Here is a 56,475-nt window from a genome sequence, read left to right as displayed (position 1 = left end):
ACGATGTAGAGCTGGATCAGCCGGGTCGAGTCGGCCCCGTAGATCCAGACGAGCAGCGCGGCGGCGCCGGCGAGGAGCACGATGCCGTTGGAGAAGGCGAGGCGGTCGCCCCGGGTGTGCAGCTGGCGGGGCAGGTACCGGTCCTGGGCGAGGATCGAGCCGAGGAGCGGGAAGCCGTTGTACGCGGTGTTCGCGGCCAGGAAGAGGACGAGCGCGGTGGCGGCGGCCAGCAGGATGAAGAAGAACGTCCCGTCGCCGAAGACGGCGGCGGCGACCTGGGAGATCACCGGGTCCTGGACGTAGCCCTCGCCGACCGGCTTGCCGTTCTGGAGCAGGTCGTGGGCGGGGTTCTCGGCCATCCGGACGTCGGTGGCCATGGCCAGGAAGATGATGCCGCAGAACATGGTGACGGCGAGGCCGCCCATGAGCGCCAGCGTGGTGGCCGCGTTCTTCGACTTGGGCTTGCGGAAGGCGGGCACGCCGTTGGAGATGGCCTCGACGCCGGTGAGCGCCGCACAGCCGGAGGAGAAGGCGCGCAGCAGCAGGAAGAGCAGGGCGAAACCGGCCAGGCCCTCGTGTTCGGCCTTGATCTCGAAGCCCGCGGTCGGGGCCGTCATGGTCTCGTCGAGGACGAGGCCGCGCCAGGCGCCCCAGACGATCATGGCGAAGACGCCGAAGACGAAGACGTACGTCGGGATGGCGAAGAGGCCGCCGGACTCCTTCACGCCACGCAGGTTCATCAGCGTCAGCAGCACGATCACGGCGACGGCCGATGCCACCTTGTGCTCGACGACGAACGGTACGGCGGAGCCGAGGTTCTCGATGCCGGAGGAGATGGAGACCGCGACGGTCAGGACGTAGTCGACGAGCAGGGCGCTCGCGACGGTCAGTCCGGCCTTGGGCCCCAGGTTGGTCGTGGCGACCTCGTAGTCGCCGCCGCCGCTCGGGTAGGCGTGCACGTTCTGCCGGTACGAGGCGACGACCGTGAACATCAGCACGACGACGGCGAGCGCGATCCACGGGCTGAAGTGGTAGGCCGACAGACCCGCGACGGAGAGGACGAGCAGGACCTCGCCCGGTGCGTACGCCACCGAGGACAGCGGGTCGGAGGCGAAGACGGGAAGGGCGATCCGCTTGGGGAGGAGGGTCTCGCCGAGCTTGTCGCTGCGCAGGGCCCGTCCGATGAGGATCCGTTTGGGCACGTCGGTCAGTTTGGACACAACAGAGGATCGTAAGCGTTCGAAACTGGCCACGCGGACCATCACCCCGATCCGCACCGAATCTCCCAGCTCGCTACCCGAATGCGCTGATCGCCACCTCGGCTGGGTCGGCGTCAGGGTTGCCGCATAAGCTCGGACCGGACAGCACGTCTGTGCGTGTCCGCCACGGCCCGGGCGATTCGGGCCAGGAAAGTTGTGAGCAGGGTGTATTCGCAGGTCAGCAAGACGATCAGGAGTGCGGGGTAAGGGGACGTGCACATCGTCATCATGGGCTGCGGGCGAGTGGGAGCCGCTCTCGCGCAGACCCTCGAACAGCAGGGGCACACCGTCGCGGTCGTCGACCAGGACCCGACGGCCTTCCGCCGCCTGGGTTCGGGCTTCGGCGGGCGCCGGGTCACGGGTGTGGGATTCGACCAGGACACGCTCCGCGAGGCGGGCATCGAAGAGGCCGGTGCCTTCGCCGCGGTGAGCAGCGGCGACAACTCGAACATCATCGCCGCGCGGGTCGCGCGCGAGATGTTCGGCATCGAGAACGTCGCCGCCCGCATCTACGACCCGCGGCGCGCCGAGGTCTACCAGCGCCTGGGCATCCCCACGGTCGCCACGGTCCGCTGGACCGCCGACCAGATGCTGCGGCGGCTGCTGCCCTCGGGCGCGGAGCCGCTGTGGCGTGACCCGAGCGGCGGAGTGCAGCTCGCCGAGGTGCACACCTCTCCCGCGTGGATCGGCCACAAGGTCAGCCGGCTCCAGGAGGAGACGGGTGTGCGCGTGGCGTTTCTCACCCGACTGGGCGAAGCGATTCTGCCGACCTCTCAGACGGTGCTGCAGGAGGGCGACCTCGTGCACGTGATGATGCGCACGGACGAGATCGACAAGGTCGAGGCGGCCTTCGCCGAGGGTCCCGAGGAGGGCGGTCACTGATGCGTGTCGCTATTGCCGGCGCCGGCGCGGTGGGCCGTTCCATCGCGGGCGAACTCCTGGAGAACGGCCACGACGTCCTCCTCATCGACAAGGCGCCGACCGCCATCTCGGTGGAGCGGGTGCCGCAGGCGGAGTGGCTGCTCGCCGACGCGTGCGAGATCACCTCGCTGGACGAGGCCGCCCTGCAGCGCTGCAACGTGGTCATCGCGGCGACCGGCGACGACAAGGTGAACCTGGTCGTCTCGCTGCTCGCCAAGACCGAGTACGGCGTGCCGCGCGTGGTCGCCCGGGTCAACAACCCGAAGAACGAGTGGCTGTTCAACGAGGCCTGGGGCGTGGACGTCGCCGTCTCGACGCCGCGCCTGATGTCGGCCCTGGTCGAGGAGGCGGTGAGCGTCGGCGACCTGGTCCGGCTGCTGCGCTTCAGCCACGGCGACGCGAACCTGGTGGAGCTGACGCTGCCGCCGGAGTCGGCGATCGCGGGCACGCAGGTCGGTGATGTCGCCTGGCCGCAGGACACGTCCCTGGTCACCATCATCCGCGGCTCCCGGGTGCTCACGCCGAGCCCGGAGGAGACCCTGGAGGCGGGCGACGAGCTGCTGTTCGTGGCCACCCAGGCCCGTGAGGAGCAGCTGGAGGAGCTGCTCTCGGTCCGCCGGGAGAGCGCCGAGTCCTGAGCTCGTACGGTACGCGGAAGGGGCCCGGGACCTGTGACAGGTCCCGGGCCCCTTCTCGTACGGCGGTACGGGCGGTACGGCGGTGCGGACGGCGCGGGCGGGTACTGCGAGGACGGGCGGTACTCCGAGTACGGGCACTCCTGGGGGTCGGAGCCCCACGGGCCGGAGCTTCACGGGTCGGAGCCCCACGGGCCGCGGCCGCCCGGGCCGCACAGCCGCTCGGGACGGGGCCCGCCCGGTTCGACCGGGCGGCCCCCTCCCGCGTTCCGTAACGGCCCGCTGGACCCGGAGCGTCGCCCGCGACTACTCCGTGCGGCCGCCGCCCCGGGCCTCGGCCTTGCGGGCCTCCTCGGCCTTCTCCTCGGCCTCCATCTCCGCGAACACGTCGATCGGCGGCGGCGCCTTGGCGAGGAACACCCAGGTCAGATACACCGCGAGCAGGAACGGCGGGATCTTGAGGGCGACGAGGACCCAGCCGAGCTGGGTGGTGTCGGCCCACCAGTACAGCGGGAAGAGGATCGCGCACTTGGCGAGGAGGATCAGGCCCCAGGCCCAGCTGGCCTTCGCGTAGGCCTTCTTGCGGCCCGGGTTGCGGGTGCGCCAGGAGAGGTTCTCCTTGAAGACCGGGCCGAGGATGAGACCGATCAGCGGCACTCCGGCCAGGGTCGTGATGATGTACGCGAGACCGAGGCCGAGCGTGTACAGCATGCCCGGCAGGTAGAAGTCCTTGGCGTTGCCGGTCATCATCGCGAAGACGACACCGAACGCGACGCCGAAGACGCCGCTGAAGGCGTGCTTGACGGTGTCGCGGCGGATCAGCCGGACGGCGACGAGGACGAGCGAGACCCCGAGCGCGGCGATCGCCGAGAAGTGCAGGTTCTTGTTGATCGTGTAGATCGTGACGAAGAGCAGTCCGGGCAGGACCGTCTCCACCATGCCGCGCACTCCGCCGAAGGCCTCGAACAGGGCGGCCTCGGTCACCGCCTTGTCGGTCTGGGCACCCTGGTCCGGGGTGCTCGGGCCGGCCTCGGCGCCATGGTCGGTGGTCGGCTTGTCGACTGACGTCACCGGCTACTCCTGTCCGAGCGGTCGGAGCTCGTATTTGGGGTTGAAGAGGACCCGCCGGCCGTGGCTCATGGAGATGCGGCCGGAGGCGATCAGCTTGCGGCCGGGTTCGATGCCCACGATGGAGCGGCGGCCCAGCCAGACCACGTCCAACGGCGCCGTGCCGTCGAAGAGCTCGGCCTCCAGCGCGGGCACGCCGGCCCGGGGGCGCAGGGTGACCGTGCGCAACGTACCAGTCACCTTGACTATCTCGCGGTCGGAGCAGTCGGAGATCCGTGTGCACCCCGAGGCCGCGGAGTCTTCCTGGAGCTCCACCGACTCCAGCTCCTCCTGGGAGGTGGAAAGGCGGTCGAGCATGCGGCGGAAGCGTCCGGCGGGCTTCTCTGTACGCGGTGCGGCACTCATACCTCAAAGCGTACCGGCCGCCGCCGACGCGGAACCCGGCCCGGGATCCCGTACGGGAGTCAGTGTTCGAAGCGGTAGCCCATGCCCGGTTCGGTGACGAAGTGGCGCGGGTGCGAGGGGTCCTGCTCCAGCTTCCGGCGCAGCTGCGCCATGTACACGCGGAGGTAGTTGGTCTCGGTGCCGTACGAGGGACCCCAGACCTCCTGAAGGAGCTGCTTCTGGCTCACCAGGCGGCCGCTGTTGCGGACCAGCACCTCCAGGAGGTGCCACTCGGTCGGGGTGAGCCGGACGTCCTTGCCGTCGCGGTGGACCTTCTTGGCGGCGAGGTCGACCGTGAAGCCGGCGGTCTCGACGACCACGACGCCGTCCTCGCGGCCGACCGGCTCGGCCCGGCGGACCGCGGCGCGCAGCCGGGCCAGGAGCTCGTCCATGCCGAAGGGCTTGGTGACGTAGTCGTCGGCGCCCGCGTCGAGCGCCTCGACCTTCTCGTCGGAGGTCTGACGGGCGGACAGCACGAGGATCGGCACCCGGGTCCAGCCGCGCAGGCCCTTGATCACCTCGACACCGTCCAGGTCGGGCAGTCCGAGGTCGAGGACGACGACGTCGGGATGGCGCTCGGCGGCGAGCCGGAGGGCGGTGGCGCCGTCGGGCGCCGCGTCGACCTCGTACTTCCGCGCCTTGAGGTTGATCACCAGGGCGCGGACGATCTGTGGCTCGTCGTCGACCACGAGGACCCGGGTCATGGAGGGAGACCTTCCTGTTCGTCGTTACGGTTACGGCTCGTCGTCACGGCTGCGGCTACGGCTGCGGCGCTGCCGTGCGTGTCACGGGCCCGGTCGGGCGGGGTACGGGGCCGGGTGCGGGCGCGGTCGGGCGGGAGGCCCGGGTCACGTGAGGCTGCGGGCGGGCGTCGGGGCGGCGCCGGGTTCCGGCGGCGGGGCGCCGCCCCGGGCGGTCCTCAGGGTGAGGACCATGGTGAGGCCGCCGCCCGGGGTGTCCTCGGCGGCGAGGGTGCCGCCCAGGGCCTCGACGAAGCCGCGGGCGACCGCGAGGCCGAGACCGACGCCCGCGCCGCGCGGGGCGTCGCCGAAGCGCTGGAACGGTGCGAAGATGCCGTCCTTGCCCTCGTCGGGGACGCCGGGGCCGCGGTCGGTGACGCGCAGTTCGAGCCGCTCGCCGAGGACGCTGGCGGAGACGACGACCGGGACGCCGTCGGGGCTGTACTTGACCGCGTTCTCGACGATGTTGGCAACGGCCCGCTCGAGGAGGCCGCGGTCGACGTCGACCATGGGCAGGGTCTCGGGGATGTCGAGGTCGACACTGCCCTCGGGGACTCCGCCGAGCGCCATCGGCACGACCTCGTCGAGGTCGGTCGGGCGGATCAGCGGGGTGACGGTGCCGGTCTGGAGCCGGGACATGTCGAGGAGGTTCCCCACGAGGTGGTCGAGCCGGTCGGCGCCCTCCTCGATGCCCTCCAGGAGCAGGGCCCGGTCCTCCTCGGACCACTCGACGTCGTCGGAGCGGAGCGAGGACACGGAGGCCTTGATGCCGGCGAGCGGGGTGCGCAGGTCGTGGCTGACGGCGGCGAGCAGCGAGGTGCGGATCTTGTTGCCCTCGGCGAGCTTGCGGGCCTCCTCGGCCTCGTCGACGAGCCGCTGGCGGTCCAGGACGACGGCGGCCTGGGCGGCGAAGGCGCCGAGCACCCTGCGGTCCTCGGCGGGCAGGACCCGGCCGTTGAGGGCGAGCGCCAGGTGGTCGCCGACGGGCATGTCGACGTCGGCGTCCTCGGGCCGGGACACGGGACCGGTGCCGACGCTGGCGGCGCAGGTCCACGGTTCGAGGTCGCCCGCGCGCTCCAGGAGGGCGACGGACTCCATCGAGAACGTCTCCCTGACCCGTTCGAGCAGGGCCTCCAGGCTGCTCTCGCCCCGCAGGACGCTGCCGGCGAGGTACGACAGCACCTCGGACTCGGCGCGCAGCCGGGCGGCCTGCTGGGTGCGGCGGGCGGCCAGGTCGACCACGGACGCCACGGACATGCCCACGCCGAAGAAGACGGCGATGGCCACGATGTTCAGCGGGTCGGCGATGGTCAGCCGGTGCAGCGGCGGGGTGAAGAACCAGTTGAGGAGCAGCGAGCCGATGGCCGCCGACGCGAGGGCCGGCAGGAAGCCGCCGAGGAGCGCGGAGGCCACCGTCAGGGTGAGGAAGAGCAGCATGTCGTTGGCGAGCCCGAGGTCCGCGTCGACATGGGTGAGCAGCAGGCTGAGCAGCACGGGCCCGGCGACGCCGACCAGCCAGCCCCAGACGATCCGGGCCCGGCCGAGGCGGGCGCCGCGGGCGACGGGCAGGCCCCGGCCCTTGGCGGCCTCCTCGTGGGTGACGATGTGGACGTCGAGGTCGGGTCCGGACTCGCGGGCCACGGTCTGGCCCACGCCGGGCCCGAAAACGTACTGCCAGGTGCGGCGGCGGCTGGAGCCGAGCACGATCTGTGTGGCGTTGACGCCGCGCGCGAACTCCAGGAGCGCGTGGGGCACGTCGTCGCCGACGACGTGGTGGAACGTTCCGCCGAGGTCCTCGACGAGGGTGCGCTGGACCGCGAGCTCCTTCGGGGAGGCGGAGGTCAGGCCGTCGCTGCGGGAGATGTACACCGCGAGGACCTCGCCGCCGGCGCCCTTCTCCGCGAGCCGCGCGGCCCGCCGGATCAGCGTGCGGCCCTCGGGGCCGCCGGTGATGCCGACGACGATCCGCTCGCGCGCCTGCCAGGTGGAGCGGATGTTGTGCTCGCCCCGGTACCAGCGCAGGTACTCGTCGACCCGGTCGGCGGTCCACAGCAGCGCCAGTTCCCGCAGCGCGGTGAGGTTCCCGGGCCGGAAGTAGTTCGACAACGCCGCGTCGACCTTGTCCGGCTTGTAGATGTTGCCGTGCGCCATCCGCCGCCGCAGCGCCTGCGGCGACATGTCGACCAGCTCGATCTGGTCCGCGCGCCGCACCACCTCGTCCGGCACCGTCTCCCGCTGCCGGACACCCGTGATCGACTCCACCACATCGCCCAGCGACTCCAAGTGCTGGATGTTCACCGTCGACACCACGTCGATCCCCGCCGCGAGCAACTCCTCGACGTCCTGCCAGCGCTTGGCGTTCCGCGAGCCGGGGACGTTGGTGTGCGCGAGCTCGTCGACGAGCGCGACGGCGGGCCGGCGGGCGAGGACCGCTTCCACGTCCATCTCGGTGAAGTCGGTGCCGCGGTACTCGATCCGCCGCCGGGGTATCCGCTCCAGACCGTGGAGCATCACCTCGGTGCGCGGCCGGTCGTGGTGCTCCACGAACGCGACCACGACGTCCGTGCCTCGTTCGACGCGGCGGTGCGCCTCGGAGAGCATCGCGTACGTCTTGCCGACGCCCGGTGCCGCTCCCAGGTAGATCCGTAGTGTGCCGCGTCCCATGCCATGACCTTACGTCCAGCCAATCGGACATTCCGCACGGGTACGGGCCGAGCGGGGGCGTATTGACGTGATCCTGACGCGCGCTGTCCGGACCACGCGGTGACGTCCGCTCAGTGCTCGATGATCTCGCCGTCGCGCAGCTCGAGGACCCGGTCGGCGAGGCCGAGGAGCTGGGAGTCGTGGGTGGCGACCAGGGCGGTGCAGCCCTCGCTGCGCACCACGGCCCGCAGCAGCTCCATGACCGCGAGGCCGGTCTCGGCGTCCAGCTGTCCGGTGGGCTCGTCGGCGATCAGCAGCGCGGGCCGGTTGGCGAGGGCGCGGGCGATGGCGACCCGCTGCTGCTGCCCGCCGGAGAGCTCTCCGGGGCGCTGGGCGGCGTGATCGGCGAGCCCGACGAGGGAGAGCAGCAGGGCGACCCGCTCCTCGCGCTCCTGGGGATCTGCCTCGCGCAGCCGCATCGGCACGCCGACGTTCTCGGCGGCGGTGAGGATCGGTATGAGGCCGAAGGACTGGAAGATGAATCCGATCCGGTCCCGGCGCAGCTCCAGCAGGCCCTCCTCGCCGAGCCGGGCGAGGTCGGTGCCGTCGATGACGATGCGTCCCTGGTCGGCGGTGTCGAGGCCGCCCACGAGGTTGAGCAGGGTGGTCTTGCCGGAGCCCGATCGGCCCTTGAGGGCGACCAGCTCTCCGCGCGGGATGTCGAAGGACACGCCGCGCAGGGCGTGTACGGCGGCCGCCCCCGTCCCGTACGAGCGGTGGAGGTTCTCCACCCGGACCATCGGTGCGCCCGTCGGGTCGTCGACGACGGCCGTGCCGGTCCGCACGTTGCTCTCACTCACCGTGATGCCCCCCTGGTTCGAACGTGTGCGCCGTCAGTATGGGCACAGGGCGGCGACCGGTGCCAGGCCTGTGGAAAACCCGGCCGGGGGGTCGCGCGGGTCGCGTGGCCCAGGCTGTGGAAAGCCCGGTGGCCGCTCCCGAACGGGAGCGGCCACCGGGCTCTGTTCACGTGCCGATCGCTCGGCGGTCACACGGCGTCAGCGGATCTCGGAGATCTCCGGGCCACGCTGCAGCTGGCCCATGCCGCCGGAGAAGCGGGAGCCGCTCTGGTCCTCCTGCTGCACGCCGTCCGGCACCATCTGGGCGTCGTTCGGCAGCTTGAGGACGATCGGGTCGCGCGGGGCCATCGGGCCCTCGCCGCGGACGACCACGGTGTCCCGGACGATCTGCTCCAGCAGGCCCGCGGCCTCGGGCTGCACCGCGCCCTGGCCGGAGATCACGCCGCGCAGGAACCAGCGGGGGCCGTCGACGCCGACGAAGCGCACCAGCTGGACGCCCCGGTTGCCGTCCGGCAGCTGTACGGGCACCTGGGCGCGGAGCTCCCAGCCCAGCGGGCCCTCGATCTCGTCGATCACGCCGCCCTGCTGGGTGATGCCGGTCGCGATCTCCTCGCGGACCTCGCCCCAGATGCCCTCCTTCTTGGGCGCGGCGAAGGCCTGCAGCTGGACGGCGCTGTCGCGCAGCACGACGGTGGCCGCGACGATCGCGTCGCCCGCCACCTCCACGCGCAGCTCCATGCCCTCGACGCCGGGCACGAACATGCCGCCGAGGTCCACGCGGCCCTCCTCGGGCTTGCCGACCTCGGAGATGTCCCAGGGACCGTCGGGCCGGGGCGCCGGCGGAAGGTTCACCCGGCGCTGCCCCTCGGCAGCGTCAGTCGCGTCCCCGTCCTCGGGGTTCGCCGCGTCGACGACCTGCTCGGCCTGGCCCGCGGCGTCATCGGCACCGCTCTTCTTGCGACGTCCGAACACGTCACTGTCCTTCCCGGTCGGATACGACCGAAGCGTATCGATTCCCACCCGTAGTGCCGTCCACGGCGGCATGACCGCCGGTGGACCCGAAGCCCCCCTCGGCCCGCGCGGAGCCGGGAAGCTCCGCGACCTCGTGGAAGCGCACCTTCTCGACCTGCTGGACGACGAGCTGGGCGATCCGGTCGAACCGTTCGAACCGCACGCTCTCGCGCGGGTCGAGGTTGACCACGATCACCTTGATCTCTCCACGGTACCCGGCATCGACCGTCCCCGGGGCATTCACGAGCGCGACTCCGCAGCGGGCCGCGAGACCGGAGCGCGGGTGCACGAAGGCGGCGTAGCCGTCGGGCAGCGCGATGGAGACCCCGGTGGGCAGCACGGCCCGCTCCCCCGGGGCGAGCTCGGCGGCCTCGGTGGTCACCAGGTCGGCGCCGGCGTCGCCGGGGTGGCCGTACGCGGGGATCGGCACCTCCGGGTCCACACGGCGGATGAGTACGTCGACGGGATTGCGCATCAGGGGTTCACCTCGAAGGCGCGGGCGCGCCTGACCTGGTCGGGGTCGGACATGGCCGCCTGGATCTCCTCCTGGCGGCCGTTGTCGATGAAGTGGTCGACCTTGACCTCGATGAAGAGGGCGTCGGCGCGGACGGCGACGGGGCCTTCCGGCCCGCCGATCCGGCCGACGGCGGTCGAGTAGATCTTGCGGCCGTGCACGGCGGTGACCTCGGCCCGGAGGTGGAGCACGGTGCCGACCGGTACGGGCCGGGCGAAGTCGGTCTCCAGTCGGCCGGTCACGGCGATGACCCGCAGCAGCCAGTTCAGGGAGCCGAGGGTCTCGTCGAGCGCGGTGGCGAGCACGCCGCCGTGCGCGAGGCCGGGGGCGCCCTGGTGGTCGGTGGTCACGGTGAACTCCGCGGTGACCGTCACGCCCTCGCCCGCCCGCGCCTCCAGGTGCAGCCCGTGGGGCTGCCCGCCGCCGCACCCGAAGCAGTACTCGTAGTGCGCACCGAGCAGCTCGCCGGGGGCGGGCGCGTCGGGGTGGCGTACCGGCGCTATGGCGTCGGCCGGCGGGGTGAGAGCGGCAGATGTTCCAGTCACAGGCGCAGACCTTACCCGCGCGCCCGGGCGCGGGTCGCGCCGTGCCAAGCTTGGGGCATGCAGCAGCCTTCCGTGCCCCCGACCGCCCCGGGCTTCGACGAACGTCTGACCGCGCCCCGCTCCTGGTGGCTGATCGTGGGTCTCATCGGTCTCTCCGGTGCCCTGGTGATGTTCCCGCTGGGCACGGTGCCGACGCTCGGCGGTCTGATCGCGGCGGCGGCGCTCGCCGCGGTGGGCGTCTCCTCGTACGGTTCGGCCCGGGTCCGTGTCGTGGCCGGCTCGCTGGTCGCCGGTGACGCCAGGATTCCGGCGTCGGCACTGGGGGCGCCCGAGGTGCTGGACGCCGAGGAGGCGCGCGCCTGGCGCACGTACAAGGCCGACCCGCGGGCTTTCATGCTGATGCGCAGCTACGTGCCGACGGCCGTGCGGGTCGAGGTGACGGACCCGGCGGATCCGACGCCGTACGTCTACGTGTCCACCAGGGACCCGGAGGGCCTGGCAGCGGCCCTGGAGACGGCCCGGAGCGAGGCCACGGCGGCCTGAGCCGTCGGGAGTCCGACGAGGGCCCCGCGGGGCCCTCAGGGCGTGTCCGGCCGGATCCGAGCCGCGCCTGGTCGGGCGTGGCCGTGCCTGATCCGGTCCCTTCCGACGGGCAGGCCCTCGGAGACCCTAGAAGTCGATCTCCTTGGGGTTCTCCGGCTGCTCCAGGGGCGGCAGGGCCGGGAGGGCGTCCCAGGGGATCTGGCGTGCGCGCAGGTCCTTGCGGACGTGCCCGGCGAGCTTCTTGGTGTCGCGCCGGTTCATGACGGCGCCGACGGCCGCGCCCACCATGAACGGGGTCAGGTTCGGCAGGTTGCGCACCATGCGCTTCATGATCTGCTGGCGCAGTTCGCGCTTGAGCTGACCGCCCAGTGCCGCGTTGACGGTCGTGGGCTTGGTGGGGTCGATGCCGCGCTCCTCGGCCCAGGCGGTGAGGTAGGCGGTCGAGCGCTGGGTGAGCGTGCCCGGGGGCCGCAGGCCGTAGATCTCGTGCAGCTCGGCGATGAGCTTCAGCTCGATGGCGGCGACGCCGGTGATCTCCGCGGCCAGCTCGGCGGGCATCGCGGGCGGCACGGGCAGCATGGCCGCGGCGCCGATGCCCGCGCCGACGGTGGCGCTGGCGTTGGCCGCGCCGGTGACCAGTTTGTCGGCGATCTGCTCGGGCCCGAGGCCGGGGAACTGCCGGCGGAGGGTCGGCAGGTCGCGTACGGGCACACGCGGGGCGATCTCGATGACGCGGTCCGCGAGGTAGCCGAGGCCGGCCTTGGCTCCCTGACCGCCGCGCTTGACTCCGCGCCGTACGGCTTCGATGCGGGCGCTGTCGAGCTTGATGCGGTCCAGCTGGAGGCGCGCGGGGTTGGCGACGCGCCGCAGGACGCCGCTCTTGGCGGTCCTGCCGGGGGCCTCGCTGCCGGCGCCTTCGCCGGCGGTGGCTTCGAGGGTGCCCTCGGTGGTGCCGTCCCGGTGGTCGGGGACGGGCCGGTGGTCCGGGGCGGGCCTGCCGTCGGCCCGGTGCGGCGCCTCCGTTGCTTCGAGCGAGGCCGCGGGGCCTCGCTCGTCGTCACGTGCGCCAGGTGTGGGCAGGGGGGCGGAGTGCACGGCGGAGGAGGCGTCCTTGACGCCCTCTGCCGAGCCCGAGCCGCCCTGGTACGCCTCCGACCTCCCGGGGAGCCGGAGCCGCCGCTTCCGAGACGGTGTGTCGCCTGCCACGGTCACTCGATCTCAGTCGCAGTCGCGGCAGATCGGCTGACCGTTCTTCTCCCGAGCCAGCTGGCTGCGGTGGTGCACGAGGAAGCAGCTCATGCAGGTGAACTCGTCAGCCTGCTTGGGCAGGACCCGGACGGCCAGCTCCTCGTTCGAGAGGTCTGCGCCCGGAAGCTCCAGGCCCTCGGCGGCCTCGAACTCGTCGACGTCGACGGTCGAGGTCGACTTGTCGTTCCGGCGGGCCTTCAGTTCCTCAAGGCTGTCCGAGTCGACGTCGTCGTCGGTCTTGCGTGGGGTGTCGTAATCCGTTGCCATGTCGCTCTCCCCCTCTGGGTGGTTTGCGGTGTCTCCAGCGCACGTAACGCGTGAGAGGCCGGACTTGTGCCCGACCCGAGGCGGAGATTTTGCCTCACATCAAGGTCTGTTACTCAATCGACACCCAATCCGCCCTCTCACGAGTGACCGGCTTTGGGTGGCGAAGCGGACCGTACACGGTCCGGCGGTCCTCCCTCACGGGTGCCACCCCGTGTACTTCCCGTCATTCGGACCCCCGGAAACCCGGACTTTTCCGGGTTTTCCGAGGGAATTCGCGATCACGGAGAGTGGAGGACCGGACACCCATTCCTGTGATCGATCACACAGGACCGTCTCAGAAATGGGAACCGGAAATTCCGCGCAAAGCGAACAAAACCGGTCGGCTCGTGCAGTGTGTCAGATCGGGAGAGTGACACGCATCACGAGGCCGCCGCCCTCGCGCGGCTCGGCGATGATACGGCCGCCGTGGGCCCGCGCGACGGAGCGGGCGATCGACAGGCCGAGGCCGACTCCCTTGTCGCTCCCCGTGCGCTCCTGCCGGAGACGCCGGAATGGCTCGAAAAGGTTGTCGATCTCGTACGCAGGGACGACGGGACCCGTGTTGGAGACCTCCAGGACCGCCTGACCGTTCTGCGTCGAGGTGGTGACCTCCACCCAGCCGTCCTCCGGAACGTTGTACCGGACGGCGTTCTGCACCAGGTTCAGGGCGATCCGCTCCAGCAGCACGCCGTTGCCCTGGACCACGGCGAGGCCGCGCTCGCCCCGGAACTCCACGCCCTTGGCGTCCGCCTCGGCACGCGCCTGGTCCATGGCCCGCGAGGCGACCTCGGCCAGGTCGACCGGCTTGCGCTCGACGATCTCGTTGTCGCTGCGGGCGAGCAGCAGCAGGCCCTCGACCAGCTGCTCGCTGCGCTCGTTGGTCGCGAGCAGGGTCTTGCCGAGCTGCTGGAGCTCCACCGGTGCCGCCGGGTCCGAGAGCTGGACCTCCAGGAGCGTGCGGTTGATCGCGAGCGGGGTGCGCAGCTCGTGCGAGGCGTTGGCGACGAACCGCTGCTGGGCGGTGAAGGCCCGCTCCAGGCGCTCCAGCATCTCGTCGAAGGTGTCGGCGAGCTCCTTGAGCTCGTCGTCCGGTCCGTCCAGCTCGATCCGCCGGGACAGGTCCGTTCCGGCCACCTGCCGGGCGGTACGGGTGATCCGGCCGAGCGGGGAGAGCACGCGGCCGGCCATCGCGTAGCCGAAGGCGAAGGCGATGATGCTCAGGCCGAGCAGGGCGAACAGGGAGCGCCGCAGCAGGTCGTCCAGGGCGAGGTCGCTCTGGTGCCGCAGACACATCGAGACGGCGTTGTTGAGCTGCTCGCCGGTGGACTTGTCGGGCAGCTCGCACCAGTCGGTGGTCGCCGTCACCGTGCCGCTGACGACCTTGAAGGGCAGCTCGGCGGTGGTGTCCCGGACGGCCTGCGCGGTGAACAGGTAGATGATCGCCAGCAGGATGATCCCGGCGATCAGGAACATCCCGCCGTAGAGCAGCGTGAGCCGTATCCGGATGGTCGGACGCAGCAGCGGCCTCACCGGGTCCCGGGGGTCCCAGGTCGGCTTCTGTGGCGTGTGCAGGAGGGTCGGCGACGAGGGCATCGGGTCAGATCCGGTATCCCGAGCCGGGGACGGTGACGATCACCGGGGGCTCGCCGAGCTTGCGGCGCAGGGTCATGACCGTGACGCGCACGACGTTGGTGAACGGGTCGGTGTTCTCGTCCCAGGCCTTCTCCAGGAGCTGCTCGGCCGAGACGACCGCGCCCTCGCTGCGCATCAGGACCTCCAGGACCGCGAACTCCTTCGGCGCCAGCTGGACCTCCTTGCCGTCGCGGAAGACCTCGCGGCGGTTCGGGTCCAGCTTGATGCCGGCACGCTCCAGGACGGGCGGGAGCGGGACGGTGGTGCGGCGGCCGAGGGCCCGGACGCGGGCGGTGAGCTCGCTGAAGGCGAAGGGCTTGGGCAGGTAGTCGTCCGCGCCGAGCTCCAGGCCCTCGACGCGGTCGCTGACGTCACCGGAGGCGGTGAGCATCAGGATCCGGGTGGGCATCCCGAGCTCGACGATCTTCCGGCAGACGTCGTCACCGTGCACCAGGGGGAGGTCGCGGTCGAGCACCACGACGTCGTAGTCGTTGACCCCGACGCGCTCCAGTGCCGCGGCACCGTCGTACACGACGTCGACCGCCATGGCCTCGCGGCGCAGGCCGGTGGCCACCGCGTCCGCGAGAAGCTGCTCGTCCTCGACGACGAGTACGCGCACGTCCGTAAGTCCTTTCCTGGGCCCTGGTCCTGCACGCGGACGGGGCGGTTTTGCGCACTGACTGTGCGTATCCATCCTGCCCCGAACGCGCGTAAACCGGCTGTAAGGCGGCTGTGCGGGGGCGGCGCGGGAGGGCGACGGGCCGGCGCCCGGCCGGACGGCAGCGCGGCGGCGGGAAGAATTCACCTGATTCACGGGCCAGTTGAGGTTTCTGTGAGGAAAGGGCTGGGGAGGACGACTGCACACCCCGCGATCACGCCCTGTAGGTGACACGCCACCTACCGCTCTCTGTCCCCCAGAGGTAGCAGTGTGTGATCCACCCACCCCCGGCACTCCCCGTGCCACCGACCCACACGAGGGGGCGCACGATGGACGCTTTCACCGCAGGACTGCTGCACCGCATCAGGACCACGCAGTCGGACCTCACGCGCGCTCGCGAGGCGGGCGACGACTTCCTCGCGGAGGTCGAGCAGGCCGAGCTCGACGACCTGCACCGCCTGGCGGCCGAACACGGCGTGGAGGTCGGCGCTGCCTGCGCCTGATCCCACGGACGAGGACGGGCCCCGGAGTCACCGACTCCGGGGCCCGTCCTCGTGTGTCCTCGTGCCCGAGGAGGCCTCTCACGGCCCGCTCAGTCGCGCCAGGCCTCCGAGTCCTCCAGGAACTCCTGGAGGGGGCCGAAGAGGCCCGGTGAGGCCGCCAGGGCCAGTTCGCCCGAGGCCGGCTCCCCGGGGCGGCCGCCGGTCAGGGCGCCCGCCTCGCGCGCGACGAGCACACCGGCGGCGAGGTCCCAGGGGTTCAGGCCGCGCTCGTAGTACGCGTCGACGCGGCCGGCGGCGACGTCGCAGAGGTCGATGGCGGCCGAGCCGCCGCGGCGGATGTCACGGACGCGCGGGAGGAGCTCCCGGACGATCTCCGCCTGGCGGGCCCGGCGGGTCTGCAGGTAGCCGAAGCCGGTGGCGACCAGGGCCTGGTCGGGCGTCGGCGAGGGCCGGACGGCGAGCCGGCGGTCGCCGAGCCAGGCGCCGCCGCCGAGGACGGCGTGGAAGGTCTCGCCGCGCAGCGGCACCTCGACGACGCCGACGACGGTCTCCCCGTCCCGCTCGGCGGCGATGGAGACGGCCCAGGTCGGCAGGCCGTAGAGGTAGTTCACGGTGCCGTCCAGCGGGTCGACGACCCAGCGGATCCCGCTGGTGCCGGGGCTGGCGGCGCCCTCCTCGCCCAGGAAGCCGTCGTGCGGCCGGTGCTCGGCGAGGAAGCCCGTGATCAGCTTCTCGGCGGCGATGTCCATCTCGGTGACCACGTCGACGGCGCTGGTCTTGGTCCTGGCCACGGCCAGGTCGTCCGGGCGCCCGTCGCGCAGCAGCGCGCCGGCCCGGCGCCCGGCCTCCAGGGCCAGGTCGAGCAGTTCGGACAGCAGGGTGTCGGTCACGCCGGGGTCTCCTTACGCGTACGGGCTGTCGGCGCCGGCCGCCGCCGGGCGCTCCGCGCGGGCGGGGCAGCAACCGATCGGGCACAGGTCGTGGGAGGGCCCGAGCGTGCCGAGGGCGCAGCGCTCGACGCGCTGCCCGCGCTCGGTCGCGGCACGCTCCAGGACGAGATCGCGCACGGCCGCGGCGAACCGCGGGTCGGCGCCGACGGTCGCGGAGCGCCGCACCGGGAGGCCCAGCTCGGCGGCCTTGGCGGTGGCCTCGGTGTCGAGGTCGTACAGGACCTCCATGTGGTCCGAGACGAAGCCGATGGGGACCATGACGGCGGCCGGGGCCCCGGCGGCGTGCAGCTCCTCCAGGTGGTCGCAGATGTCGGGCTCCAGCCACGGGATGTGCGGGGCGCCGCTGCGGGACTGGTAGACGAGCTGCCAGGGGTGCTCGACGCCGGTCTCCTCGCGGACGGCGTCGACGATCAGCCGGGCCACGTCGAGGTGCTGCTTCACATAGGCGCCGCCCTCTCCGTGGTCGGCCACGGGTCCGGAGCTGTCGGCGGCGGAGTCGGGGATGGAGTGGGTGGTGAAGGCGAGGTGGGCCTTGGCCCGCACGGACTCGTCGAGCTCGGCGAGCGAGGCGAGGACGCCCTCGACCATGGGGCGGACGAATCCGGGGTGGTTGAAGTAGTGCCTGAGCTTGTCGACGCGGGGCAGCGGCAGCCCTTCCGCCTCCAGCTCGGCGAGGGAGTCCGCCAGGTTCTCCCGGTACTGGCGGCAGCCGGAGTAGGAGGCGTACGCGCTGGTGGCGAGGACGGCGATGTGGCGGCGGCCGTCGGTGATCATCTCGCGCAGGGTGTCGGTCAGGTACGGCGCCCAGTTCCGGTTTCCCCAGTAGACCGGCAGGTCGAGGCCGGTCTCGGCGAAGTCCGCGCGCAGGGCGTCGAGCAGGGCGCGGTTCTGGCCGTTGATGGGGCTGACGCCGCCGAAGAGGAAGTAGTGCCGGCCCACTTCCTTCAGCCGTTCCTTGGGGATGCCGCGGCCGCGGGTCACGTTCTCCAGGAACGGGACCACGTCGTCCGGGCCCTCCGGGCCACCGAAGGAGAGCAGCAGCAGGGCGTCGTACGGGGCGGGATCGAGCTCGTCGGACATGGCACCGATCCTCCCATTCGGCGCCGGCGCCCGTGGGCGCGGCCCGACGGAAAAAAGTGAGTGACCGAACCAGTTCAACGCCGTAGGCTTTAGCTATTAATTACACGTGCTTGCGCGGACAGCGCGGATGCGTGCGGTTGGCGTGCCCCGCCCGAGCCCGGAGATCCTCTTGCCCAGTCCCTATCGCGCGATCTTCGCGGCCCCCGGAACCAGGTCCTTCTCGCTCGCCGGGTTCATCGGCCGGATGCCGCTGTCCATGATGGGCATCGGCATCGTGACCATGATCTCGCAGGTCACCGGGCGTTACGGGCTCGCGGGCGCGCTGTCCGCCGCGCTCGCCATGTCCGCCGCCGTGCTCGGCCCTCAGATCTCCCGCCTCGTCGACCGCTACGGCCAGCGGCGGGTGCTGCGCCCGGCGACGCTGTTCTCGCTCGCCGCGGCGGCCGGACTGCTGCTGTGCGTGAAGCTCGACGCCCCGGACTGGACCCTCTTCGTGTTCACGGCCGGCGTCGGCACCGTACCCAGCCTCGGCGCGATGGCCCGGGCCCGCTGGGCGGACATCTACCAGGGCGAGGCGCAGCGGCTGCACACCGCCTACTCGTGGGAGTCGATCGTCGACGAGGTGTGCTTCATCTTCGGGCCGATCCTCTCGATCGGCCTGTCGACCACCTGGTTCCCCGAGGCCGGTCCGCTGCTCGCCGGCGTCTTCCTCGCCATCGGCGTCTTCTGGCTGACCGCACAGCGCGGCACCGAGCCGGCCCCGCACCCGCGCGAGGCGCACTCGGGCGGCTCGGCGCTGCGCTCCCCCGGCCTCCAGGTCCTGGCGCTCGCCTTCGTCGCCACCGGCGCCATCTTCGGCTCGGTGGACGTCGTCACGGTCGCCTTCGCCGAGGAGCAGGGGCACAAGTCGGCGGCGAGTCTGGTCCTGGCGGTCTACGCGCTGGGCTCCGGCCTGGCCGGCGCGGTCTTCGGCCTGCTCCGCGTTCAGGGGCAGCCGTCGGTCCGCTGGCTCGTGGGCGTCTGCGCGATGGCCGTGAGTATGATCCCCCTCCTACTGGCCGGGAACCTGCCGTTGCTGGCCGTGGCGCTCTTTGTCGCGGGTCTGTCCATCGCGCCGACGATGGTGACCACGATGGCCCTCGTCGAAGCGCACGTACCGCGCACCAAGCTGACCGAGGGCATGACCTGGACAGGGACCGGGCTCGCGATCGGTGTGGCGCTCGGCTCCTCGGCCGCCGGCTGGGTGGTCGACGCGTCCGGAGCGGAAGCGGCGTACGTGGTGCCCGTCGTCTCGGGCGCGCTCGCGGTCGCCGTGGCACTCCTGGGCCACCGCCGGCTGCGCACGCCGGCGCCGACGCGGGAGGGGCAGCTTGAGCAGGTCGACGACGCAGCCGCAGCGGTGGGGGAACACCGGGACGGCGAGCAGCACGTGGCGTAACTGGGCCGGGAACGTCACCTCCCGTCCCGTACGGGAGGTGAGCCCCGCCTCGGCCGAGGAGCTCGCCGACGCCGTGCGCCGGGCCGCCGAGGACGGCCTGCGGGTGAAGACCGTCGGCACCGGTCACTCCTTCACCTCGATCGCCGCCACCGACGGCGTGCTCATCCGGCCCGGGCTGCTCACCGGCATCCGCCGGATCGACCGCGAGGCGATGACCGTGACCGTCGAGTCCGGCACCCCGCTGAAGCGGCTCAACGTGGCGCTGGCCCGGGAGGGCCTGTCGCTCACGAACATGGGCGACATCATGGAGCAGACGGTCGCCGGCGCCACCTCCACGGGCACGCACGGTACCGGCCGCGACTCGGCCTCCATCGCCGCGCAGATCCGCGCGCTCGAACTGGTCACCGCAGACGGCCGGCTGATGAGCTGCTCGAAGACCGAGAACCCGGAGGTCTTCGCCGCCGCCCGGATCGGCCTCGGTGCGCTCGGCGTCGTCACCGCCATCACCTTCGCCGTGGAGCCGCTGTTCCTGCTCACCGCGCGCGAGGAGCCGATGTCCTTCGACCGGGTGACCTCGGAGTTCGACGCGCTGCACGCGGAGAACGAGCACTTCGAGTTCTACTGGTTCCCGCACACCGACAACTGCAACACCAAGCGCAACAACCGCAGCGCGGGCCCCGCGGCCCCGGTGGGCAGGGTGAGCGGCTGGGTCGAGGACGAGCTGCTGTCCAACGGGGTCTTCCAGCTGGCCTGTTCGCTGGGCCGGGCCGTACCGCCGGTCATCCCGGCGCTCGCGAAGGTCTCCAGCCGGGCGCTGTCCGCCCGTACGTACACGGACGTCCCGTACAAGGTCTACACGTCGCCGCGCCGGGTCCGCTTCCTGGAGATGGAGTACGCGCTGCCCCGTGAGGCGGCGGTGCCGGCGCTGCGCGAGCTGAAGGCGATGATCGAGCGCTCGCCGCTGAAGGTGAGCTTCCCGGTGGAGGTGCGCACCGCGCCGGCGGACGACATCGCGCTGTCCACGGCCTCGGACCGGGAGTCCGCGTACGTCGCCGTGCACCTCTACAAGGGCACGCCCCACCGGGGGTACTTCACCGCGGTGGAGCGCATCATGACCGGTCACGGCGGGCGTCCACACTGGGGCAAGGTCCACACCCGGGACGCCGCCTATCTCGAGAAGGTCTACCCGCGCTTCGCCGAGTTCACGGCGCTGCGGGACCGGCTCGACCCGGACCGGCGCTTCGCCAACGACTACCTGCGCCGGGTCCTGGGCGACTGACGGTCACTCGGCTCCGTCGCCCGTGGGCGCCTGAGCGGTCGACGGAGCCGTCGGCGGGGTGGCCGGCGGCGTCGTGGGCGGGCCCGTGGGCGGGGTGGAGCCGCCGTCGGTGGGCTCGGTGGACGTCGAGGGCGTCGGATCCGGGGCCGGCGTCTCCGAGCCGGGCGTGCGGTCCGGCGTCGGCGTCGGTGTCCCGCCACCGCCCCGCCCTTCCTCCCGGCCGCTTCCGGAGCTGGGCGCCGGGGACGGCGTCCCGCCCGTGGAGGGCCGCTGCCCGCCCTCGTCACCGCCCTGACCGCGGACGGCGGAGCCGAAGGTCGTGGAGCCCTTGGTGCCGCTGAGGTCCTGACCGGAGGTCAGCTCGTACGCGGTGATGCCGCCCATGGCGACCAGGAAGACCACGGCTGCCGCGACGACGGAGCGCTTCCCGCCACGGACCCGGGTGCCGTGCGTGGTCGGCTCGCCGAACTCCTCGCCGTACGACGGGGAGGCCTGACGCGCCTTCGGCCTGGTGGCCGTGGTGGCCTCGCGCATCTGCTCGCCGGTGCGCTTGAAGAGGTGCTGGAGGAGCGGGCCGCCGCAGGTGGCGATGACACTGATCACACCGGCGCCGAGGATGGTGCCGTAGACACCGAGCGTGGAGGCGAGCTTGGCGGCGAGGACGGCCGCGAGCGCGCTGCCCGCGACCTGAGGAAGGCTCAGGTCGAACCGTTTCTTCTTCTCTTCCGGCATGTCCGTCCCAGCTTGTTCATCTGTTCCACCGTGCACCCAGAAGGGACAAATGGGCGAAGGGATTAGTTCCGTTTCCGGTGGTTCTGTGAAGAGGGACACGCAGGCGGAGGCATCGCGGAGACTCAACTCCCGAACCGCCCGAGAAGTTGGGCGGCGCGCCGGTCCACCCAGGTGGCCCGAATGGAGTACTGTGGCGAGCCCTGGGTCCGGATTCCCTCACGGGTGTCCGGAATCGACGGAAGGGGGCCGAAGGTGGCACTCGAACCGGCGGCGCCGCGGCACCGCACGGAGCCCGCGACACAGCGTGACGGCCAGTCACTCTGCGTCGCAATCAGGTAACCGTGCCATAACGGCGTTCCAGGGTCCATGCCCGACACGCCGGGCAACTCGGCAGGGTTGTGGCAGGCTGCACCCGGGCAGGCCACACTCGACTAGCGGAAGCAGCGACGCACGTGACGTCGGCAGGCACCACCCGGGAGGTTCCCATGCCCGAACTGCGTGTCGTGGCCGTCTCGAACGACGGCACACGACTGGTGCTGAAGGCTGCTGACAACACGGAGTACACACTTCCGATCGACGAGCGGCTGAGGGCCGCCGTCCGCAACGACCGTGCCCGGCTCGGCCAGATCGAGATCGAGGTGGAGAGCCACCTCCGCCCCCGCGACATCCAGGCACGGATACGTGCCGGTGCCTCCGCTGAGGAGGTCGCGCAGCTCGCCGGCATCCCCGTCGACCGGGTACGGCGCTTCGAGGGCCCCGTCCTCGCGGAGCGCGCGTTCATGGCGGAGCGCGCCCGCAAGACCCCCGTGCGCCGGCCGGGCGAGAACACCGGCCCCCAGCTCGGCGAGGCGGTGCAGGAGCGGCTGCTGCTGCGCGGCGCCGAGAAGGACACCGTGCAGTGGGACTCGTGGCGCCGCGACGACGGCACCTGGGAGGTGCTGCTCGTCTACCGGGTCGCCGGTGAGGTGCACACCGCGAGCTGGACGTACGACCCGCCCCGGCGGCTCGTCCAGGCCGTCGACGACGAGGCGCGGGCACTGATCGGCGAGACCGACGACACGCTCGCCGCGGTGCCGGAGCCGAGCTTCCCCTTCGTCCCGCGGATCGCCCGGCTGCCCCGGGACCGGCCGCTGGACCGCGCGCTCGACCGCCAGATCGAGCGGACGCCCGCGCCGGCCCCCGAGCCGGAGGAGGAGCGCGACTCGCTGACCAGCCTCCTTGAGGCCGTGCCGAGCTTCCGCGGCGACATGGTGGTGCCCGAGCCGTCCGACACGGAGCCCTCCGACGAGGTCGAGGCGGAGGAGCCGCCCGCACCGGCCGCCTCTGCAGGCGCCGGTTCCGCCTACGCGGACGTCCTGATGCCCCGCGCGGTCTCGGGCCACCGCGACCGCCTCATCGGCACGACGGACCGCCAGGCCGAGGCGGACGGCGTCCGGCCGGGCCGCCGGGCGGCGGTCCCGAGCTGGGACGAGATCGTCTTCGGCACCCGCCGCAAGAAGCAGGACTGACGGCCTCGGGGGGGCGAGGGGCCCGAACCCCTTCGGCCCCGCGCCCCGGCGATGCGCCTGCGCCTCCCCGGCCCGCGCGCGTCCAGGCATCCGACGGCTGCGCCCGCCCACGCCCGGGCATGCGCCCGGGGTGGCCGACTCCCGTCCGGGCATGCGGCCGGCAGGACGCCCAAGTGCCGGTCCCAGGCCCGGCGCGACCCCGGCGACGGCGCCCACCTGAAGGAAGGCCCCCCCCCGCGCACGGGCCTTGCCTCCGTCAGTCCTCGCGTGGGCATCCGCCCCCGAGAGCAGCGCCCACGAGCCCGGGCCTTCGCGCGCCGCGTGAGCACTCGCCACGCAGGCGGCACACCCAGCCGGGCCATCGCCCGCCGCGTAGAGCCCCTCCCCCAGCGCGGCACCCACCCGCCCGGACCTTCGCCCGCCGCGTGAGCACTCGCCCGCAGGGCGGCACCACCGTCCGGACCTCCGCCCTCCGTGTGGGCAATCGTCCCGCGGGGCGGGACGGGTGGGCGCACGGGACGGCGCCCTTAGCGGCGCCTCCGCTCCCCGCACCTGCCCGCACCACCACGCCGCGCCCACGGGCGACCGTTCAGGCGCGGGAGCCCGGGCCCGGCAAGGGGCACCGTGCATTCCTCCCATCCCCCCTGCAGGTCGAGCCTTACAGGAGGGCGAGACTCGTCCCGCGAGCGCAGGACCGACCTGGGCCCGAGCTCTTTCCAGGGTCTGCTGTCGGCGTGCGGCGTCAAGGCAACTGCATCGGCCGCCGCGGGCCCGGGCAGGAGCAGGCTTCCCGGGCCCGGCGTGCGGCTACTGCGGGTCCGGGCCCGTGGCCACCGGGCGGGTCGGGTCCGAGGACCACTCGGACCAGGAGCCGGCGTAGAGGGCCGCGGGGACGCCGGCCAGGGCGAGGGCGAGGACCTCGTGGGCGCCCGAGACGCCCGAGCCGCAGTAGACGGCCACGTCCGTATCCGGCGTCGCGCCCAGCGCCGTGAAGCGGTCCGCCAGCGCCTCGGGCGCGAGGAAGCGGCCGTCAGGGCCCACGTTCTCCGTCGTCGGGGCGGACACCGCACCCGGGATGTGGCCCCCGACCCGGTCGATGGGCTCCACCTCCCCGCGGTACCGCTCGCCGGCGCGCGCGTCGAGCAGCAGACCGGAGCGGGCCAGCGACGCCGCCCCGTCCGCGTCGAGCAGCCCGAGCGCGCCCGGCCGCGGCTCGAAGTCGCCCGGCGCGGGTGCCGGCACGTCCTTGGACAGCTCGCCGGTCCACGCGGCGAGACCACCGTCCAGGACCCGGACGTCCGGGTGTCCCGCCCAGCGCAGCAGCCACCACGCGCGCGCCGCGCCCCAGCCGAGACCGCCGTCGTAGACGACGACCGGTGTGTCCGCCGAGACGCCCGCACGGCGCATCGCGGCGCCGAACGCCGCAACGTCGGGCAGCGGGTGCCGTCCGCCGGAACCGGGCGGGCCGGCGAGCTCGGCGTCCAGGTCCACGTACACGGCGCCGGGGATGTGCCCGGCCTCGTACTCCGGCCTTCCGGGCGGGCCGCCGAGGGCCCAGCGGACGTCCAGGAGGACCGGCGGCCTCGCCCCGGCCGATTCGCTCACGAGTTCGCTTGCGGAGATGATGGGCTTCATGGGTGCCATCCTCGCGCAGCCGGTCCCCTGAGAACGGCACCCGCCAGGAATCGTCCGGCGCGCGCGGCACGCCCCACGGTGCAACCATCGGGAGGGGGACGTACTCCGGCGCATGTGTACGGCGGGCGCAGCGCGGGCAGTACCCGGCCGGAAGCCCTCGTACGGCCAAGCCGTCCCCTCGCGTACGGCCACTGGCGAGAAAAGAGTGACGGATGACCGAGGCGACTCGGCGTACACCCGGCACACCCTGTTGGGTGAGCCTGATGGTGCATGGACTTGACGCGACGTGCGAGTTCTACGCGGCGCTTTTCGGCTGGGACTTCGTGCCGGGGCCGCAGCAGCTGGGCCCGTACGTGCGCGCGCTCCTCGACGGGCGGGAGGTGGCCGGGATCGGCCAGCTGCCCCCGGACCGGCATCTGCCGATCGCCTGGACGACGTATCTCGCCACCGACGACGCCGACGAGGCCGCGGAGACCATCCGCTGCTGCGGCGGCACGGTCGCGGTCGGCCCGCTCGACGCGGGCGAGGCCGGACGCATGGTGATCTGCTCGGACCCGGCGGGCGCGGTCTTCGGCGTGTGGCAGGCCGACGCCCACCACGGCACGGCGGCGGCCGGACCGGCCGGCACACCGGTCTGGAACGAGCTGCTGACGTACGAGACCGCCTCGGTGGGCAAGTTCTACCGAACGATCTTCGACTACGAGATCGAACCGGTCGTCTCGGCCGACTTCGACTACCTCACCCTCCATCTCGACGGCCGCCCGGTCGCCTCGCTGCACGGCGTGGGCACGGCGCTGCCCCGGGACCGGGGGGCGCACTGGATGACGTACTTCGAGGTGGACGACGTGGACGCCTCCGCCCGGCTGGTCAGCGAGCTGGGCGGCCAGGTCCTGCGGCCGCCCCGCGAGGGCACGGCGGGCCGGCTCGCCCTGGTCACGGATCCGGAGGGCGCGGTCTTCACACTCGTACGGTCGGCCGAACGCTCGTCCTGAGCGACCCGCGGAGCCGGGATCCGGGGAGCCGGGGTCCGGGGCCGAGGATCCGGGGGCTGCGGATCCGGGGATCCGGGCGTCCGGGGATTCGCAGATCCGTTGGGTCAGCGGACCAGCGGTCCGGCGGTGTCCGGCAGTCCGGTGGTCCGGCGGTGTCCGGCAGTCCGGTGGTCCGGCGGTGTCCGGCAATCCGGTGGTCCGGGCCATGGAGAGTCGTAGCCCCACCGGCCTCGGACTGCCCCCGGAGTCGGACGGGCGGTCTCTGGTCCAGCAGGCGCTCGCGACCGTTACGCGCGCGTGAGCGCCCTCAGCTCCAGCTCGGCCAGGCGCTCCGCCGGGAAGTGGAGGTCCAGGCCCGGCTCTCCGGCGTGCTCCGCGACGTACCCGGCCGCCTCCTCGCGCATGCCCGGGTGGGCGGTGGGCCGCATGCAGTAGCCGACCGCGCGGACCAGCGGGGCGAGGCCTTCCGGCGCGGCGCCGGGGACGGTGGGCGCGGTGTCGCCCTCCAGGTCCGGCACCACGTGGCCGACGACCGTGAGCGGGACCCGGTTGCTGTTCTCGTACGGCGTGAGGCGGCCGAGGACCATGTCCGTGCCGACCCGTGCGACCGGGACGCCGTAGTAGACGGCGGCCGTCAGCATGGCCGTGGAGAAGCAGCCCACGACGAGCTCGGGCCGGCAGCGCTCGTAGAAGGTCTCGGCGAGCAGCGGGCCGTCCAGGACGGTGAGGGTGACGCCGGTGCGGGCGGCCTCCTCGTGCAGCGCGGTGGAGTAGCTCGCCGGGGCCGTCGGATGCGGCTTGAAGACGACGGAGCGGTGGCCCGCCGCGGCGGCGCCGCGCAGCATCCGCACGTGCAGCTCCTCTTCCTCCTCGCCGGTGAGGATGCCGAGGACGGCGAGGTACTGGCCGAGCAGCAGCGCCGTCGGCGCGGCGGCGGCCGCCGCGGTGAGCGCGGCGTCCTCCGCGCTGTCGCGGGAGGCCTCGGCGATCTCCCGCAGCACCGACCGGAAGGCGTCGTCGTCGACGAGCTCGGCACCGACGCCGTACTCGGTGAGGAGCAGCGGGCGCAGGCCCGGCACCAGGTCGAGGTGGAGGACCCGGCGGATGCGGCAGGCGACGGACTGGGGCAGCTCGTCGCGGGTGGGCCCGTAGCTCATCAGGCCGTCCGCGTAGACGTGGACGGGGCTCTCGGCGAACACGGCGGCGAGCGCCTTGGCCGGGTGGACCTGGATGGACTCGACGACCAGTTCGACGGGCGCGGTGCCGAGGTCCCAGGCGGTGCGGAGGACCCGCTGCCAGAGCGGGGCCTCCTCGGGGCGCGGGGCCCAGGAGCTGGGGTGGTGCGGGTGGACGGCCTCGTTCCAGTCGACGACCTGGTCGAAGCGGGCGGCGATCCGCTCGTACCCGGTCATCGTCTCCAGACGGACGGCGGTCTCGGGGATCTCGGCGTTGTTCGAGACGAGCAGCACGCGCCGGGCCGTGCCCGGGGCGTCGAACTGCCCGGCGTCGATCGCGGCGGCCGCGGTCGCGGCCCCGTACAGCGTCGACACCTGGAAGATCTGGACCCGGTCCGTGGCGGGCCGGGGGCTCGGCGTGACACCCGTGGTCGTCGGCATGGTTCAGGCGGCCTTTCCGGTGTCGCGCAGGCTGCGGAGGAGAGTGCTGCGGGGGGCGTCCATGGTCGCGAGGGTCTCGGCGAGCACCTGCTGCGGCATCCGGCGCAGGGCATCGGTGACGTCGCGTCGGAGCCGCTTGGTGACGGCCGGCTCGTACTGGTCGGCCTTCGCCATGTGGAAGGCGATCATCGCGCAGTAGGTGCGGACGGCCTTCGGCAGGAAGCGGTCGGCGTCGCGGTCCCGGGACACCTCGTCGAGCAGCAGGTCGTAGGAGGGGATGAAGTCCAGCTGCCGGTTGTCGGTGATCTGGGTCAGCGAGGTGGTGACGCCCCGCCGGTAGAAGACGCCGTGCAGCGAGAGCGCCGCGTAGCTGGTGGCGTTGAGGTGGAGCCGCCAGATCCAGAGCCGGTCCTCGGCGGTGCGCAGCTTGGTCTCGAAGCGCGAGGCGCCGTTCTCGAAGAGCCGGGCGCTGTAGACGCCGAACGGCACGAACGGGTAGTCGACCATCGTCACCATGCTGGACGGGGCGATGCCGTCCCTGGGGTCCATGACGGCGTCGCGCACCTTGGCCGGCGCGTAACGGATCTGCCGGTTGCGGGCGGTGGACAGGACGTGGTCGGTGCGCGCGAAGTCGCAGCCCAGGCGGTGGATGCCGGCCACCATGGCGCTGAGGTGTCCGGGGACGTACCAGTCGTCGCCGTCGAGGAAGGTGATGTAGTCGCCGGTTGCCGCGTCGATTCCGGTGTTGCGCGCCTGGGCGACGCCGAGGTTGGTCTCGTGACGGATCACGGTCGCCTGCGGGATACGGCTCTTCCAGCGGTCGAGGAGGTCCGGCGTCTCGTCGGTCGAGTGGTCGTCGATCAGCAGGAACTCGGTGTCGTCGTCCGCGTTGTCGGCGAGACTGCGCAGGGTGTCGGGGGCGTAGGGACCGACATTGTGGAAGGGCACGACGACGGACAGTTTCGGCACTCGGAGATCACCAACTCGCTTATCGGTACTGGTCGGGCAGGCTAGGCGGAGGTCTTCTCCGTTGAACGAGCCGTGTGTGCACGGACGGTGAACTCTTGCCGTCCGACGGGTTCGCGGTCGCGACGGCGGCGGTGGAGCAGCGCGGTCACGAGCAGCGCGAGGAGCGCCGCCGCGCCGACCGCACCACCGAGCCGCAGGCCGGGCGGCCGGAAGGAGCAGGTCACGGAGGTGGCCCTGCCGTCCAAGGGGACGGCGAGCAGGCCGAGGCGGCTGTGCGCGGGCGCGGGGGGCGCGTCCCCGGCCGCGCAGCGCCAGCCGGAGATCCGGGGCACGGCGAGGACGGCGGTGCCGGCGCTGCCCGCGGGGAGCTCGGCGGTGATCGTGTGGCCGGTGGTACGGACGGAGGTCGCGCCGCCTGCGGTCAGGTCCCGTACGGCGGAGTCGAGCCGGTGCCGCTCCAGGCAGCCGACGGGCCGAGCGGGCAACTCGGGCCGGGGCACCGCCCCGGTCTCGGTCTCGCCCTTGCCTTTGTCCTTGCCCTTGTCTTTGTCCATGCCCTTGTCGCCCTTGCCTTGGGGCCTGGCTTTGGCCCCGGCCTTGGGGTGGAGGGTGATGCGTACGGTGCCGGAGGCAGGGACGGTGCCGAGGCGCTGCACGGGCGCGAGGACCGAGGGCGGCTTCCCGGCGTACGCGACGGCCTGAGCGGCCTGGCCGTCCGCGAGGGTCGCCGAGCCCTGGTACTCGGGCGCCCAGAACCAGACCTCGGAGCCGGCCGGGCAGCTCGCGGTGAGGGTCGTCGCGGTGCCGTCTGGCGCGGCCGTACGGACCGGGGCGGCGGGGACCTCGTACACCTGGTGGCCGAGCATCCGCTCCTGACGGCTGAAGGCGGATTCGGGTGCGGCGTGCGGTGCCGCCGGTGTGCGCGGGTGGACGGTGACGAGCGGCGGTACGGGCGTGTCGGTGACGGTGATCGCGGCCTCGGGGAGCCGGTCGAGCGCGAGCGGGCCCTCGGGTGTGGAACGCATCCGGGTGCCGATGGAGAAGATCACGTCGGTGACCGGGTTGTCGAGGCTGACCGGGTGGCGGCCCTTGGCGTAGTAGCCGAAGCCGAGTCCGGCGAGCGTACGGGAGTACGTCTCGGAGGTGAGGCTGCTGTAGTAGTCGGCGCCCTGCCCGCCGACCAGGAGGACGTCGTTGCCGCCCGGCACCTCGCCGGGGTCGGTGCGGTGGCGCGGCCAGGCGTCCTTCTCGGCGACGGCGGCGGCCATGTCGGTGTGCCAGGGGCCGATCCGGGGCGCCCAGGAGACCTTGGCGAGCTGCTGCTCCTCGATGCGCTTGCCGGTGACCAGAGTCTCGCCGGCCTGGGCGGTGAGCAGCAGGCCGACGGCGAGGACGGGCAGCAGCCGGCCGGCGGGCCGCGCGGCCGACGGTCGGCCGTTCGCTCGGTGGCCGTCCGCTCCCGGGCCGTTCGCTCCGGGCCCGTTCGCCCCGAGGCCGGCGGCCAGGGCGACCACGGCGGCGAGCACCGCCAGGACGGCGGCTCCGGCGACGGCAGGGTAGGTCCAGCGGTCGATGTCGACGCTGTCGTTCGCGGCCCGCGCGATGAAGGCGAGCAGTCCGGCGCCGCCGAGGAGCGCGGCGGGCCTCGGCAGGCCGCGGGCCACGGACAGCCAGGCCGCCATGAGCAGCAGTCCGCACAGGACGAAGGTCTGGCGGTACGGGATGCCGTTGGGCGAGGCGCCCGCGTGCCAGAGCAGATGGGTCGGCTCCCACTGGAGGGAGAGCGTGACCAGCACGATCGCCGTGACCCAGCCGGTGCGGACGCGGGCGGCGACGGCCGTGTTGAAGGGCAGGGTCAGGGCGAGCGCCAGGGCGGGCGTGCCGATGAAGAGGGCGGGCGTGGCGACGCTCGCCGTGGCCGGCAGGAAGCGGGCGAGGACGTCGGTCCAGGCAGCCGGGACGAAGGGTGTGGGCGGGGTCGGGTCGGCGGTCCTGGTGCCGAAGAAGATCACGACGACGAGCGGGGCGGCGAGCCCGATGCCGATGGCGACGGTGCGGGCGGCTCGCAGCAGCGCGCGGAGCCGCGGGCGGGAGGGGCGACGCCCGTTCGCTCCGGCGCGGGCGTCCGCCCCCGTGCCGGAGCCGGAGCTGACGCCCGTGCCGGTGCCCGTACCCGGGCCGATGCCCCCGACGGCGCCGGTGCCGCTGTTGGTGCCGGTGCCGCTGTTGGTGCCGGTCCTGGTGCCGGTGTCGTCGGTGGTGATCAGCCGCACCACGAGGACGACCGCGGCACCGATGGTGGCCATGTACGCGGTGTAGAAGTTGGCGAACCACGCGACGGCCACGACCAGCGGCCCGAGGACCGGACGGCGTCCCTTGCGGGCCCACTCCCCCACCAGGCAGAGCAGCGGGAAGGCCACCAGCCCGTCGAGCCACATCGGCACGCCGGCACCGTAGTTGAAGGTCCAGCCCGACAGCGCGTACGCACTGCCGAGGATCGCGGCGACCGGCCAGGGCCCGCGCCGCAGGGTGAGGAGCAGGGCCGCCATCGCCGCGCCCGCGGTGGCGATCTTGAGCGCGGTGATGACGTAGAGGGCGAGTTCGGGGCGGTCGGCCGGGAAGAGGACCACGAGCAGGTCGAACGGACTGCTCAGGTAGGTGCCGAAGTCTCCGAGGAAGTTCGCGCCGAAGCCCGAGGACCAGTTGAGGAAGAGATCGCCGTCGGTCCCGCCGAGGAGCAGCTTCCGCCAGTAGGCGTGGTACGGCAGGTACTGCTGGCCCAGGTCGACGATGTTGCGGGTCCGGGGGCCGAGCGGATGGCTCCCGGCGAGCCGGCCGGCCAGGCAGAACAGCAGGCCGGTGAGCACGGCCGCACCGGCCGCCGCCCGCAGCCGAGGCCGGGACGGTCGGGACTCGGTCTCGGCTGCGGGTGGCACACGTCCTCCAGTGGCGGTTCGACCCGGCTCGCGGACCGGCCGACCGGCGGGTTCGGTTCGGCGCGGCTCGCGGCCCTGGCCTGCGGTCCGATCGTCGTAGAGACGCATTACCTCGGAACCGTGCGACCTTCGGCCGATCGGAAGGAGGTCCCTGGGCGCACCTCAGGTGAACAGCCGGTGCCCCGGCCCGTACGGCCATCCGCTGCCTGCCCGTACAACCGTCCGACGCCCCGCCCGTACGACGATCCGACGCCCGGCCCGTACGATGCAGCCCGTACGACCGGCCCGTAGATCCGACCCGTACGACCGGCCCGTGTACGTCCGGCCGTACGACCGGCCCGTACGATGCGGGGTCATGAGCACCGTCGGCCGACTCGTCGTCATCGTCCTCTTCGAGGGCGTCGATCTGCTCGACGTCACCGGGCCGCCTGAGGTGTTCGCCCTGCTGCGCCGCGAGATCGACGACCCGACGGGCTACGAGGTCGTCCTCGCCGCGGCGTCGAAGGAACCGGTCACCACCTCGGCCGGTGTCCGTGTCCTCCCCGACATCACCTTCGAGGAGGCGGCGGCGCGGAGGATCGACACCCTCATGGTCCCCGGCTCGGTCGAGACGGACGCCGAGCGTCGGGTGCGGGCGCTCGTCGACCCCGAGGTGGTCACCTGGGTGAAGACCCTGGCCGCGCGGACCCGCCGGGTCACCTCCGTCTGCGTCGGCGCGCACATCCTGGCCGCTGCCGGCCTGCTCGACGGCAAGCGGGCCACCACGCACTGGTCGACGGCGGGACAGCTGGCCGCCGACCACCCGGCGGTGGAGGTGGACGCCGATCCGATCTTCATCCGCGACGGCGACGTGTGGACGGGCGCCGGGATCAGCTCCTGTCTCGACCTGTCGCTCGCGCTCGTCGCCGACGACTTCGGTGAGACCACGGCGCTGCGGGTGGCCCGGCAGCTGGTGATGTACCTGAAGCGGCCCAGCGGCCAGAGCCAGTTCAGCGTGCCGCTGGAGCCGGTCTCCACCACCCGGCGGGTGGAGGACCTGCGCCACCACGTCACGCGCCATCTGGACGCCCGGCTGACGCTCGCGGACCTGGCCGAGGTCGCCCACGTCAGCGAGCGTCAGCTGACCCGCATCTTCAAGTCGGAGCTCGGTACGACGCCGAGCGCGTACGTGGAGTCGGCGCGCGTCGAACGGGCCCGCATCCTGCTGGAGTCGACGGACGCGACCCTCGAACGCATCACCACCACCTGCGGGTTCGGCACGACGGACACGCTCATCCGGGCGTTCCGGCGCAGGCTCGACACGACGCCGATGGAGTACCGGCGCCGGTTCCGGGCCGTACCCGGCTGACGGACCACCTCCAGGGCGGGCCCCTCGGGTCAGCAAGGGCCGCTCACCGGGGCGCGGCCCAGGGCCGTCACCGCCAGGGCGCCGACGGCGAGCGCCGCGCCCAGGTACATGACGGCCTCGATGCCCGAGCCGTCCGCGGCGAGGCCGCCGACGAGCGCCCCCAGCGCGATCGAGCCGTTGAACACACCGACGAAGAGCGCGGACGCAGCCTCGCGTGCCTCGGGGGCCGCTGCGAGCAGCCAGGTCTGGGCCGACACCGAGACGCCTCCGTACGCCAGGCCCCAGACCGCGAGCAGCACCGTCGCCGTGACCAGCGAACCGCCGGTCAGCGGCATCAGGCCGACCGTCGTGGCGAGGACCAGGCTGATCACCAGGAGCACTCCGCGCGGGGAGCGCGAAGCACCCGTGCCCGAGGCGAAGTTGCCGAGCACGCCCGCGACTCCGTACACGAGCAGCAGCGTGCCGATCGCGGACGCACTCGCCCCGGAGATCTCCTCGAGGGCGAGCCGTACGTACGTGTAGGCGGCGAAGTGCCCGGTGACCAGGAGCACCACCACGCCGAGCCCGGTGGCCACCCGCGGATCGCCGACGAGCCGCATCACGCCGCCGAGCCGGATCTCCTGCTCGGCGGGCAGCTTCGGCAGCAGCACCGCCAGGGCCACCAGCACCACCAGCCCGAGTCCGGCGACGGTGACGAACGCCGTGCGCCAGTCGGCGAGTTCACCGATGTACGTGCCGGCCGGGACGCCGAGCACCGAGGCCACCGCGATGCCGCTGAAGACCAGCGAGGTGGCGGCGCCCACGGACCTCTTCGGGACCAGTCGTACCGCGAGACCGGCCGCGACGGCCCACACTCCGCCCATGCCGATGCCGACCAGGATCCTGGCCACCACCATGACCGCGAAGTGCGGGGACCAGGCGGCGAGCAGGTTGCCGGCGATCAGCACCGCCATCAGGCCGCACAGCACCGGTCGGCGGTCGAAGCGGCCGAGGGCCGGGGTGAGCAGCGGCGCGGACACCGCTCCCACGAGACCCGTGACGGTCAGGGTCAGACCGGCCGTGCCCTCCGTCACCCGCAGAGCGCCGCCGATGGGCGTGAGCAGACCCACCGGCAGCATCTCGGCCGTGACCACGGTGAACGTCGCGCCTGCGACCGCGACCACGGCGGGCCAGCCCCCGCTCCGGGGACGCGGAACGTCCGGGGCCGCGCCTGCGATTTCCTGTGTCTGTGCCATGAGTTCAGCCAACCCGCCGCGACCTGCGGGAACAACGGCCGATCTCTCATGCTTCGATGAGCTGGGCTCATCGATCAGGGTGCGTGGCACGCGACAGGAGGGGGACGGCATGAGCCGTCTGGAGATCCGCGAGCTGGAGGCCTTCCTCGTGCTCGCGGAGGAACTGCACTTCGGCCGGGCGGGCGAGCGGCTGTACGTGTCGCAGAGCCGGATCAGCCAGCTGCTCCGGTCGCTGGAGGGCCGGATCGGGGCCCCGTTGGTGGAGCGGACGAGCCGTCGGGTGGCCCTGACCCCGCTGGGCGAGTCCTTCCTGTCGTCGTTGCGTCCGGCGTACGAGTCGCTGCGGGCGACGGTCGACGAGGCCAGGGCGGCCGCGCGGGGGCTCGACGGGGTGCTGCGGATCGGGTTCCAGGGGACGGTGGACGACGGCCTGGCCCGGGCCATCGAGCTGTTCGGGGCCCGCTATCCGAGGTGCGCGCTCGAGGTGGCGGAGATCGCTCTGTCCGATCCGTTCGGGCCGGTGCGCCGCGGAGAGGTGGACTGCGCGGTGGTGCTGCTGCCGGTTGCGGAGGACGACCTGGTGCTCGGGCCGGTGTTCTCCCGGCAGCCGCAGACGCTCGCGCTCCCGGCCCGGCACCCCCTCGCGGGGCGGGAGTCGGTCTCGGCGGAGGAGCTGGCGGGGTGCCGGCTGATCGGCATGGACGGCTCCGCGCCCGAGTACTGGCGCCTGGCACAGGCCCCTCGCGAGACGCCCGCGGGCCTGCCGGTCCCTGCCGGGCCCCTGGTCAACACCCTGCAGGAGGGCCTCTCGCTCACCGCGGCGGACCGGGGAGCGATGCTGCTCTGCCGCTCGACGGCCGCGTACCACAGCCAGCGCGGCTCCCTCGCGTTCGTCCCGGTCGAGGGCCTTCCGGACTCGCTGCTCGGCCTGGTCCTCCGCCGCGGGAACGGCACCCCCCAGGCCCAGGCCTTCGCGCGGGCGGTGGGAGAGACCCTGACCCAGGAGACCACGTGAACAAGCCCCAGGAGGCGAGCGAGAACCCTCAGCACGACGCCCGAGGCGCGACCGAGGCCGACCGGGGCGACCGGGGCGACCGGGGCGACCGGGGCGACCGGGGCGACCGGGGCGACCGGGGCGACCGAGGACCCTACGACGCGTCAGGAACCGGCAGTACGTCCGGGGAGAGCGCCGCGGCGCGGGCGGTGGCGGCGGTCATGCGGCGCCGGTGGTGGCGCCGGCACAGCACCTCGTAACCGACTTCGTCGCCCGCGTTGACGTCGCCGACCACGACCTGCGCGCCTTCGACGACCATCTCGCCGCCCACGGTGCGCGCGTTGTGCGTGGCGCGGGCGCCGCACCAGCACAGGGCCTCCACCTGGAGCACCTCGACCCGGTCGGCGAGCTCGACCAGCCGCTGCGAGCCGGGGAACAGCTTCGAGCGGAAGTCGGTGGTGATGCCGAAGGCGAAGACGTCGAGTTCGAGGTCGTCGACGACACGGGCGAGCTGGTCGATCTGCTCGGGTGCGAGGAACTGCGCCTCGTCCGCGATGACGTAGTCGCAGCGGCCGCCCTTGGACAGATGGGCGACGAGGTACGCGTAGAAGTCGAAGCCCTCGGCGGCCTCGACGGCGTCGGTGACGAGGCCGAGCCGGGAGGAGAGCTTGCCCTCGCCCGCGCGGTCGTCCCGCGTGAAGATCATGCCCTGGAGGCCGCGGGCGGAGCGGTTGTGTTCGATCTGAAGAGCGAGGGTGCTCTTTCCGCAGTCCATCGTTCCGGAGAAGAACACCAGCTCGGGCATGGGAGGTCGGAGACCTTTCGGGATCGGAGACGGAGGGCGGATACGGAGGGCGGAGGAAGGGGGGCTGGAGGCGTGGGGCGGGGATCCGGGCGGGTCCTGTCCGGTCCGGGTCGATCCGGTCCGGGTCGATCCGGTCAGGGTCCGGTCCATCCGGTCCGGGTCGGGTCCGTCCGGTCCTGTCCGGTCCGGGCCGGCCTGGCCGCCCGCCGCCTCAGGAGCGTACTTCGAGCAACGGGACGAACTGCTCCGCCGCGGTCATGGAGCCGTGCATGCCCACCATGGCGGACTCGTTCGGCTCGTTGACGGAGGCCGTGATGGCGAGGTCGTCCTGGGCTGCGGCGACCACGTCGCCGATGCGCCCGTAGACCCGCTCGTCGATCCGGTCGCCGAACCAGCCGAGCGCGATGGCCTCGTCGCGGCTCGCGACCCAGAAGCGGTCGCCGAGGACCTCCCGCCAGCAGGTGAGGACGTCCGCCTCGGCGCCGCGGACCGCGTAGACGTGCCGGGCCCGGCCCTCGCCGCCGAGCAGGGCGACGCCGGCGCGCAGCTCCCAGTCCTCGTCGAAGTCGATCCGGTGGTCCTCGTCGAAGGGGATGTCGACCATGCCGTGGTCGGCGGTGACGTAGAGGGCCGCACGGGGCGGGAGCTGCTCGGCGAGCCGCTGGACCAGCCGGTCGACGAACATCAGCTGGCCGCGCCATGCGTCGGAGTCGACGCCGAAGCGGTGTCCGGCACCGTCGAGCTCGCTGTAGTACGTGTAGACGAGGGAGCGGTCGCCGGCTGCCAGCTGCTCGGCGGCGACGTCCATCCGCTCCTCGCCGGAGAGCCGGCCGTGGAACGTTCCGCCGCTCAGCGCGATCTTGGTGAGCGGGGTGTCCTGGAAGGCCGGGGACGAGACCTGGGCGGTGTGGATCCCGGCCTCGTCGGCGAGCCCGAAGACGGTGGGGTACGGCTGCCAGACGCGCGGCGAGGTCCAGGGCTTCCAGCGGAGCTGGTTCATCAGCTCGCCGGTGTCCGGGTTCCGCACGGTGTAGCCGGGCAGCCCGTGGGTGCCGGGGAAGAGCCCGGTGCCGACCGAGGCGAGCGAGGTCGCGGTGGTGGCGGGGAAGCCGGCGGTGAGCGGACGGCCGGTGCCGCCGCGGGAGGTCCCGAGCAGCGAGGTCAGGTAGGGCGCCTCGTCCGGGTGGGCCTTGATCTGCTCCCAGCCGAGGCCGTCGATGAGGAAGACGCAGTTGCGGTCGGCGGGCCGGAGCTCGGCGATCCGCGGCTCGCACCCGTTCACTCCCTGTCCGGCGACGAGCGTCGGGAGCAGGTCGCCGAGGGAACCGCTGCCGTATTCGGGGCGCGGCGCGGTGGCGGGGTCGAGCGGCACCGGCTCGTCCGGCCAGCCCTGTGCGACGGCGGCGGGCTGGACCATCAGCGGGCGGCCGGGGTCGTCGCGGTGGCCTCGGAGAGCGCCTGGGCGAAGGCGAGGGTCTGCCGGACGGTGTCCGGGCCGTCGCCGGCGTCGCTGACCCGGAGGCTGAGGTCGTCGGCGGTGGAGTTGCCGGTGTAGCCGTGGTCGGCGTCGCAGTTGGGGTCGCCGCAGGCGGCCGGCTCCAGGTCGATCCGGGAGACGGCGCCCCAGCCGATGGTGAGGACGACCTCACGGGGCAGGGTGCCCGGGGTGTACGACTCGGGATTGGCGACGACGCGGCTGACGACGACCGAGGAGATCCGGTCGAGCTTCACGGACTCGGTGGAGGTCGTGGCGTACGGCGTCGGGGAGCTGGTGTCGGCGGACTGCTCGTCGGTGTGGCTCACGATGAAACGGTTGGCCGTGAGGACGAGGACGGTGACGTGGCGCCGGACCTCGTTCGCGTCGAAGGTCGTCTCCTGGTGGACCACGTACGACGTGACGGCCTCGCCGCCGACGGCGGACTCCACCGCCTCGGCCACAAGGGCCGGGTAGTAGCCGCTGCGCTCGATCGCCGCGCGCAGCCCCTGGGTCGTCGTACCGGTCTTCGCCATGGACTCCATCCTACGGGGCTGTGGGCCCCCCTCCGGCCCTCCCGCGGCGCTCGTCGGCTCGGTCACGGGAGTGGTCAGTAGCTCGGGAGGCGGCGCGGGCCGAGGTCCGTGCGGGGCGGGGGCGGGGCGAGGCGCACGGTGGCGCCGAGGACGGACAGGCCGCGCGGGGCGACGACGACGGGTTCGAGGGAGACGGCGACGACCTCGGGGTGGTCGTCGACCAGCCGGGAGACCCGCAGCAGCAGTTCCTCCAGGGCGGGGGTGTCGACGGGGGCGGAGCCGCGCCAGCCGAAGAGGAGCGGGGCGGTGCGGATGGAGCGGACGAGTTCGGCGGCGTCCCGGTCGGTGGCGGGGACGAGCCGGTGGGACATGTCGCCGAGGAGTTCGGAGGCGGCGCCGGCGAGCCCGAAGGAGAGGACGGCGCCGACGGCGGGGTCGATCGCGGAGCGGACGACGGTGTCGACGCCTCGCGGGACCATGGCCTGGACGACCGGCTGGAGCTCCTCGGGCTTGCCGAGGGTGTCGGTGAGCTCCTCGTACGCCGTGCGCAGTTGTTCCTCGGTGGCCAGGTCGAGGCGTACGCCACCGAGGTCGGGGCGGTGGCGCAGGTGGGGTGCGGTGGTCTTGAGGGCGACGGGGAAACCGAGTCGGGCGGCGGCCCGTACGGCCTCGTCGGCGCTGGGTGCGGGCAGGGTGGGTCTGACCTCGACGCCGTACCGGCCGAGCAGCTCGCTGGTGTCGTCGGTGCCGAGGGTGACGCCGCGTTCGTCGGCGCCGGGCGCGCCGAGGGCCCGGTCGACGAGGGCGGCGGCGCCTGGCTCGTCGATCCGGTCGAACTCGGGGACGCGTCCCGGTTCGGCGGCCTGGCGGCGCCACTGGGCGTAGCGGACGGATTCGGCGAGGGCGCGGACGGCGCGCTCGGCAGCCGGGTAGGCGGGGATGACGCCGGGCACGGGCGCGGCCGGCGGCGCCGGGGCCGCGTCCGGCTCGGGGACGGCCGCCGGGGGCAGGGGCGCGGCCGGGGCCGCCGGCCCGGCGGGCGGTGCGGCGGGCGTCGCGGGCCCGGCGGGCGTCCCAGATCCGGCGGGCGTCCCAGATCCGGCGGGCGTCGCCGGCCCGGCGGGCGGTGCGGCGGGCGTCGCGGGCCCGGCGGGCGTCCTAGATCCGGCGGGCGTCGCCGGCCCGGCGGGCGTCGCCGGTGCGGCGGGCGTCGCGGGCCCGGCGGGCGTCGCGGGTGCGGGCGTCGCGGGCGTGGCGGGTGCGGGCGTCGCCGGTGCGGCGGGTGCGGGCGTCGCCGGTGCGGCGGGGCGGGTGCGGGTGGCCTCGGAGAGGGCCTCGGCGAGGGCGCCCATTTCGACGTGGACGACGACGACCGGCTTCGCCGGTCCGGGGCCGGGTGCGGCGGTGACGGCGGAGCGGAGTGCGGCGGCCAGGACCTCGCCGTCCCCGGACTCGATGGCTCCGTTCTCCCCGACCCAGGGGATGGCGGTGACGACTACGGCGTCGCAGGCGTCGTCGGCGAGGGCTGCGGTGAGTGCGGCGCGGAAGTCGGCGGGCGTGGCGCCCGTGGTCAGGTCGAGGGGCCGCAGCGGGCGCAGGCCTTCGGTGAGGCAGGCGTCGTAGGTGAGCAGGCCGAGCGACTCGGAGTTGCCGAGGATGGCGACGCGCGGGCCCGCGGGCAGCGGCTGCTCGGCGAGCAGGAGGCCGGCGTCGACGAGCTCGGTGACGGTGTCGACGCGGATGACGCCGGCCTGCCGCAGCAGGGCGGCGACGGTGGCGTGCGGGATACGGGTGACGGGGACGCGGTGGCCGGGCGGGGCGCTGCCGCTGTGCCGGGCGCCCTTGACGACCACGACGGGCTTGACGGCGGCGGTCCGGCGGGCGAGCCGGGTGAACTTCCGCGGATTGCCGATCGACTCCAGGTAGAGCAGGACGACGTCGGTGGCGGGGTCGTCGTACCAGTGCTGGAGGAGGTCGTTGCCCGAGACGTCGGCGCGGTTGCCGGCGGAGAGGAACGAGGAGATCCCGGCGCCGCGCCGGTGGAGTCCGGCGAGGAGGGCGATGCCGATGGCGCCGGACTGGGTGAAGAGCCCGATCCGTCCGGTGGCCGGCATCTGGGGCGCGAGGGAGGCGTTCAGCCGTACGGGTTCGGCCGTGTTGATGATGCCGAAGGCGTTCGGCCCGATGATCCGCATCCCGTACGAGCGGGCCTGGCGGACCAGGGCGCGCTGGCGCTCGCGGCCCTCGGGCCCGCTCTCGGCGTATCCGGCGGACAGGACGACGAGTCCGCGGACGCCGTGTTCGCCGCAGTCGGCGACGGCCTCGGGGACGCGCTCGGCGGGGACGGCGACGACGGCGAGGTCGACGGGCTCGCCGATGTCGGCGACGGAACGGAAGGCGGGCACGCCCTCCAGCTCGTGCGGGCGGCCCTCCTGCAGTGCGGCGTTGACCGCGTGGACGCGCCCGGTGTAGCCGGCGTCGAGGAGGTTGCGCAGCACGGTGCGGCCGACGCCGCCGGGCGCGCGGCCGACGCCGATCACGGCGACGGAGCCGGGGGCGAGGAGTCGCTGCACGGACCGGGCCTCGGCACGCTGTTCCCGGGCGCGCTGGACGGCGAGCGAGCGGTCCGTGGGTTCCAGGTCGAGGTGGAGGCGGACGGAGCCGTCCTCGAAGCTGCGCTTCTGGGTGTAGCCGGCGTCCGTGAAGACCTTGATCATCTTGGTGTTGGCGGGCAGCACCTCGGCGGCGAACCGCCGGATGCCGCGCTCGCGGGCGACCGCCGCGATGTGTTCGAGCAGCGCGGAGGCGACGCCGCGGCCCTGGTGGGCGTCCTGGACGAGGAAGGCGACCTCGGCCTCGTCGGCGGGTGCCGAGGCGGGCCGGCCCAGCTCGTTGATGCGGTCGTAGCGCACGGTGGCGATGAACTCGCCGCCGACGGTCGCCGCGAGCCCGACCCGGTCGACGAAGTCGTGGTGGGTGAAGCGGTGGACGTCCTTGGCGGAGAGGCGCGGGTAGGGCGCGAAGAAGCGGTAGTACTTCGACTCGTCCGAGACCTGCTCGTAGAAGCTGACCAGCCGCTCGGCGTCGTCGGCGGTGATGGGCCTGACGCGCGCGGTGCCGCCGTCCCGGAGGACCACGTCCGCTTCCCAGTGGTCGGGGTAGGCGTGCTCCGGCTGCCCCGACTGTTCCGACGCGCTCTGCATGGGGCAAGCGTACGGCCGGGGTACGACAGTGGCACCGGGCGTGCGCGAGGGTCGCACCGGCCGTGCGGGGCACGGTCCCGCGCGGCACCGGCGCATCGCTCGCGCCCGGGGTTCGCGCCGTGCAAGGTAGGGAGGGCCGAACGGCCGCGGCCTCGGGCCGAAGGTCGGTACGAGCACCTCGGCACCCATGAGAGACTGGTCTAGACAACCGCTGAAAGTTGAAGGGCAACCACCATGGCTGAGCGCCGCGTCAACGTCGGCTGGGCCGAGGGCCTGCACGCCCGCCCCGCCTCCATCTTCGTCCGTGCCGCCACGGCCGCCGGCGTCCCCGTGACGATCGCCAAGGCCGAAGGCAACCCGGTCAACGCCGCGTCCATGCTCGCGGTGCTCGGCCTGGGCGCCCAGGGCGGCGAGGAGATCGTGCTCGCTTCGGACGCCGACGGCGCCGAGGTCGCGCTCGACCGACTGGCGAAGCTGGTGGCCGAGGGTCTCGAGGAGCTCCCCGAGACCGTCTGACCCGTCACCTCCCCGACGACGGATCGCGAAGCGGCCGTGTCCTCCGGTTCTCCGGCGGGCACGGCCGTTTTCCTTTCCCGGCGCGGAGTCCGGCCCGGCGAGAAATGCGGGAATCGAAATTCCCGTACGCGCACCACACGGCGCTCACCGCACACAGACTCCGCACGTCACGGAAATCCGATTTCAGGCAGCACAGAACAGTCGGGCAAGAATTCCCGCCTCTTTGTATACGACCTCTGGGTTAATTCTTCGGTCCCGCACTGTTTACGGCATGTTGCGAAACCCTCACACGCGGCCGGTCCGCCTGTTTCAGCCGGTGCAGCGGCACGGCGCGCTCCACGTGCAGCGCCGTCAGGGCCCGGGCCCGCTCGGCGTCGCGCCGGGCGACGGCGTCCACGATCGCCCCGTGCTCGGCCCAGGACTCGGCAGGCCGCTCCGGCGGCTCGACCGCGTACATCCAGGCGATCTTGTGCCGCAGCTGGGTGAGCAGCGTCGTGAGCGGCGGACTGCCCGAGGCCTGGGCGAGGGTCTCGTGGAACCAGCCGCCGAGAGCCGCCAGGTCCTCGCCGCGGTTGCTCCTGGCCCGCTCCTGGCCCAGTCTGACCAGGCCGCGCAGCACCTTGAGGTGGGCGTCGGTGCGGCGCTGTGCCGCCCGGGCGGCACCCAGCGGCTCCAGCAGGGACCGCATGTCGAGCAGGTCGGCGGCCTCCTGGACGGTGGGCTCGGCGACATGGGCGCCGGCGTGCCGGCGGCTCACCACGAAGCCCTCGGACTCCAGGGTGCGCAGCGCCTCGCGGACCGGCACGCGGGAGACGCCGTAGCGGCGGGCGAGCTGTTCCTCGGTCAGTCTGGCGCCCCGCGCGTACACCCCGGAGACGATGTCGTCCCGGATCGCCGTGCATACCGAGTGCGCGGGAATGCGCATGTCCGACCTCCGAATTCGTCCGCGCGAAACCCCCGTCGGGCGGCGCCTGTCCGGCGACTCTATTGCAGGACGGCGGAATTTCCGATGGCGCCCGGTGACAAAGAACGCAAAAAGCCCCGGCTCTTTTCGAGCCGGGGCTTTCGTGCGGGATCCGTGCGCCGGAACGCGCGGGATACGCGCGCCGGACGCCCGCCTCGGGCGTCCGCGTCAGACGTTGACGCCGCGGGCGCGCAGGTAGGAGATCGGGTTGATGTCGGAGCCGTAGTCCGCGCCGGTGCGCGCCTCGAAGTGGAGGTGCGGGCCGGTGGAGTTGCCGGACGAGCCGGAGACGCCGATCTGCTCGCCCGGGGTGACCTTCTGGCCGACGCGGACGGTGATGGCGGAGAGGTGGCCGTACTGGGTGTACGTGCCGTCGTTCATCCGGATCACGATGTTGTTGCCGTACGCGCCGCCCCAGCCGGCCTCGACGACGGTGCCGGAGCCGACGGACACGACCTTGGTGCCGTAGGCGGCGTGGAAGTCGATGCCGGAGTGGCTGCCGGAGGACCAGAGCGAGCCGCCGGTCTTGTAGCCGGTGCTCACGTACGAGCCGGCGACGGGGAGCTGGAAGGAGGCCAGGCGCTTGCGCTCGGCCTCACGGGCGGCGCGCTCCTTGGCCTCGCGGATCTCCTTGGCGCGGGCCTCGGCCTTGCGCTTCGCCTCGGCGGCGGCCTTGATGCGGGCCTCGGCCTCGACGGCGGCCTTCTCCTGGCCGGCGGCCTGGGCGTCGACGCGCTCGGCGAGGGACTCCTCGGCGATCACCTGGGTGAGGCCGGTGTCCTCGAGGGAGGTGTCGTCCGTGTCGGCGGCGAGCGCCGGGGAGGCGAGGGTGCCGATGACGCCGGTGGTGGCGAGCGTCGCCACGCCGGCGATGCCGGCGCTGCGGCGCGCCATCCGGCTCGGACCACGATGCTTCCCGGTGGCACGGGTGAACGCCATGTAGTGGCTGATCCTTTCCTTCCCTCTCGCCTACCGGGTTAGCTGACGGGTTCGGAGCAGGAAGGTCTCCTACGGGCCCCTCCGCCTGAGCGAAGGCGTCCGATTCACCCCAGGGACTGCGTGTGGGTCCCCGGCTCCCCAGGCTCGCGCCTCAGGGGGACTCGGCGATGACTGTCCGTTGCCGCGGATGCGGCGTCGTGCAACGGCCGGACAGCCGGGTCGACGCTAGGCCGATCTTCTGTCAATCGCCAAACACACTCGCCCGTTTGTAAGACATGCCACAGGGCAGAAGACCACGCTCCTCAGCAATACGGACAAAGGGGAGGACCCCGACGAACGTGGTCGTCGGGGTCCTCTCCGCCGTGTGACAGCGGCTCAATCAGCCGCTGACGACGGTCACTTCACCGATGCCGAGCGCCCGCACCGGCTCCGCGATCTGCGCCGCGTCGCCGACCAGGACCGTCACGAGCCGGTCCACCGGGAAGGCGTTGACCACGGCCGCGGTCGCCTCCACCGTGCCCGTCTCGGCGAGCCGCGCGTACAACTGCGCCTGGTAGTCGTCCGGGAGGTGCTGCTCGACCTGGTCGGCCAGCGTCCCGGCGACGGACGCGGCCGTCTCGTACTTCAGCGGGGCCACGCCCACCAGGTTCTGCACGGCCACGTCGCGCTCCGCGTCCGTCAGGCCCTCGGCGGCCAGGGTGCGCAGCACCTTCCACAGGTCGTCAAGTGCCGGACCCGTGTTGGGAGTGTCGACCGAGCCGCTGATGGCGAGCATCGAGGCGCCGTTGCCGGCGCCGTCGGAACGCAGCACCTGGCCGAAGGCCCGCACGCCGTACGTGTAGCCCTTCTCCTCGCGCAGGACGCGGTCCAGACGGGAGGTGAGGGTGCCGCCGAGGCAGTACGTGCCGAGCACCTGGGCGGCCCACACACGGTCGTGGCGGTCCGCGCCGACGCGGCCGATGAGCAGCTGCGTCTGGACGGCGCCGGGCCGGTCCACGATGACGACCCGGCCGGTGTCGTCGGCCGTGACGGGCGGCATCGGGCGCGGCGCGGCCGGCTTGCCGCTCCAGGCGCCGAGGGTGTCCGCGAGCACCTTGTCCAGGTCGACACCGGTCAGGTCGCCGACCACGACGGCGGTGGCGGCGGCCGGACGGACGTGCGCGTCGTAGAAGGCGCGCACGGCGGCGGCGTCGATCGCGGCGACCGTCTCCTCGGTGCCCTGGCGCGGCCGGGACATGCGCGAGGCGGCCGGGAACAGCTCCTTGGAGAGCTGCTTGGCGGCGCGACGGCCCGGATTGGCCGTCTCGTGCGGGATCTCGTCCAGCCGGTTGCGGACCAGCCGCTCGACCTCGGTCTCGACGAACGCCGGGGCGATCAGGGCCTCGGAGAGCAGGCCGAGCGCTTTGGGGAGCCGGGAGACCGGCACCTCGAGGGAGACCCGTACGCCAGGGTGGTCGGCGTGCGCGTCCAGGGTGGCGCCGCAGCGCTCCAGCTCGGCGGCGAACTCCTCGGCCGAGTGCTGGTCGGTGCCCTCGGACAGGGCCCTGGCCATGATCGTGGCGACGCCGTCCAGGCCCTCGGGCTCGGCGTCCAGCGGGGCGTCGAGGAAGATCTCGACGGCCACCACCTGCTGGCCGGGGCGGTGGCAGCGCAGCACGGTCAGACCGTTGTCGAGCGCGCCGCGCTCCGGGGCCGGGAAGGCCCAGGGCTTCGCGTCGCCCGGCGTGGGCTGCGGGTGGAAGGTCATGCTGGTCAAAGACGTGGCGGCGTCGGTCACCGGTCCGCTCCCTCTTCCTCGTCGCTGTCGGTCCCGTCGGCGGCGTCGCCCACCGGCTCGTAGACCAGGACGGCGCGGTTGTCCGGGCGGAGCCGGGCCTTGGCGACCTCCTGCACCTCCTCGGCGGTGATGTCGAGGACCCGGTCGACGGCGGTCAGGGCGAGCTGCGGGTCGCCGAAGAGCACCGCGTACCGGCACAGTTCGTCGGCGCGGCCGGCGACGGTGCCGAGCCGGTCCAGCCACTCGCGCTCCAACTGGGCCTGGGCGCGCTCCATCTCCTCGGGCGTCGGGCCCTCGGCGGCGAAGCGGGCGAGCTCCTCGTCGACGGCCGCCTCGATCTGCGGCACCTCGACGCCGCCGGAGGTCTTGACGTCCAGCCAGCCGAGCGAGGGCGCGCCGGCGAGCCGGAGCAGGCCGAAGCCGGCGGCCACGGCGGTACGGTCCCGGCGGACCAGCCGGTTGTGCAGGCGGGAGGACTCGCCGCCGCCCAGGACGGTCAGGGCCAGGTCGGCCGCGTCGCACGCGCGCGTGCCGTCGTGCGGCAGCCGGTAGGCGGCCATCAGGGCGCGGGCCGGGACCTCCTCCTCGATGACCTCGCGGCGCTGCTCGCCGATGACCTCGGGCAGGTCGCCGGGGCGCGGCTCGGGCTTGCCGTCGTGCCCGGGGATGGAGCCGAAGTACTTCTCCACCCAGGCGAGGGTCTGCTCGGGGTCGATGTCGCCGACGACCGAGAGCACCGCGTTGTTCGGCGCGTAGTACGTGCGGAAGAAGTTCCGCGCGTCTTCCAGGGTGGCGGCGTCCAGGTCGGCCATCGAGCCGATCGGGGTGTGGTGGTACGGGTGGCCCTCCGGGTACGCGAGGGCGGTGAGGCGCTCGAACGCGGTGCCGTAGGGCACGTTGTCGTAGCGCTGGCGGCGCTCGTTCTTGACGACGTCGCGCTGGTTCTCCATGGAGACGTCGTCGAGGGCGGTGAGCAGCGAGCCCATGCGGTCGGCCTCCAGCCAGAGCGCGAGCTCCAGCTGGTGCGCGGGCATGGTCTCGAAGTAGTTGGTGCGCTCGAAGCTCGTCGTGCCGTTGAGCGAGCCGCCCGCGCCCTGCACCAGCTCGAAGTGGCCGTTGCCGTGGACCTGCTTCGAGCCCTGGAACATCAGGTGCTCGAAGAGGTGGGCGAGACCGGTGAGGCCCTTGACCTCGTGACGGGAACCGACGTCGTACCAGAGGCAGACCGCCGCGACCGGGGTCAGGTGGTCCTCCGAGAGCACCACGCGCAGGCCGTTGGCCAGCCGGTGCTCGGTCGCTGTCAGTCCGCCGGAGCCGGCCTCGGCCTCAGCCGTGTGACCCATGGGCGTGTGTCCCTTCGATCGCGATCGGGAAAAGTCCTGCCACTGTATGCAAGCGCGCCGACACCTGGCGAAGTTCCCGGCCGCATCCGAAGTCCCTCTTCCGGGTCGCGGTCGGCGTTGTCGGAGCCACGGTCCACAATGGTCCGCGTCAGATCAACCTTGTTGGTGAAGGAGCCGCAGCCGCGATGGCCCGCCGCAGCACGAAGACACCGCCGCCGGACGACGCGTTCGAGGAGCGAATCCTCGACATCGACGTCGTTGACGAGATGCAGGGCTCCTTCCTCGAGTACGCGTACTCGGTGATCTACTCGCGCGCGCTGCCCGACGCCCGCGACGGCATGAAGCCCGTACAGCGGCGCATCGTCTACCAGATGAACGAGATGGGCCTGCGGCCCGACCGGGGCTTCGTCAAGTGCGCCCGGGTCGTCGGCGAGGTCATGGGCAAGCTGCACCCGCACGGCGACGCGTCCATCTACGACGCGATGGTCCGCATGGCACAGCCCTTCTCCATGCGCGTGCCGCTGGTCGACGGCCACGGCAACTTCGGCTCCCTCGGCAACGACGACCCGCCGGCCGCGATGCGGTACACGGAGTCGCGGATGGCGCCGGCCGCGCTCCTGATGACGGAGTCCATCGACGAGGACACCGTCGACTTCGCGCCCAACTACGACGGCCAGGAGCGGGAGCCGGTCGCGCTCCCCGCCGCGTACCCGAACCTGCTGGTCAACGGCGCTTCCGGCATCGCGGTCGGCATGGCCACGAACATGCCCCCGCACAACCTGGCGGAGGTCGTCGCGGCCGCCCGCCACCTGATCCGCTACCCGAACGCGGACCTGGAAGCGCTCATGCGCTTCGTGCCCGGCCCCGACCTGCCCACCGGCGGCCGGATCGTCGGCCTGTCCGGCATCAAGGACGCGTACGAGACGGGCCGCGGCACCTTCAAGATCCGCGCGACGGCCACCGTGGAGAACGTGACGGCGCGCCGCAAGGGCATCGTCGTCACCGAGCTGCCCTTCACCGTCGGCCCCGAGAAGGTCATCTCCAAGATCAAGGACCTGGTCGGTTCCAAGAAGCTCCAGGGCATCGCCGACGTCAAGGACCTCACGGACCGCAACCACGGCCTGCGCCTGGTCATCGAGGTGAAGAACGGCTTCGTGCCGGAGGCGGTCCTGGAGCAGCTCTACAAGCTGACGCCGATGGAGGAGTCCTTCGGCATCAACAACGTGGCCCTGGTCGACGGCCAGCCGCTCACCCTCGGCCTCAAGGAGCTGCTGGAGGTCTACCTCGACCACCGCTTCGAGGTGGTCCGGCGACGTTCGGAGTTCCGCCGCGGCAAGAAGCGGGACCGGCTCCACCTGGTGGAGGGCCTGCTCGTCGCGCTCCTCGACATCGACGAGGTCATCCGGCTCATCCGGGAGAGCGAGAACTCGGCGGAGGCCAAGGAGCGCCTGATCGAGCGCTTCTCGCTGAGCGAGATCCAGACGCAGTACATCCTGGACACGCCGCTGCGCCGGCTCACCAAGTTCGACCGCCTGGAGCTGGAGAGCGAGCGCGACAGGCTCAACGGCGAGATCGACGAGCTGACCGGGATCCTGGATTCCGACGCGGAGCTGCGCAAGCTGGTGTCGGCGGAACTGGCGGCGGTCTCGAAGAAGTTCGGCACCGACCGGCGCACGGTCCTGCTGGAGTCGGCGGGCGCGCCGACCGCGGCCGTGTCCCTGGAGGTCGCGGACGACCCGTGCCGGGTGCTGCTCTCGTCGACCGGTCTGCTGGCCCGCACGGTGACGGAGGACCTGCCTGCGGCGGAGGACGGCAAGCGCGCCAAGCACGACGTGATCGTCTCGACGGTGGCGGCGACCCAGCGCGGTGACGTCGGCGTGGTGACCTCGGGCGGCCGGCTGCTGCGGGTCGCGGTGATCGACCTGCCGCAGCTGCCCGACACGGCCGCGGCGCCGAACCTGGCGGGCGGGGCGCCCCTGGCGGAGTTCGTCACCCTGGAGGCGGACGAGACGGTGGTCTGCCTGACCACGCTGGAGGAGGCCTCGCCGGGTCTGGCGATCGGCACCCTGCAGGGCGTGGTCAAGCGCGTGGTGCCGGACTACCCGGCGAACAAGGACGAGCTGGAGGTCATCACCCTCAAGGACGGTGACCGGATCGTCGGCGCGACCGAGCTGCGTACGGGCGAGGAGGACCTGGTCTTCATCACCTCCGACGCCCAGCTGCTGCGCTACCCGGCCTCGCAGGTGCGGCCGCAGGGCCGTCCCGCGGGCGGCATGGCCGGAATCAAGCTGTCGACGGGCGCCGAGGTGCTGTCCTTCACGGCGGTGGACCCGGCTGTGGACGCGGTGGTGTTCACGGTCGCCGGTTCGACCGGCACGCTGGACGCCTCGGCCGGCACCTCGGCGAAGCTGACGCCCTTCGACCAGTACCCGCGCAAGGGCCGCGCCACCGGTGGTGTGCGCTGCCAGCGCTTCCTGAAGGGCGAGGACGTGCTCGTCCTGGCCTGGGCGGGTGCCACTCCGGCCCGCGCCGCGCAGAAGAACGGCACTCCGGTGGACCTGCCGGAGCCCGACCCGCGCCGTGACGGCTCGGGGACGCCGCTGCCCAAGGCGGTCGAGGTGGTGGCCGGCCCGGCGAACTAGGCCCCGTCAGGCGGGTCAGGGCCGGTCGGGCAACTGACCGGCCGGCCCTGACCCGGGACGCAGGGTCCGGATTTCTGCACACGCCCCCCGTTCCGCGCCGTCAGGCGCGGGGCCGGGGCGTCGTCGTGTCACGCGCCGGGCGCGTAGGTCGCCTCGATCCCCGCGACGATCAGGCGCAGTCCCTCCTCGAAGCCGCTGTCGTGGTCGGTGAAGATCTCCGCCCCGGCGGCCGCCGCGAGCGGGAACCCGGCGAGGCGTTCCGCGCGCTCGTCGACGTCGAAGCCCTCGCGGGGCTGTCCGGGCACGGGCTCGGTGCCCTGTTCCTCGGTGACGAAGCCGAGGGTGTACATGTACGCGGTGGTGCTGGCGCGCACCGCGTCGCGCAGCGAGAAGCCCGCCTCGACGAGCGCCCCGAGCTGCTCCTCCATGTCGGCGGCGTGGTCGGTGCCGGTGAACCGGGCGCCGCTGTAGACCTTGGCGCCGTCGCGGTAGCGCAGCAGTCCGGCGCGCAGTCCCCGGTTGGCCGCGAGGATCCGTTCCTGCCAGCTCACGTCACCGGCCGGGCGGGCGGCGGGATCGGCGGTCATCTGCCGGTACATGACGGTCGCCATCTCGTCGAGCAGCGCCTGCTTGTTCTTGAAGTGCCAGTACAGGGCGGGCGCCTGGACGTTCAGCTCCTGGGCGATCGCGCGCAGGGTCAGCCCTTCGAGGCCGCGCTCGTTCAGCAGGCTCAGGGCGGTCTCCGCCACCGTCTCGGGTGCCAGCCGGGTCGTCTTCTTGGTCGCCACCCCGTCACGTTATCCCCTTGACAGCTTAACGGCGTTAAGGAGATGCTCTGTCAGGTCGGAACTTAACGACGTTAAGGACGCGGAGGAGCGGAGACATGGACACGGATGTCGTCATCGTCGGAGCGGGTCCCACGGGACTGGTGCTCGCCATCGACCTCGCCCGCCGGGGCGTGCGCGCCCTCCTCGTGGAGAAGGCGGACCAGCTCTTCCCCGGCTCGCGGGGCAAGGGGCTGCAGCCCCGCAGCCAGGAGGTGTTCGACGACCTCGGCGTGCTGCCGGGGATCCTGGCCGCCGGATCCGCCTACCCGCGGATGCTCGCCTGGGAGGGCGCCGAGCGTCAGGGCGAGTGGGACATGCTGGAGCGCTCCGAGCCGACCGAACAGGTCCCGTACGCGGAGGTGCTGCTCATCCCGCAGTCCCGCACCCAGGAGCTGCTGTACGCGCGCCTGCTGGAGCTCGGCGGCGCGGTCCGCTTCGGCGCGGCCCTCACCGGCTTCCGCCAGGACGAGGACGGCGTGACGGCGGAGCTGTCCACCGGCGGGACGGTGCGGGCGGCCTACCTGGTCGCGGCCGACGGCGGTCGCTCCACGGTGCGCCGGGGGCTCGGCATCGGCATGACCGGCGAGACCGTCGACCCGCGCCCCATGCTGGTCGCGGACCTCCGCCTCTCCCCCGGCGCCGTCGTCGACCGCGGCAACTGGCACATCTGGGCGAAGGCACCGGGCGGCGGCGTGGCGCTGTGCCCGCTGCCCGGCGGTGACACCTTCCAGCTCGTCGCCGGGTTCGAGGACGAGACCGCCGCCGTGGACACCTCGCCCGGGGCCGTCCGCGCTCTCCTCGCCGAGCGCACCCCGCTCACCGGGGACGAGGTCGTCGAGGTGCTGTGGGCCTCGGACTTCCGTGCCCGGGCGGCGATGGCGGACCGCTTCCGCGACGGCCGGGTCCTGCTCGCCGGTGACGCCGCCCATGTGCACTCGCCGGCCGGCGGCCAGGGCCTCAACACGAGCGTCCAGGACGCGTACAACCTCGGCTGGAAGCTGGGCCAGGTGCTGCGGCACGGCGCACCGACCGCGCTGCTCGACTCCTACGAGGCCGAGCGGCAGCCCGTGGCCGCCGACGTCCTCGGCCTCAGCACCCGCATCCACCGGGCGAGCGCCGAGGGCCGCGGCACCCAGCGGGGCGCCGAGGTCCAGCAGCTCGGACTCGGGTACCGGGACTCCGCGCTCAGCGTGGAGACGCGCGCCGGACTCACCGAGGACGCGCTGCGGGCGGGCGACCGCGCCCCGGACGGGCCGTACGGCGCGGCCCGCCTGTTCGACCTGTTCCGGGGGCCGCACTTCACGCTGCTCGCGGTCGGCGTCCCGCTCCCGGCCGTGCGGACCGATGCGATACGCGCGGCCCGCCTCGACGCGTACGAGTCGTACGGCACGGGACTCTTCCTGATCCGCCCCGACGGCTACGTGGGCTGGGCCGGCGCGAACGCGGACGGCCTCGACGCCTACCTGGCGGCGGTCGGCGCCGGAGGTCCGGAGCGCCCCAGGGACCTCGTCACCGCCGACGCGTAACCCTCTGGTACGGCTCCGTCTCCGCCGCGCGGCCGAGGCGGACCCGACAGCGGAGGGACGCCGCGGCGGACCCGCTTCGGCCAGCGTGGACGCATGCCAAGAGTGAACGCACTGCCTGACGTCCCGCGCTGGGCGCGGAACGCGGCGATGGGCGCCGCCCTGGCCAATGTGCCGTCGGCGCTGTGGCGGCTCGCCATCGCCGTCGGCATCCCGGTGGGACTGGCACAGTCCGAGTACGACGCCATGGGAGCACCCGGCTGGGGGTCGCTCGTCCTGTTCGCCCTCAGTCTGTTCTCCGAGCTGCTCGCCATCCTCACCCTCGGCCTCGTCCGGAGCTGGGGCGAGACCTGGCCGCGCTGGATCCCGTATCTCCGCGGCCGCCGCGTCCCGGTCCTCCTGGCCACCGTCACCGCCGGCCTCGGCGCCCTGACCGCCTCGGTCTACGGCGTGCTGTTCGTCTACTCGGCGTTCAACGCCGAGATGGAGGCCTCCGCCTGGGGCATGTGGCTGATCGACATCGTCTACGCCCCCCTGCTCCTCTGGGGTCCCCTGCTGGCCGCGGTCACCGTGCACTACCACCGACGGCGCACGAGGACGGCGGCCCCGGCCGAGGCCCTGTCGGCGGCACCGTCCTAAAAGGTCTCGGCCGCGGCCTCCGGCTCGTCCTCGCTGCCGGGCACATACCTCAGGACGCCCCACAGGGCGGTCTCGTCCGGCACGTCGTGCGGGCCGTTCTGCTCGCAGGCGGCGAGCTCCTTGCGCAGAGCTGCCGCGTCGACGCCGGAGCCGATCAGGACGAGCTGGGTGAGGCGCTCCTCACCGGCCGGCCACGGCTCGGGAAAGAAGCGCAGGAAGCGTCCGACGGCGTGGACGGTGTAGCGGTTGGCGGGATCGGCGGCGCCGAAGTCGACGAAGCCCTTGATGCGGTAGAGGCCCTCGGGGCGCGAGTCGAGGAAGGCCATCAGCCGGCGGGGATGCAGCGGGCTGGACGCCGTCAGGGAGACCGTCTCGTACGCGGCGTGCGGGTGGGCGTGAGCCCCGTCGCCGTCGTCCCCGTACAGGATGTCCTCGATGGACATCTGGCCCGCGATCTCGTCCTCCGGCACCACACGGTCGAACAGCAGCTCCGGGTCGATCCGACCGTGCGCGCACTCCACCACGGCGGCGCGCCGGGCGAGCGCGGAGACCTCCTCCCGTACGGCGGCGAGCCGATCCGCCGGCACCCGGTCGGCCTTGTTGACGACCACGAGGTCGGCGGCGGCGAGATGGCGGTCGGTCTCCGGGTGCCGGGCGCGGGTCGCGGCGAACTCGGCGGCGTCCACGACCTCGACCAGCCCGCCGTACACGATCCGCTCGTTCTCGCTGGCGAGCACCATCCTCACGAGTTCCTGCGGCTCGGCGAGACCGCTGGCCTCGATCACGATCACGTCGAGGCGCGTCTCGGGCCGGGTGAGCACCTCCAGGTACTCGTCCAGCTCGCTCGCGTCCACAGCGCAGCACAGACAGCCGTTGCCGAGCGAGACCGTGGAGCCGACCTGGCCGGCCACCGTCATGGCGTCGATGCCGATGTCGCCGAAGTCGTTGACCATGACCCCGATCCGCGTTCCGCGCGCGCTGCGCAGCAGATGGTTGAGCAGGGTGGTCTTCCCCGCCCCGAGAAACCCGGCCAGGACGACGACGGGGATCTGCTGGGTGGTCAAGGGTCATGCCTCCGGGCCATCGGTGCCTGCGATTGCGAAGCCCCCAGGATAGGCAGGCCCCCGTGCCGTGTCCGGCAGCGGCATTTCCGGTCGGCGCCCTCGTCCCCGTACCGTTTCCGCCATGAGTCCCGCACCCGCCTCCCGCCTGCGGCGCCCCCTGCGGCCTCCCGCGCGGCGGCGCAGGATCGGGTGGCCGCGGCGGGTGTTCTCGCAGGTCCTGCTGATGCAGCTGGCCATCGCGACGGGTGTCACGGTGCTCGCCACCGGGCTGTTCCTCGCCCCGCTCAGCGCCCAGCTGGACGACCAGGCCATGCGCCGCGCGCTCGCCATCGCGCAGACCACGGCCTCGCCCCAGGTCGCCGCGGATCTGGCGGCCACCCGGCCGTCGGCGCAGGGGCCGGTGCAGGCGGAGGCGGAGCGGATCCGGCGCTCGACCGGCGCCGAGTACGTGGTGGTGATGGATCCCCGGGGCATCCGCTGGTCGCACACCGACCCCGCCCAGATCGGCAGGCGCGTCTCCACCGACCCGAGCGAGGTGCTCGCCGGGCACGAGGTGATGGAGATCGACAGCGGCACCCTGGGCCGCTCCGCCCGCGGCAAGGCGCCGCTGCGCGACCGGCGCGGCGAGATCGTCGGTGCGGTGTCCGTCGGCATCGAGTACGACAGCGTGCGCGACCGGCTCGTGGCGGCGATCCCCGGGCTGCTCCGGTACGCCGGCGGTGCCCTGGCGGCGGGCGCGCTCGCCGCCTACCTGATCTCCCGCCGGCTCCAGCGGCAGACCCACGACCTGGCCTTCTCCGACATCTCGTCGCTGCTCGCCGAACGCGAGGCGATGCTGCACGGCATCCGCGAGGGAGTCGTCGCCCTCGACGGCACCGGCCGGATCCGGCTGATGAACGACGAGGCGCAGCGGCTGCTCGGCCTCGGACCGGAGGCCACCGGCCGGCCGCTCGAGGACGTGCTGGGTGCCGGCCGCACCACGGACGTGCTCGCGGGCCGGGCGACCGGTGAGGACCTGGTCACGGTGCGCGGCAGCCGGGTGCTGATCGCCAACCGGATGCCCACGCACGACGGCGGCGCCGTCGCCACCCTGCGCGACCGCACCGAGCTGGAGCGGCTGGGCCGCGAGCTGGACTCCACGCGCGGACTGATCGACGCCCTGCGTGCCCAGGACCACGAACACGCCAACCGGATGCACACCCTGCTCGGCCTGCTCGAACTGGAGATGTACGACGAGGCCGTCGAGTTCGTCACCGAGGTGGCCGGCGTGCACCGGGCGACCGCCGAGCAGGTCACCGAGAAGGTCCACGACCCGCTCGTCGCGGCGCTCCTGGTCGGCAAGGCCGCCGTCGCCGCCGAGCGGGGCGTCTCGCTGCGCGTCGCACCCGGCGCGCTGCTCCCGGACCGGCTGGTCGACCCGCGCGAGCTGGTCACGGTGGTCGGCAACCTCGTCGACAACGCCCTGGACGCCGCCTCCGGCACCCGCCACGCGCGCGTGGAGGTGGATCTGCGCGCCGAGGGCCGGACGGTGGTGCTGAAGGTCGCGGACAGCGGCCCCGGGGTGCCCGACGAGCGGCGCGAACTGATCTTCACCGAGGGATGGACCACCAAGGAGCTGCCGGCCCACGGCAAGCGGGGACTCGGGCTCGCCCTGGTGCGCCGGCTCGCCGAGCGGCGCGGCGGCAGCGCCCGGGTCGGCTCGGGCGCGGACGGCGGCGCGGAGTTCACCGTGGTGCTGCCGGACGCGCTGGGCGAGGCGGACGAGGAGCGGGCGCCCGACGCGGGGCGCGCACCCCTGGCCGCGGAGGAGGCGCGGTGATCGGCGTCCTGGTCGTCGACGACGACGTACGCGTGGCGAAGGTCAACGCCGCGTACGTGGCGAAGGTGCCGGGGTTCCACGTGGTCGGCGTGGCCCATTCGGCGGCGGAGGCGCTGGACCGGCTCGCCGAGGCGGAGCCTCCGGTGGACCTGGTCCTGCTCGACCACTACCTCCCGGACGGGAACGGTCTCGGGGTCGTACGCGAGCTGCGCGCCCTCGGCCGGCAGTGCGACGTGATCATGGTGACCGCGGCCCGTGACGTGGCCACCGTCCAGGCGGCGATGCGGCACGGGGCGCTGCAGTACCTGGTGAAGCCGTTCAGCTTCGCCGGGCTGCGCGCCAAGCTGGAGGCGTACGCGGCGCTGCGGCGGACCCTGGACGTGGGCGGCGAGGCGGAACAGGCCGAGGTCGACCGGATCTTCGGGGTGCTGGCGGCGGGCGCGGTCGAGCCGGATCTGCCCAAGGGCCACTCCCCGACGACGGCAGAGCTGGTGCGGCAGGTGCTGCTCGCCGCGGACGGGCCGCTGTCGGCACAGGAGATCGCCGAGCGGGCCGGAGTGAGCCGGCAGACCGCCCAGCGCTACCTCAAGCTCCTGGAGCGCACCGGCCGGGTGCGGCTCTCGCTCAAGTACGGCGAGACGGGCCGCCCCGAGCACCGGTACGTGTGGGAGAGCTCGACCACGCGCTGACGGCCGTCATGCGGCGCCGGCGCCGGTGAGGGCGCGCACCTCCGTCTCGGCGTACCGGGCGTCGTCCGGCGGCTCGGTCGAGGTGACGGTGCCGAGCCAGCCCGCGAGGAAGCCGAGCGGGATGGAGGCCACGCCGGGGTTCTGCAGCGGGAAGAGCTGGAGGTCCACGCCCGGGAACAGGGACTCGGGGCTGCCGGAGACCACCGGCGAGACCACCACGAGCAGCACCGCCGGGACGAGTCCTCCGTAGACCGACCAGACGGCGCCCCGGGTGGTGAACCGGCGCCAGAAGAGCGAGTAGAGCAGCACGGGCAGGTTCGCCGAGGCGGCGACGGCGAAGGCGAGGCCGACGAGGAAGGCCACGTTGAGGTCGCGGGCGAGCAGCCCGAGACCGATCGCGGCGATCCCGATTCCAGCCGCGGCGACCCGGGCGACCGTCACCTCGCTGAACTGTCTGGCGTGGCGGCGGCGCAGGGAGGCGTAGAGGTCGTGCGCGACGGAGGCGGAGGAGGCGAGCGTGATGCCCGCGACCACCGCGAGGATGGTGGCGAAGGCGACGGCGGCGACCACCGCGAACAGCACGGTGCCGCCGGTGGACCCGGCGCCGCCGCCGAGGTCGAGGGCGAGCAGCGGCACCGCGGTGTTCCCGGCGCTGTTGGAGGCACGGACGGTGTCGGGTCCGACCAGCGCGGCGGCGCCGAAGCCGAGGACGATCGTCATCAGGTAGAAGCTGCCGATGAGGCCGATGGACCAGACGACCGAGCGGCGGGCGGCGCGTGCCGTGGGCACGGTGTAGAAGCGGGACAGGATGTGCGGGAGTCCCGCGGTGCCCAGCACCAGCGCGAGGCCGAGGCTGACGAAGTCGACCCTGGCGGTCCAGTCGCCGCCGTAGCGCAGTCCCGGGGCGAGGAAGTCCCGGCCGTGTCCGCTGCGTTCGGCCGCGGTGGTGAGCAGCTGGTTCACGTCGAAGTGGAAGCGGACCAGGACGAGCACGGTGAGGGTGATCGTGCCGGCCATCAGCAGCACGGCCTTCACGATCTGGATCCAGGTGGTGGCACGCATGCCGCCGAGCGACACGTACACGACCATCAGCGCGCCGACGCCGATCACCGTCCAGGCGCGGGCGGTGTCGCTGGTGCCGCCGAGCAGCAGGGCGACCAGGCTGCCGGCGCCGACCATCTGGGCCACCAGGTAGAGCAGGGAGACGGTGACGGAGGAGGCTCCGGCCGCGATCCGGACGGGCCGCTCGGCCATCCGGGAGGCCACGACGTCGGCGAGGGTGAACCGGCCGCAGTTGCGGACGAGTTCGGCGACGAGGAGCAGGACGACGAGCCAGGCGACGAGGAAGCCGACGGAGTAGAGCATGCCGTCGTAGCCGAAGAGCGCGATGAGGCCGGAGATACCGAGGAAGGAGGCGGCGGACATGTAGTCGCCGGCGATGGCGAATCCGTTCTCCATGGGCGAGAAGAGCCG

The 56,475-nt window shown here is 73.0% G+C and carries 48 protein-coding genes and 1 riboswitch (2 of these 49 cut by a window edge); of the genes, 16 read left to right on the top strand and 32 right to left on the bottom strand.

Features of this window, described 5'->3' with window-relative positions; all coding sequences use genetic code 11:
* On the bottom strand, positions 1-1,220 hold the 5' portion of the coding sequence (locus ACFY8W_RS36165) for an amino acid permease (protein WP_391114976.1). It extends 832 nt beyond the left edge of the window; only the first 1,220 of its 2,052 coding nucleotides appear in the window; it begins with the start codon at positions 1,218-1,220; its stop codon lies off the left edge, out of view.
* Between the two features lie 252 nt (positions 1,221-1,472).
* Between ACFY8W_RS36165 and ACFY8W_RS36160 the strand changes: the two genes are divergently transcribed.
* Both ACFY8W_RS36160 and ACFY8W_RS36155 read left to right on the top strand, forming a co-directional pair.
* Positions 1,473-2,141 carry a TrkA family potassium uptake protein gene (locus ACFY8W_RS36160; RefSeq protein WP_046911473.1) on the top strand — a complete coding sequence of 223 codons (669 nt, stop codon included), beginning with the start codon at positions 1,473-1,475 and terminating at the stop codon, positions 2,139-2,141.
* Positions 2,141-2,818, top strand: coding sequence for an NAD-binding protein (locus tag ACFY8W_RS36155; RefSeq protein WP_391114972.1), 678 nt, complete (start codon positions 2,141-2,143; stop codon positions 2,816-2,818). Before ACFY8W_RS36160 ends, ACFY8W_RS36155 begins: the two co-directional genes overlap by 1 nt.
* Before the next feature lie 303 nt (positions 2,819-3,121).
* Here the strand turns inward: ACFY8W_RS36155 and ACFY8W_RS36150 are convergent, their stop codons facing one another.
* The 8 genes from ACFY8W_RS36150 to ACFY8W_RS36115 all read right to left on the bottom strand — a co-directional run bounded on the left by ACFY8W_RS36150 (position 3,122) and on the right by ACFY8W_RS36115 (position 10,640).
* Complete coding sequence (locus ACFY8W_RS36150; protein WP_391114970.1) at positions 3,122-3,886, bottom strand: DUF3159 domain-containing protein; 765 nt, start codon at positions 3,884-3,886, stop codon at positions 3,122-3,124.
* 3 nt (positions 3,887-3,889) lie between these two features.
* Positions 3,890-4,288 (bottom strand): OB-fold nucleic acid binding domain-containing protein, encoded by a 399-nt coding sequence (locus ACFY8W_RS36145; protein ID WP_356066235.1) that lies wholly within the window; start codon positions 4,286-4,288, stop codon positions 3,890-3,892.
* A 59-nt stretch (positions 4,289-4,347) separates the two neighbouring features.
* The gene (locus ACFY8W_RS36140) at positions 4,348-5,031 is read right to left on the bottom strand and encodes a response regulator (protein WP_391114967.1); all 684 of its coding nucleotides are present in this window, start codon (positions 5,029-5,031) and stop codon (positions 4,348-4,350) included.
* Between the two features lie 144 nt (positions 5,032-5,175).
* Positions 5,176-7,731: a DUF4118 domain-containing protein gene (locus ACFY8W_RS36135; protein WP_391114964.1), complete on the bottom strand. Its 2,556-nt coding sequence runs from the start codon at positions 7,729-7,731 to the stop codon at positions 5,176-5,178.
* A gap of 110 nt (positions 7,732-7,841) precedes the next feature.
* Positions 7,842-8,510, bottom strand: coding sequence for an ATP-binding cassette domain-containing protein (locus ACFY8W_RS36130; RefSeq protein WP_391115004.1), 669 nt, complete (start codon positions 8,508-8,510; stop codon positions 7,842-7,844).
* 258 nt (positions 8,511-8,768) lie between these two features.
* The gene (locus tag ACFY8W_RS36125; RefSeq protein ID WP_391114962.1) at positions 8,769-9,542 is read right to left on the bottom strand and encodes a DUF3710 domain-containing protein; all 774 of its coding nucleotides are present in this window, start codon (positions 9,540-9,542) and stop codon (positions 8,769-8,771) included.
* A gap of 1 nt (position 9,543) precedes the next feature.
* A complete protein-coding gene (gene dut, locus ACFY8W_RS36120) occupies positions 9,544-10,056 on the bottom strand; it encodes a dUTP diphosphatase (RefSeq protein ID WP_128977708.1) in 513 nt (170 codons plus the stop codon).
* Positions 10,056-10,640, bottom strand: coding sequence for a hotdog domain-containing protein (locus ACFY8W_RS36115; RefSeq protein ID WP_391114959.1), 585 nt, complete (start codon positions 10,638-10,640; stop codon positions 10,056-10,058). The genes dut and ACFY8W_RS36115 overlap by 1 nt, the downstream gene beginning before the upstream one ends.
* Before the next feature lie 57 nt (positions 10,641-10,697).
* Between ACFY8W_RS36115 and ACFY8W_RS36110 the strand changes: the two genes are divergently transcribed.
* Entirely contained in the window at positions 10,698-11,183 is a 486-nt protein-coding gene (locus tag ACFY8W_RS36110) for a DUF3093 family protein (RefSeq protein WP_391114956.1), read from the top strand.
* A 126-nt stretch (positions 11,184-11,309) separates the two neighbouring features.
* Here the strand turns inward: ACFY8W_RS36110 and ACFY8W_RS36105 are convergent, their stop codons facing one another.
* The 4 genes from ACFY8W_RS36105 to ACFY8W_RS36090 form a co-directional block, all read right to left on the bottom strand.
* Positions 11,310-12,389: a hypothetical protein gene (locus ACFY8W_RS36105; RefSeq protein ID WP_391114954.1), complete on the bottom strand. Its 1,080-nt coding sequence runs from the start codon at positions 12,387-12,389 to the stop codon at positions 11,310-11,312.
* A gap of 12 nt (positions 12,390-12,401) precedes the next feature.
* Positions 12,402-12,698, bottom strand: a complete 297-nt coding sequence (locus ACFY8W_RS36100) for a DUF4193 domain-containing protein (RefSeq protein ID WP_003955561.1) — start codon at positions 12,696-12,698, stop codon at positions 12,402-12,404.
* Between the two features lie 396 nt (positions 12,699-13,094).
* Positions 13,095-14,330: an ATP-binding protein gene (locus ACFY8W_RS36095; protein ID WP_391114951.1), complete on the bottom strand. Its 1,236-nt coding sequence runs from the start codon at positions 14,328-14,330 to the stop codon at positions 13,095-13,097.
* A 4-nt stretch (positions 14,331-14,334) separates the two neighbouring features.
* On the bottom strand, positions 14,335-14,988 hold the full coding sequence (locus tag ACFY8W_RS36090; RefSeq protein WP_384418036.1) for a response regulator transcription factor: 654 nt from the start codon (positions 14,986-14,988) through the stop codon (positions 14,335-14,337).
* Between the two features lie 368 nt (positions 14,989-15,356).
* Between ACFY8W_RS36090 and ACFY8W_RS36085 the strand changes: the two genes are divergently transcribed.
* The gene (locus ACFY8W_RS36085; RefSeq protein ID WP_384418033.1) at positions 15,357-15,530 is read left to right on the top strand and encodes a hypothetical protein; all 174 of its coding nucleotides are present in this window, start codon (positions 15,357-15,359) and stop codon (positions 15,528-15,530) included.
* An 89-nt stretch (positions 15,531-15,619) separates the two neighbouring features.
* Here ACFY8W_RS36085 and ACFY8W_RS36080 read toward each other — a convergent pair whose 3' ends face one another.
* Positions 15,620-16,420 (bottom strand): inositol monophosphatase family protein, encoded by an 801-nt coding sequence (locus ACFY8W_RS36080; protein WP_391114948.1) that lies wholly within the window; start codon positions 16,418-16,420, stop codon positions 15,620-15,622.
* A gap of 12 nt (positions 16,421-16,432) precedes the next feature.
* Positions 16,433-17,560 carry a ferrochelatase gene (locus ACFY8W_RS36075; RefSeq protein ID WP_391114945.1) on the bottom strand — a complete coding sequence of 376 codons (1,128 nt, stop codon included), beginning with the start codon at positions 17,558-17,560 and terminating at the stop codon, positions 16,433-16,435.
* A gap of 169 nt (positions 17,561-17,729) precedes the next feature.
* Between ACFY8W_RS36075 and ACFY8W_RS36070 the strand changes: the two genes are divergently transcribed.
* Together ACFY8W_RS36070 and ACFY8W_RS36065 are read left to right on the top strand one after the other, a co-directional pair.
* On the top strand, positions 17,730-18,998 hold the full coding sequence (locus ACFY8W_RS36070; RefSeq protein ID WP_391114942.1) for an MFS transporter: 1,269 nt from the start codon (positions 17,730-17,732) through the stop codon (positions 18,996-18,998).
* On the top strand, positions 18,931-20,277 hold the full coding sequence (locus ACFY8W_RS36065) for a D-arabinono-1,4-lactone oxidase (RefSeq protein WP_391114940.1): 1,347 nt from the start codon (positions 18,931-18,933) through the stop codon (positions 20,275-20,277). The genes ACFY8W_RS36070 and ACFY8W_RS36065 overlap by 68 nt, the downstream gene beginning before the upstream one ends.
* A gap of 3 nt (positions 20,278-20,280) precedes the next feature.
* Here the strand turns inward: ACFY8W_RS36065 and ACFY8W_RS36060 are convergent, their stop codons facing one another.
* Positions 20,281-21,009, bottom strand: coding sequence for a hypothetical protein (locus tag ACFY8W_RS36060; RefSeq protein ID WP_391114937.1), 729 nt, complete (start codon positions 21,007-21,009; stop codon positions 20,281-20,283).
* A 452-nt stretch (positions 21,010-21,461) separates the two neighbouring features.
* Between ACFY8W_RS36060 and sepH the strand changes: the two genes are divergently transcribed.
* Complete coding sequence (gene sepH / locus ACFY8W_RS36055) at positions 21,462-22,517, top strand: septation protein SepH (protein ID WP_384415101.1); 1,056 nt, start codon at positions 21,462-21,464, stop codon at positions 22,515-22,517.
* 807 nt (positions 22,518-23,324) lie between these two features.
* Here sepH and ACFY8W_RS36050 read toward each other — a convergent pair.
* Positions 23,325-24,152: a rhodanese-like domain-containing protein gene (locus ACFY8W_RS36050; protein ID WP_391114934.1), complete on the bottom strand. Its 828-nt coding sequence runs from the start codon at positions 24,150-24,152 to the stop codon at positions 23,325-23,327.
* Between the two features lie 212 nt (positions 24,153-24,364).
* On the opposite strand from ACFY8W_RS36050, the gene ACFY8W_RS36045 reads away from it, so the two are divergent.
* Positions 24,365-25,144 carry a VOC family protein gene (locus ACFY8W_RS36045; RefSeq protein WP_391114932.1) on the top strand — a complete coding sequence of 260 codons (780 nt, stop codon included), beginning with the start codon at positions 24,365-24,367 and terminating at the stop codon, positions 25,142-25,144.
* Between the two features lie 287 nt (positions 25,145-25,431).
* Here ACFY8W_RS36045 and ACFY8W_RS36040 read toward each other — a convergent pair whose 3' ends face one another.
* The 3 genes from ACFY8W_RS36040 to ACFY8W_RS36030 are packed head-to-tail and all read right to left on the bottom strand — an operon-like array spanning position 25,432 to position 30,665.
* Positions 25,432-26,760, bottom strand: coding sequence for a polysialyltransferase family glycosyltransferase (locus ACFY8W_RS36040; RefSeq protein ID WP_391114930.1), 1,329 nt, complete (start codon positions 26,758-26,760; stop codon positions 25,432-25,434).
* 3 nt (positions 26,761-26,763) lie between these two features.
* Positions 26,764-27,729 carry a glycosyltransferase gene (locus ACFY8W_RS36035; protein ID WP_391114927.1) on the bottom strand — a complete coding sequence of 322 codons (966 nt, stop codon included), beginning with the start codon at positions 27,727-27,729 and terminating at the stop codon, positions 26,764-26,766.
* Between the two features lie 41 nt (positions 27,730-27,770).
* On the bottom strand, positions 27,771-30,665 hold the full coding sequence (locus ACFY8W_RS36030) for a YfhO family protein (RefSeq protein ID WP_391114925.1): 2,895 nt from the start codon (positions 30,663-30,665) through the stop codon (positions 27,771-27,773).
* Positions 30,666-31,020: 355 nt separating this feature from the next.
* On the opposite strand from ACFY8W_RS36030, the gene ACFY8W_RS36025 reads away from it, so the two are divergent.
* Positions 31,021-32,013 (top strand): DJ-1/PfpI family protein, encoded by a 993-nt coding sequence (locus tag ACFY8W_RS36025; RefSeq protein WP_391114922.1) that lies wholly within the window; start codon positions 31,021-31,023, stop codon positions 32,011-32,013.
* Between the two features lie 29 nt (positions 32,014-32,042).
* Here the strand turns inward: ACFY8W_RS36025 and ACFY8W_RS36020 are convergent, their stop codons facing one another.
* A complete protein-coding gene (locus ACFY8W_RS36020) occupies positions 32,043-33,248 on the bottom strand; it encodes an MFS transporter (protein WP_391114919.1) in 1,206 nt (401 codons plus the stop codon).
* Positions 33,249-33,357: 109 nt separating this feature from the next.
* On the opposite strand from ACFY8W_RS36020, the gene ACFY8W_RS36015 reads away from it, so the two are divergent.
* The gene (locus ACFY8W_RS36015) at positions 33,358-34,263 is read left to right on the top strand and encodes a LysR substrate-binding domain-containing protein (protein WP_391114917.1); all 906 of its coding nucleotides are present in this window, start codon (positions 33,358-33,360) and stop codon (positions 34,261-34,263) included.
* 133 nt (positions 34,264-34,396) lie between these two features.
* Here ACFY8W_RS36015 and ACFY8W_RS36010 read toward each other — a convergent pair whose 3' ends face one another.
* From ACFY8W_RS36010 to ACFY8W_RS35995, 4 genes are all read right to left on the bottom strand, one after another.
* Positions 34,397-35,047, bottom strand: coding sequence for a thymidine kinase (locus ACFY8W_RS36010; RefSeq protein ID WP_384415126.1), 651 nt, complete (start codon positions 35,045-35,047; stop codon positions 34,397-34,399).
* Between the two features lie 211 nt (positions 35,048-35,258).
* Positions 35,259-36,464: an alkaline phosphatase family protein gene (locus tag ACFY8W_RS36005; protein ID WP_391114915.1), complete on the bottom strand. Its 1,206-nt coding sequence runs from the start codon at positions 36,462-36,464 to the stop codon at positions 35,259-35,261.
* The gene (locus ACFY8W_RS36000) at positions 36,464-37,057 is read right to left on the bottom strand and encodes a DUF5998 family protein (protein WP_391114913.1); all 594 of its coding nucleotides are present in this window, start codon (positions 37,055-37,057) and stop codon (positions 36,464-36,466) included. The genes ACFY8W_RS36005 and ACFY8W_RS36000 overlap by 1 nt, the downstream gene beginning before the upstream one ends.
* Positions 37,058-37,131: 74 nt before the next feature.
* Positions 37,132-40,260 (bottom strand): GNAT family N-acetyltransferase, encoded by a 3,129-nt coding sequence (locus tag ACFY8W_RS35995; RefSeq protein ID WP_391114910.1) that lies wholly within the window; start codon positions 40,258-40,260, stop codon positions 37,132-37,134.
* 234 nt (positions 40,261-40,494) lie between these two features.
* On the opposite strand from ACFY8W_RS35995, the gene ACFY8W_RS35990 reads away from it, so the two are divergent.
* Positions 40,495-40,776 (top strand): HPr family phosphocarrier protein, encoded by a 282-nt coding sequence (locus ACFY8W_RS35990; RefSeq protein ID WP_391114908.1) that lies wholly within the window; start codon positions 40,495-40,497, stop codon positions 40,774-40,776.
* A gap of 241 nt (positions 40,777-41,017) precedes the next feature.
* Here the strand turns inward: ACFY8W_RS35990 and ACFY8W_RS35985 are convergent, their stop codons facing one another.
* The 4 genes from ACFY8W_RS35985 to ACFY8W_RS35970 all read right to left on the bottom strand — a co-directional run bounded on the left by ACFY8W_RS35985 (position 41,018) and on the right by ACFY8W_RS35970 (position 45,799).
* Positions 41,018-41,701, bottom strand: coding sequence for an FCD domain-containing protein (locus ACFY8W_RS35985; protein WP_391114906.1), 684 nt, complete (start codon positions 41,699-41,701; stop codon positions 41,018-41,020).
* A gap of 207 nt (positions 41,702-41,908) precedes the next feature.
* Positions 41,909-42,679 (bottom strand): peptidoglycan DD-metalloendopeptidase family protein, encoded by a 771-nt coding sequence (locus tag ACFY8W_RS35980; RefSeq protein WP_391114905.1) that lies wholly within the window; start codon positions 42,677-42,679, stop codon positions 41,909-41,911.
* 12 nt (positions 42,680-42,691) lie between these two features.
* Positions 42,692-42,856, bottom strand: a riboswitch (cyclic di-AMP (ydaO/yuaA leader).
* Between the two features lie 202 nt (positions 42,857-43,058).
* Complete coding sequence (locus ACFY8W_RS35975; protein ID WP_391115002.1) at positions 43,059-44,426, bottom strand: insulinase family protein; 1,368 nt, start codon at positions 44,424-44,426, stop codon at positions 43,059-43,061.
* A 26-nt stretch (positions 44,427-44,452) separates the two neighbouring features.
* On the bottom strand, positions 44,453-45,799 hold the full coding sequence (locus ACFY8W_RS35970; RefSeq protein ID WP_391114903.1) for an insulinase family protein: 1,347 nt from the start codon (positions 45,797-45,799) through the stop codon (positions 44,453-44,455).
* 185 nt (positions 45,800-45,984) lie between these two features.
* On the opposite strand from ACFY8W_RS35970, the gene ACFY8W_RS35965 reads away from it, so the two are divergent.
* Positions 45,985-48,441, top strand: a complete 2,457-nt coding sequence (locus ACFY8W_RS35965) for a DNA topoisomerase (ATP-hydrolyzing) (protein WP_391114900.1) — start codon at positions 45,985-45,987, stop codon at positions 48,439-48,441.
* A 128-nt stretch (positions 48,442-48,569) separates the two neighbouring features.
* Here the strand turns inward: ACFY8W_RS35965 and ACFY8W_RS35960 are convergent, their stop codons facing one another.
* Positions 48,570-49,229, bottom strand: a complete 660-nt coding sequence (locus ACFY8W_RS35960) for a TetR/AcrR family transcriptional regulator C-terminal domain-containing protein (RefSeq protein WP_391114897.1) — start codon at positions 49,227-49,229, stop codon at positions 48,570-48,572.
* Positions 49,230-49,276: 47 nt separating this feature from the next.
* Between ACFY8W_RS35960 and ACFY8W_RS35955 the strand changes: the two genes are divergently transcribed.
* The gene (locus tag ACFY8W_RS35955; RefSeq protein ID WP_391115000.1) at positions 49,277-50,794 is read left to right on the top strand and encodes an FAD-dependent monooxygenase; all 1,518 of its coding nucleotides are present in this window, start codon (positions 49,277-49,279) and stop codon (positions 50,792-50,794) included.
* Between the two features lie 93 nt (positions 50,795-50,887).
* Positions 50,888-51,430, top strand: coding sequence for a hypothetical protein (locus ACFY8W_RS35950; protein ID WP_391114894.1), 543 nt, complete (start codon positions 50,888-50,890; stop codon positions 51,428-51,430).
* On the opposite strand, the gene ACFY8W_RS35945 is transcribed toward ACFY8W_RS35950, so the two are convergent.
* A complete protein-coding gene (locus ACFY8W_RS35945; RefSeq protein ID WP_391114891.1) occupies positions 51,427-52,494 on the bottom strand; it encodes a GTP-binding protein in 1,068 nt (355 codons plus the stop codon). The genes ACFY8W_RS35950 and ACFY8W_RS35945 overlap by 4 nt on opposite strands.
* Positions 52,495-52,615: 121 nt before the next feature.
* Between ACFY8W_RS35945 and ACFY8W_RS35940 the strand changes: the two genes are divergently transcribed.
* Both ACFY8W_RS35940 and ACFY8W_RS35935 read left to right on the top strand, forming a co-directional pair.
* Complete coding sequence (locus tag ACFY8W_RS35940) at positions 52,616-54,313, top strand: ATP-binding protein (RefSeq protein ID WP_391114888.1); 1,698 nt, start codon at positions 52,616-52,618, stop codon at positions 54,311-54,313.
* Positions 54,310-55,002: a response regulator gene (locus ACFY8W_RS35935; RefSeq protein ID WP_391114885.1), complete on the top strand. Its 693-nt coding sequence runs from the start codon at positions 54,310-54,312 to the stop codon at positions 55,000-55,002. Before ACFY8W_RS35940 ends, ACFY8W_RS35935 begins: the two co-directional genes overlap by 4 nt.
* A 6-nt stretch (positions 55,003-55,008) precedes the next feature.
* Here ACFY8W_RS35935 and ACFY8W_RS35930 read toward each other — a convergent pair whose 3' ends face one another.
* On the bottom strand, positions 55,009-56,475 hold the 3' portion of the coding sequence (locus ACFY8W_RS35930) for a cation acetate symporter (protein ID WP_391114883.1). It continues 126 nt past the right edge of the window; 1,467 of the gene's 1,593 nt are visible here — the last part of the coding sequence; its start codon lies beyond the right edge, outside the window — the gene reads right to left on this strand; it ends in the stop codon at positions 55,009-55,011.

Origin of the sequence: Streptomyces sp. NPDC012637, from assembly GCF_042954805.1 — a bacterium.
Taxonomy (GTDB): domain Bacteria; phylum Actinomycetota; class Actinomycetes; order Streptomycetales; family Streptomycetaceae; genus Streptomyces.
The sequence above is the reverse complement of the archived record's forward strand: the minus strand, read 5'-3'. Positions and strand labels throughout refer to the sequence as shown.

Bases quoted from the DNA above. Each gene is read 5' to 3' on its own strand.
- ACFY8W_RS36155 (WP_391114972.1), top strand. From the start codon at position 2,141: ATGCGTGTCGCTATTGCCGGCGCCGGCGCGGTGGGCCGTTCCATCGCG.
- ACFY8W_RS36145 (WP_356066235.1), bottom strand. From the start codon at position 4,288: ATGAGTGCCGCACCGCGTACAGAGAAGCCCGCCGGACGCTTCCGCCGC.
- ACFY8W_RS36140 (WP_391114967.1), bottom strand. From the start codon at position 5,031: ATGACCCGGGTCCTCGTGGTCGACGACGAGCCACAGATCGTCCGCGCC.
- ACFY8W_RS36135 (WP_391114964.1), bottom strand. From the start codon at position 7,731: ATGGGACGCGGCACACTACGGATCTACCTGGGAGCGGCACCGGGCGTC.
- ACFY8W_RS36130 (WP_391115004.1), bottom strand. From the start codon at position 8,510: ATGGTCCGGGTGGAGAACCTCCACCGCTCGTACGGGACGGGGGCGGCC.
- dut (WP_128977708.1), bottom strand. From the start codon at position 10,056: ATGCGCAATCCCGTCGACGTACTCATCCGCCGTGTGGACCCGGAGGTG.
- ACFY8W_RS36110 (WP_391114956.1), top strand. From the start codon at position 10,698: ATGCAGCAGCCTTCCGTGCCCCCGACCGCCCCGGGCTTCGACGAACGT.
- ACFY8W_RS36100 (WP_003955561.1), bottom strand. From the start codon at position 12,698: ATGGCAACGGATTACGACACCCCACGCAAGACCGACGACGACGTCGAC.
- ACFY8W_RS36095 (WP_391114951.1), bottom strand. From the start codon at position 14,330: ATGCCCTCGTCGCCGACCCTCCTGCACACGCCACAGAAGCCGACCTGG.
- ACFY8W_RS36085 (WP_384418033.1), top strand. From the start codon at position 15,357: ATGGACGCTTTCACCGCAGGACTGCTGCACCGCATCAGGACCACGCAG.
- ACFY8W_RS36075 (WP_391114945.1), bottom strand. From the start codon at position 17,560: ATGTCCGACGAGCTCGATCCCGCCCCGTACGACGCCCTGCTGCTGCTC.
- ACFY8W_RS36060 (WP_391114937.1), bottom strand. From the start codon at position 21,009: ATGCCGGAAGAGAAGAAGAAACGGTTCGACCTGAGCCTTCCTCAGGTC.
- ACFY8W_RS36050 (WP_391114934.1), bottom strand. From the start codon at position 24,152: ATGAAGCCCATCATCTCCGCAAGCGAACTCGTGAGCGAATCGGCCGGG.
- ACFY8W_RS36045 (WP_391114932.1), top strand. From the start codon at position 24,365: ATGACCGAGGCGACTCGGCGTACACCCGGCACACCCTGTTGGGTGAGC.
- ACFY8W_RS36040 (WP_391114930.1), bottom strand. From the start codon at position 26,760: ATGCCGACGACCACGGGTGTCACGCCGAGCCCCCGGCCCGCCACGGAC.
- ACFY8W_RS36025 (WP_391114922.1), top strand. From the start codon at position 31,021: ATGAGCACCGTCGGCCGACTCGTCGTCATCGTCCTCTTCGAGGGCGTC.
- ACFY8W_RS36020 (WP_391114919.1), bottom strand. From the start codon at position 33,248: ATGGCACAGACACAGGAAATCGCAGGCGCGGCCCCGGACGTTCCGCGT.
- ACFY8W_RS36015 (WP_391114917.1), top strand. From the start codon at position 33,358: ATGAGCCGTCTGGAGATCCGCGAGCTGGAGGCCTTCCTCGTGCTCGCG.
- ACFY8W_RS36010 (WP_384415126.1), bottom strand. From the start codon at position 35,047: ATGCCCGAGCTGGTGTTCTTCTCCGGAACGATGGACTGCGGAAAGAGC.
- ACFY8W_RS36005 (WP_391114915.1), bottom strand. From the start codon at position 36,464: ATGGTCCAGCCCGCCGCCGTCGCACAGGGCTGGCCGGACGAGCCGGTG.
- ACFY8W_RS36000 (WP_391114913.1), bottom strand. From the start codon at position 37,057: ATGGCGAAGACCGGTACGACGACCCAGGGGCTGCGCGCGGCGATCGAG.
- ACFY8W_RS35995 (WP_391114910.1), bottom strand. From the start codon at position 40,260: ATGCAGAGCGCGTCGGAACAGTCGGGGCAGCCGGAGCACGCCTACCCC.
- ACFY8W_RS35990 (WP_391114908.1), top strand. From the start codon at position 40,495: ATGGCTGAGCGCCGCGTCAACGTCGGCTGGGCCGAGGGCCTGCACGCC.
- ACFY8W_RS35985 (WP_391114906.1), bottom strand. From the start codon at position 41,701: ATGCGCATTCCCGCGCACTCGGTATGCACGGCGATCCGGGACGACATC.
- ACFY8W_RS35980 (WP_391114905.1), bottom strand. From the start codon at position 42,679: ATGGCGTTCACCCGTGCCACCGGGAAGCATCGTGGTCCGAGCCGGATG.
- ACFY8W_RS35975 (WP_391115002.1), bottom strand. From the start codon at position 44,426: ATGACCTTCCACCCGCAGCCCACGCCGGGCGACGCGAAGCCCTGGGCC.
- ACFY8W_RS35970 (WP_391114903.1), bottom strand. From the start codon at position 45,799: ATGGGTCACACGGCTGAGGCCGAGGCCGGCTCCGGCGGACTGACAGCG.
- ACFY8W_RS35965 (WP_391114900.1), top strand. From the start codon at position 45,985: ATGGCCCGCCGCAGCACGAAGACACCGCCGCCGGACGACGCGTTCGAG.
- ACFY8W_RS35950 (WP_391114894.1), top strand. From the start codon at position 50,888: ATGCCAAGAGTGAACGCACTGCCTGACGTCCCGCGCTGGGCGCGGAAC.
- ACFY8W_RS35940 (WP_391114888.1), top strand. From the start codon at position 52,616: ATGAGTCCCGCACCCGCCTCCCGCCTGCGGCGCCCCCTGCGGCCTCCC.